This is a genomic window from Paenibacillus sp. USDA918EY (assembly GCF_009870825.1).
In the GTDB taxonomy this organism is placed as follows: domain Bacteria; phylum Bacillota; class Bacilli; order Paenibacillales; family Paenibacillaceae; genus Paenibacillus_AQ; species Paenibacillus_AQ albilobatus.
The window spans coordinates 172,853-227,951 of record NZ_WTWY01000004.1; the positions used below are offsets into that span (position 1 = coordinate 172,853).

Here is a 55,099-nt window from a genome sequence, read left to right on the forward strand (position 1 = left end):
AGTGAGTGCGGCAACCCAATAGCAAAAATCAGAGGAACAGATAAGGTAATCGCTTCGCATATATCCATAGAAAATGGCAACTTAGTATTTATACCTAATTTTATAAATGACGATGACGACGAAGATCTTGAGGCTGGATTTATCGACTCACTGAAGGAAATAGCGACAAAATTAAAAGAAAACAGTGGGGATTATACTCTTCCTAGTTGGAGTCAAAATTACATTCTCCCAGGCGAAGAAGAGTGTAAGAGTGAAATTTTAAGTCTAGAGGCTGACTTAGAAGCAGTGAAACATAAGATTTCAAAACAAAAAGAAAAACTACTAACCCTTGAAGAGTATAAACTTCTATTCACTGGCACCGGGCGTTCTTTAGAAGTCCAGGTAGCCAAAGTATTCAAGGAACTTGGCTTCGAAGTTAGCGAGGGAATCCCCGGTAGGGACGACCTGATACTAAGTTACAACGGAAAGGTAGCTGTAGTTGAGATTAAAGGTGTAACTAAAAGCGCCGCAGAAAAACATGCTGCACAACTCGAAAAATGGGTCAGTGAGTACCTTGCGTCTAAAGAAGTCGCACCAAAAGGAATACTTATAGTTAATGCATTCAAAGATGTTCCTCTCACTGACCGATCGGAGGCAGCATTTCCAGCACAAATGCTTAAATACTGTGAGTCAAGAGAACACTGTCTATTAACAGGTACGCAGCTTCTTAATCTATACATTCATATTAAATTCCATCCAGAAGCAAAAACTACTATAATAGAATCTATATTTAACACTAAGGGACTATTCACAAATGAAGCTGGTGATTATGTTACTTTTGCAGCACCCAGTGAACAAGAATTTGTCAAACAGTAATGGAACGTGTTAAACAATAAACTCCGTAAAAACAGGAGTCCGCAGCATTCCCGCACGAGTCCACCCACGCATCTTCACGCGCGCTCGTATCCTCGGCTCAACATAAACAAAATTGCGGTCCTCGCCGGTAATCAACGGCTGCACAACGCCATAAAACGCCTTCTTGTGCGTTGGCGTCGCGCCAAGCTCGATAATACCGGCGGGCCGCATTTTTGCGTTATCCTCGACCGCCGCAAGCCACCCGAATTCCGCCTTTTTGTACCCCGTCAGATAAACGTCAGCATAGCGCCAGTTAATAATCTTTTGCCACGCTGCAGATCGGCGCCCCGTTTCATATACGCTATCCTTCCGCTTTGCGACCACGCCTTCCAATCCGCGCAGCTCGATCTGTTTAAATAACGCCTCGCCCTCATTCTCGACGTAAGGGACTACGCCGAAGTGAGCGTTCGGCATCGCCAGGCCGGCGAGTATCTCTTTTCGTTGCGTTAACGGCAGCCCGCGAAGATCCTCGCCCTTATAGCGCAAGACATCAAAAACGATATAGGTTGCCGGGATAGTTCCGGCAAGCTGACGAATGCGATCGGCCCTTTTCGCCTGAAATCGCGTCATTATCGATTCGAAATCAACCGTGCCGGTTTCCGGATCGAAGTATGCAATCTCGCCGTCCAATTCAATGTCATGAGGGAACAAGGCGCCGGCGATCTCGGGATACTGGCGCGTACATTCGTTGTTATGGCGCGTATATTAGGCGGACGTTGCCGTCCTCTTGCGAGAAGATAAGGCGGTGGCCGTCGATCTTTGGTTCGTAGATGTGGCGCGGATCTGAGAACGGACCAGCCGCCGTTTCGAGTAACATCGGGCTAATAAACATCGTAAACACCTCTACGCCGATTATAGCGCTACTTGAACGTATGATGAGGCTGTAAGTGTTGGAATTTAATACGTGCAATTATACGTATATTTAGATTGACACGTACTAATATACGTATTATTATAAAAATATAAGGAAGGTGATGCGATGAATGAAGGGCTACTCTTCGAGGGAACTGATTAAACTAATAGAAGCTGACGGATGGTACTACATAAGAGCAACAGGCGACCACTACCAATTCAAACATCCGACCAAGCCCGGCAAAATAACAATCCCTCATCCAAACAAAGATCTACCTAAGAAAACCATAGCAAGTATTCTCAGGCAGGCGGGGCTAAGCTGAAGCCCCTCCCGCAAAGGAGGTTTATTTATAGATGAATTTCAAGACACAGAAGAATCGCTACGTATTCCCTGCAGTATTCGACTACGCAGACGACGGCATCTCGGTAGAGTTTCCGGATCTCCCCGGCGCTCTTACCTGTGGCGACACCGACGAAGAAGCGCTCTACATGGCGAAAGATTGTCTCGCACTACACCTTTACGGAATGGAAGAGGATGGTGACGAGATCCCAGAACCAACGCCAGTCGCTGATATCCCGCAAATGCCAAAGAAAGTAGTCGTATTAATCGACGTATGGATGCCGCCATTCCGCGATAAAATGGCCGATCGCGCCGTTAAAAAGACGCTGACCATTCCGAAATGGCTCGACGATTTGGCTGCGGAACACAAGGTCAACTATTCGCATGTGCTGCAGGATGCGCTAAAGAATTATCTCGGAGTGAACGAACGAAAAAAGTGACATTAAACGCGCCGAACAGTTCGGATATGATCCGCTGATTTAGCCGTCTTTGTTGCTGGACCGTCCTAATTTGGGGCGGTTTTTTTCTTGCGGACAACTTTGTCGTAATATGGTAAAATTTCGGTATTGATACGTAAGGAGGTCGATAATGGATAGTTATATGAAGCCGTTAACCTCCGCTATTCATTTACATACCGCGATGATAGACCGGCTGCCGATCATCGTCTTTATCGGGAACGAACTCGTTGGCGCCGGACGGATCGCGGAGGTGACGGAAAACAGCGTCAAAATAGGGGATCAGCGGTACATACCCGAAGTGTGTACGTTTAAATATGCTAGTTAAAAAGGGGATGTTAATTTTGGCTTTTCTAGAAGACTTAATAAAAACCATTAAAGTACCAACTGATATAACTAAAGATGCTTTAGAGCCAGCTTCAAAACAAATTGGAGAGGGTATAGGAAACCTGTTTTATCTAGCCTTTGCCCCTGTTCTTAAAGCAAAAATAAGAAAAGAGCATGAAATAAAATTATTCAAGGAGGATATAGAACGAGAAATCGCAAAAATTCCTGCAGATCAGTTGACAGAACCCAGAATAAACATTGTCGGTCCTGCATTAGAGGCAGCTAAATATTATATAGAATATGCAGAACTTAGGGAGATGTTTGCTAAACTAATCGCTTCTTCAATGAATGAAAATGAGTTAGATAAAAGCCACCCATCATTCGTCGAAGTCATCAAGCAGTTTTCCCCCTTGGATGCTCAAGTAATAAAGTATTTAAATGATAATAAAGGGAATGTGGGTAGCGGTATGGTAATTGGTGAAGATAGAGACGGCTCTGTTACTGTATTAAGACACTTCTTCCCCTTCCCAAACTTGAACAAGAACAACTACGACCAATATACTGCATCTATTGATAATCTAATTCGGTTAGGCCTATTAACTATTGATGAGATTCATCAATTTGTAGAGGAAGGACGGTATGATCCTTTAATGAAACATACATTGATTGACTACTTCCAAAATGAGGCAATCGAAGAAATCAAGGAACACGCGGGCAATGATATAGTTGTCCGACTCAAAAAAACTTCTTGGGTTTTTACTCAATTCGGTACTAATTTTTGTGAGTGTTGTTTAGAATCTAAACAATAAACTCGGTAAACATCAGAGTCCGCAGCATCCCCGCACGTGTCCAGTTCCGCATCTTCACGCGCGCCCGTATCCGCGGTGCCACGTAAACAAAATCGCGGTCCTCACCGGTAATTAACGGTTTGACAACGCCATAGAACGCCTTTTTATGCGTCGGCGATGCGCCAAGCTCGATAATACCGGCGGGCCGCATTTTTGCGTTATTCTCGACCGCCGAAAGCCATCCGAACTCTGCCTTTTTGTAACGCGTTATATAAACGTCAGCATAGCGCCAGTTTATAATCTTTTGTCACTCGGCTGATCGGCGCCCCGTTTCATACACGCTGTCCTTTCGCTTGGCAACAACGCCTTCTATCTAATCCGCGCAGCTCTATTTGTATAAACAACGACTCGCCTTCGTTTTCAACGTATGGGACTACGCCAAAGTGAGCGTTCGGCATCGCCAGGCCGGCGAGTATCTCTTTCCGTTTCATTATCGGCAGCCCGCGCAGATCCTCGCCCTGATAACGCAAGATATCGAACACGATATAGGTGGCCGGGATAGTTCCGGCGAGCTGACGGATGCGATCGGCCCTTTTCGCCTGGAACCGCGTCATTATCGATTCGAAATCGACCGTGCCAGTCGCCGGATCAAAATACGCTATTTCGCCGTCCAGTTCGACATCATGCGGGAACAAAACGCCGGCTATTTCGGGGTACTGGCGCGTACAGTCGTTGTTATGGCGTGTATATAGCCGGACGGTGCCGGATTCTTACGAAAAGATAAGGCGGTGGCCGTCAATTTTCGGCTCGTAGATATGGCGCGGGTTTGAGAACGGGGCCGCCGCCGTTTCGAGTAACATCTGGCTAATAAACATCGTAAACACCTCTACGCCGATTATAGCGCTAGTTGAACGTATGATGAGGCGGTAAGTGTTGGAAACGGTTAACCCCGGCGATTACGAAGCACCGATATTAGAACGAACACCGAGGATACGAGAGCCACGAGAACAACGATCCAAGTGATTACGTTTAACATTCGAATCCCTCCCGTTTATTTTATTGTACGTTTATGATAAGATTGGGAGTAAAGAGGTTGGTGTGTGAGACCAACCTCTCAGGAACCTTTCTAACGTCTGCGTCGGATGCGTCGTTTAGGGGGTTCCTTTTTCTTTGTTACGGCTTGTCTTGTACACTAGGTACGCTGTATAACATTGAATGATTGCCGTAATCAGTGTGACCCAATCTTTCATTTGTTTGACCTCCTTTCTATATTCGTTATGCGATATCGAATGACAGATTGCAATAGGTTTGACAAACAATATTCTATATCGCATAATCGATAGAAGATATGGAGGTGTCCTGGATGGAGTCTAAAATAACGCCCCGTCTCGGCGAGATCCTAAAAGAACGCCAACTAACTCAAACACAGCTTTCGGAAATGTCCGGCGTCCCACAAGGTTCTATCTCGCGTTTCGATAAGAATACACGTCATGATGACGCACACCTATTCGCGATATCGCGCGCTCTCGGTATTCAAATCGAAGAATTATTCCGCGTCGAAACCGTTGAATAAGAACGTTTGTTCGTTGTGTAAAATCCGGAGAGGTGATCTACGGATGAAAACGAACGAGGCGATGCCTACATTAGCAGAAGATATTTTGCACTTACTCATCGAGGCCCACAAAACGCGTGAACCGATCAACCTGCGTATGTACGACGAATATGACGGCGCACATGTTATCGGCGTGATCGAGCGCATTGATACGGGAGGCCGCCGCTTTATGGTTGACGGAGAGTGGTTCCGTGCGTCCGACGTTCTTGTTTTTTAAAAATATGTAAAACTAAAGCGCCGCGGTTTCGCGACGCTCTTTTTTTTTGAATTTACGCGTACTTTTCATTAATACTGACACGAATTTAGGTTTGCAACGTATTAAAAGTTGAGAAAATAAGACATTCCGTTACAGTTGATCTGTTTGTGTACCGCATTATATGTTAAAATTTAGGCTGTAATCTCGAAGAAAGTCGCTTTACGAAATAGCGTTTTCGTCGCTCTAACGACTTAAAATTAAATAAAGAAATGTGTTTTGAATTTTACATTTGAAAATCCTTAGAAAATACTTAAAGGGGTATTGTTATCTATGGGGGACATATATTTTGGAATAGGTAGTTTTCATTTTAACTGTATTAAAGAGATTCCAGATATCTCAGAGCTTTACAAAAATTATGTTAAAGAGATAACTAGAATTTTAGGTACATGTAGCAGTATAAATAACATTTTTGTTTCGGATAATAATATATTTAAAATATCAAATAAACAAAATATGTTGTACTATAATGAGTTAGAGGTAAATAGCAATGATTCTGTATACAGTAGTTCGAACGGAATAAGCCCGCAACCAAGTTTTCTTAGAATAGAATTTGATCTCTTTATCCCCTACCGTGTTCAAAAAGAGTTAAATAGGAAACCGATATCAATCCAAACAAATACTGAGAATTTTAAAGTGTATATTATCTACGACAACTATTTTCCAGTGGCAATAGTAGGCCGCCCTAAAGGGATTCATTCCGGCAGTCGCTGCGGAGTTGGATCGATTAAAAAACGGAGGGGATTGCGAAATGACGATGGAAATAAAGGCGGCATTCAAGGCGCTGCAGGAAACGGTTGAAGCGCAGGCTAAACGGATCGCTATACTGGAAGGAACCGCAAAGATGGCGGATATCCCGACTTGGGCAGTCGATGCGTGCGTGGCGGCCAAACGCGCGGGGGCGGTGGATACGACGGCCGGCGGTTCGTACGATTTCTACCGGTTGATTACCGTCATGTATCGGCGCGGATTTTTCGATACGAAGCAGGTTGCGTAATATAATGAAGAAAAAATTATCTTCGCGAAAGTTTTGGGCGCTGCTGGCCGCGTTGGCAACGTCGATTTTGACGGCGGCGGGCGCCGGTGAAAATACCGTCTTGCAAATTATGGGAATTATTTCGGCGGTAGGCGCATGTGTTGCGTATATGCTGGCGGAAGGAATTGCGGACGCAGCTAACGCTAAGGATAGCGATATAAACGAATAATGGATCGAAAAGGGCGCAGTCATGTGGAGTTGATCCGTTGTGGCAGCGCCCTTTTTTGCGTTTTATTTCTTTTTTGGTGGGGGTGTAGGAATGGTTCGCTTTTGTGTGTAATTCTCTGCTCCCCTAATTACTGGTCTAGTGCCTCGACTTCTAGGTGTGTCGGAGGTGTCGTTTTTACTGTTAGCTCCACCATTGTTAAAGTAAGTGCTACGGATTTGTTTGTCAGACATTCTTTATAATCTCCTCTATTATGATATAAATTACAAACAAAATGAAACCCCAAAGCATTAAACCGAGTCCTGCGCTATAGTTCTTATTCTTCCTATCAACTCTCTCAGAATTTGAATTAATTGACTCTTGGTAAGTAGCAGCTAGATCGATTTTGACCCTCGCTGGAGTTTCCTTGGCGAAATCTGAATCTACAATGTTATTGATGTCTACTTGCTCGAAAGTACCGACTTTAATTGCATTGATGAATCTGACAGCACTCAGCGTAAGTAGAATCGCTATAACAATTTGAAAAATGTAGGAATAAATAGCGTGAGCTATTTGGCCGGTCGGAATCTTAATGCTTGTTGCATACGTAAGGAAAACACCAAATAACACACCCACAAAACCGAGGGTAATCCCTGTTTTTGTTTCAACTTGCTTAAACCTATCGTATTCTTCATTGTATATCGTCTTTGCAGTGTCTAAAATCGCATCACAGCTTTCTGGATCTAGTTCCCTTTTTGGTATTAATGGTTTGTTCATAGAAATCTCCTAAACTATTGAATGAAATGATGCTATTATTAGTATATAACAGATTCTACCATTAATAAACAGAAGTCGACTTAGATCGCCTCGTAAATATAAATAATATTGGGCGTGAGAAACGGAAAAACACGTAAATCAGCGCCCAACATTAATTAAGAGCTACTATCTAAATAAATGGCGTCCCCGTTTTCTTTCGTTCCCTCCGTCAATCAAACTCGTCACAGGCGAAGCCTTGTCGTGTTGCTCCCGCAAATCTGTTCCGGTATATCGCACGTACACTTGCGTCATATTTAAAGAAGTATGTCCGAGAATGCGCGCTAACGCCATCGGGTCCCCGCCTCCACGAAGGAACTTAACTGCAAAGTAGTGACGGAATGTATGCGGAGATACACGTGGCCCAACTACGCCAACGCGCTTTGCGTACAGCTTGAGCATCTTCGCGAATGTATCCCCGTAATATCGCTCGCCGAATTGCGTCAACCAAAGGTAATCGTCATCGTCCACGTCCATGTATGCGATTAGTTTTTCGATCTCTTTGATAGTGCGCTGTGATAACGGCACGACCCTCGTAGTCTTCGTTTTTGCGATCTCCGCACGTATTGTTACTTGTCGCAATTTAAAATCAACGTCAGATACGCGGAGATTTGTTAACTCTTTGATACGGAGCCCTCCGTCGATAAGAACGAGCATCATGCAATAATCCCTTCGGCCTGTATAAACACGCAGATTTGGTGCGCTTAGTAATTTTTTTACCTCATCGTCCGTGAATACCTCAAATGTATCCTTTTCCTCGGTTTGGTAATTAACTGCATTCATCGGTGAATGCGTTATGATGCGCTCTCTTACGAGATAATTGAAGAAAATACGCATGTTTCGAATAACGTTATTTACTGTTCTCGCGGACAATCCTACACCGCTAGTGGGGGATGTGGGGTGATCATCCCAGCGCACTTTTTCGGAAGTCAGATACCCGATGTATTCACGGAGAACTTCCGTTGTAATTTCTTTCGAGCCCCTTTCGACGTACCACTTTTTAAACTGTTCGAGTACCTGCGCGTAAGCACTAATCGTTTTGGGCGACCGTTTCTCAATTCGTTTGGAATCGAGAAATTTCGTGATGTGTTTCTCTAAGTCGATTTTTACGGGGCGATGTGCTTTTGAAACGAATGCGAATTTCGGTTGTTTTTGCGGCAATTTATCCGCGCCTCCTTTAGCGATAAAGATTCGCTAATCGTTCCGATAAAGGTCGCGAAAATTTATGGGAATGACGGATAGCTCGCGCCCAACTTACCGCACCGTTGAGCGAAAAACTATCGCTGGAAACGGTTTCCAACAGCGAATTCATCGCGATGGTGGCCGATAAGCTGCGGATCGAGCATAAGGTGAGCTGAAAGGATACCTAAAGAAGCGGATACCATTTTTTTACGGAGATCTTATATTTTAGATTTAAAAGAGACGCCTGACTTCTTGGAAGGGCGTCTTTTTGTGTTTTTTGTAGCATGAAGCGGTCGGTGGATCTAGTAAAAATATCAGAGCGTACGGGTACTGATCCAGCAACGATGACTCTGTGCCGGTCACTACTGAGATTAAAGTGTTATCAATACCGGATAAAGCAAACATTGAGTACTGTTTTCAAGCCCCGGGCAACATCGAGTAATCCTGTTCGAGTGGATACGATCCTTTTATATTTTTCAGGATCCTGTATACATAACCCCGCTTCATATCGTTATTAGAATGGAAAGGAGCGGATCATAATCGATGACGAGTTGATAAGACAGCTGCTTCACAGAGGCAAAGTCATTAAACACTATTTGGTTCGGATCGGTGCAAACCCTTCGGATGCGGAGGAAATCGTGCAGGACACATTGCTCAAAGGCATAACGCATATCGATTCCATCAAACCGGCAAAGTTCATGTCCTGGCTTTTTAAAGTCGCTACGCATAAATATTATGACCGGTACAGGAAGGAAACCCGGCGAGGAAAAACGGCATCGTTCGAGCTTTTATCATTCATGAATGGGCCATCCCCGGAAGATCATTATTTGCAAAAGGAAAAAAGCCTGGGGGTAAAGGAATTGCTGAACCGGATTCCGCAAAAGTACAAACAGATGCTTATCCTGAAGTACGATTTGGGTTTGAGCTACGACGAAATCAGCAGATTGTTGAACGTAAAAACCGAGCGGGTTAAAACCGACTTATACCGGGCCCGAAACATGTTCAAAAAAATGTATGAAGGAGAACGACAAGATGAGCAATGATTATTCTGAGGCTGTGGAACAGGATAGTGAGCAGCATTTTCGAAATCTTTTGAAAAAAACGAAAAGGAAGTCGATGCTGCGAAATATTATCATTTCCGTCTTGAGTGCGATGGTTGTAATTGTCGGGCTGCTCATTGCGGACAAAATGCTTTTATCACGCAGCGCGAATAAAGCACTTTCGGATCTTTACCATTATCAATTGATTTCGTCTCCCAATGTTCTTCTTGGCGAAAGCCAATCACTTGACAGCGTGTTGGGTGGAACGGCGATCTATCGGACATATAAAGTCATCGAAGGCGTGCCGCTGCCATGGGCCGAGGTGAAAGTCCATTACAATGTTTTTGGCCAATATGGGCAATTTGTCGGCGGATATTCTCCATTAAACGTTAAAGATCCGGACATGGAGAAACTGAATATGGCAAGACCTTATAACGTGATGAACGGACAGAGAGAACTGTTGTTTTTTCACCCGGAAGTGCATTATCCCGATTTGCTGAACGAGCTGAACAAGCTGGATCAGATCGATTCCGGGAAAAAAGTGGAGATGGCTCTTTCGCTCGATCATGCCTACACGGCAAACGAAATCCGCGATATGCTCCCTTCCGGTGTACATGCCCGTTGGTTCTGGGTAGATACGTACACGCCCGAATACATCAAATTTATGAACGGCCCGCCCGCCCTGCCTCTTATCAGTCCTAACGTATATGGCTATGCGGCCTATGCCGATCCGGAGGACACTCGAGAAAATGACGAAGGCAAATTTATCGAATACGTTAAAGAAGGATTAAAGCTGAACGGAAACTATGATTGGGAATATACTCAAATTTTCAATCAGTTAAGAGGCGGCAAAAAAGAGCCAGCAAAAGACGATGTGCATTCTATCGGCGTTGTTGTAACGGGCAGTCCGGAATCCTTGCGGGCTTTAAAAGACAAAAATTGCGTCCGTGCCGCGGTTTTAGGGGCGATTGCAGATAAATACTGAATAATCGGCGACAAAACAAAAAAAACGCTCGGTCTGAGAACTACCTTATTAGGCAGAGCGTTCTTAACTTGAGATGGCGTTTATGATGTCGAACCACTGCTGCCGCACGATCCGTAAACGATGCCGCCAAAGCATGGCGGCTTCATTAGTTTAATTGGCAGTTTGTGCATATTTCTGGTACAACTATGTTATCAGGAGAAAAGAATCCGAAGGGAGCCACCGTTAATATGAGCCGCGTTTTTGTCATTTCGGACCATCATTTTGGCCATCAAAACATTATCGATTTCGAATCGAGGCCTTTTGCTACCGCGGAAGAAATGGATGAATATATGATCAACCAATGGAATGAAATCGTCGAAAAAGAAGACAAGGTATTTCATCTTGGCGATTTTTCTTTTTACAACAAAGAGAAAACGAAAGCGATCGTCCAGCGCCTTCACGGCAAAAAGTTTCTCATTTTGGGCAACCATGACCGCGGACGCAGCAAGGCATGGTGGCTTGACGCCGGGTTTGAAGAGGTCAGCGAATATCCGATTATTTACGGAGGGTTTTATCTTCTGTCGCATGAACCGATGTACATGAACAAACATATGCCTTATGTCAACGTTCACGGCCATATTCACGGCCAAAAATACGAGGGCAAGCATTACTTCAACGCCTGCGTGGAGCATTGGGATTACAAGCCGGTTGATTTCGAAGCCATCCGGAGCAGTTTGGCGCCAAACGAAGAACAACAATAAGACTATTTTCACAGGTGCGCATGCCTTAGGTGATTCAAAGGTTACAAATTTTTGGCTGGTCAAGCTCCTCAAAAAGACATAATATGAAAGTAAGATGCTGGCATTGCAATGAAGCTGTGCAACCAAAGAGAGGAGCTTCACGTTGACGAGCAAAAAATGGATCATTGCGGCAGCCGCAGTTTTCGCCATATGTTCTGCGACTTCAATATTGGCCTTTGCGAAAGACAATGCAATAAAAAAGGATTCAAGCGCCGCGGCGGCGTTCACGGCCAATGATCAGGCAGTACTCGCGGAGGGCGGGGGAGTGAATCATATGCCGGATCCGGCCGATATTTCGGGCGGTGAAAGCGCGGACATCAGGCATAAACGGACCGTTTCGGCTCATCCCTCCACCGAAGACATGATTGCCGAATCCGACGATAAGTCCGTACATATTACAGGAACCGAGACGAACGAAGGTATTTTTGACCATTTAATGATAGAAACATCGGCGTTTAAACGCAGCATGCCCGGTTACAATGTGACGAATCCGACCTATGCGCCCGAAATCATCCTGGCAGATCTAAACGGGGATGGAACGAAGGAAATCGTCGTCATTCTGACCACGGGTTACGGTACCGGAGTTTACCGGTCTGACGTTGTTGTGTATAATTCAGAAGGTAACATCATACCGGTTGAAGATGCCAATGCGGCGTTTTCGAAGCAGTTCGGCGGGAGTTTTTCGGCTCAAGGGCTTGACGTGAACGTCCAAGGGCAGCGCTACCATGTGCCGTACACATCTTTGCTGTCGGATCGGGATCATTTGAATGAGCGTCCGCAAATCGGGAGTTTCATGCAGTATGCGGTGGACAACGGCTCGTTAACCGCCACGGCTGCGGTGCAAATCTCGCCTGCGGAGTTCGTGGGCGATCTGACGATGACCTATAGGTTCACAAACGGCACGCTCCAGGTCGGCAAAGCAAGCTTCGAACTGTACCCGGAATACGGCTCCTAAAGGCATGAAAGGAATTATATGAAAACATCCAGAATTACATACGCAATCATTTCCATGTTGGCCGGCATTTTTTTGCTCGTATCCGCGGGATGCTCCGTCGGCTTGCCGGACACCGGCGCTTCGGTTTCGACGGACGGGCAAAAGCTGAAGGTTTATTTTTTGGATGTCGGACAAGGAGCTTCCCAGCTGTTGGTGACGCCTTCAGGCAAAACGATGCTGATTGACGCGGGCAACAACGACAAGGAACAGGTCATGCTGGATTATATGAAGAAGTATCGTATTTCCAAGCTGGACGTCGTGATCGGAACGCATCCGGATGCCGACCACATCGGCGGACTCGACAAAGTGGTCGACCAGATCCCGGTGGAAACCATTTACATGCCGAAAGTCCAGTCCAATACGAAAACGTTCGAATCGCTGCTGACATCCATCAAAAAGAAAGGGCTGAAGGTCAAAACGGCAAAAGCGGGCATATCCTGGGATCTCGACGAACAGGTGCACGTGGACATGCTGGCGCCGACCCGCAGCTACGACGATTCGAACAATATGAGCGCGGTGGTGAAGGTCACCTACGGACACAACTCCTTTCTTCTGACCGGCGATGCCGAAAAAGAAAGCGAGAAGGACATGATCGCTTCGGGAGCGGATTTGCGGGCGGACGTGCTGCTTGTCGGCCATCACGGCTCCAACTCTTCGACGACGTTGAACTTTTTGAAAAAGGTAAACCCGAAATATGCCGTCATTCAAGTGGGAGAAGGCAATACCTATGGCCATCCTAAAAGCGCGATTTTAAGCCGTTTGCAGAAGCAGGGTGTCGAAATCTATCGAAACGACAAGCAGGGGACGATCGAAGTCGCGTCCGACGGCACCACGATTCATATTTCCACGGAAAGGTAGCGGGACATATGAAAGGAACGATCGGAATCATCGAAGGATTTGAAGGCGAATTTTGCAAAATAGAAATCGACGGAAACGTGGAAGCCGTGTCCAAATTGAAAGTGGATGCATCCGCCAAACGCGGCGACGTGGTGGAGTGGAACGGCGGCAAATGGATTCCCAATCCGTCTTTAACGAAAAAACGCACGAAGGAAATCAAAACATTGATGGACGACGTCTGGGAAAATTAAAAAAGAAAAAACCACCGCTAAAGGTGGTTTTTTTCGTATAGACCATTATTCAACGATCAGTTTGCCTTTCATATCGCCATGACCGGCACCGCACATAACGGAGCAGTCGAAGTCGAATGTGCCCGCTTTGTCTGCGGTAAATTCGGCAGAACCGTCTTTTTGCAGATTCACTTTAAATTCCGGAATTTCCAGTCCGTGTGCGCCATCGGTGTTTTTCAACGTAATTTTTACTTTGTCGCCTTTTTTCACTTTGATTTCGTTCGGAGAAAATTCGAAGCTTTTGGCGTTTACGGTAATTTCCTTCACGTCGCCGCTTGCCGAAGACGAAGAATCGCTTGCGCTGCCGGAGCTGGAATCGTTGTTGTTGCCGCATGCGGCCAGCACCGTTGCGGAAAGAGCCGCGACGGCGATCAAAGAAAAGATTTTTTTCATGTCTGTATCCTCCCCTTTTTTTGGAAAAATGTTGGTTAACCATTCACAAATGTCGAGTTTACGCCTAACCTCAACTACTGTCAATCCCCACTTTCTTGTAACGGTTCCAATGTCCCGGGCGAAAAAACGGGCGGAACAAGAAAAAAGCTCCTCAAAAGCGAAGAGCTTTCCTGCTTCATTGCACTTTATGAGGAGGCACGAAGCAGTTTCGACAACGCGGCTCGTAATCGTCGGAATCGCCGATCAGAATGATCGAACCGAGCGGCGCCGGCTTGCCGTTGACGATCCGCTGGGTGAACACAGCCTCGGGGCTGCCGCAAACGGCGCAGAACGCGGTCAGCTGCTGTATGTCGTCGGCCATGGCCAGCAATCCTCCGATATAACCGAATTCCTTGCCTCTGTAATCCATATTCAATCCGTCCACAATGACATGTTTTCCGCGGTATGCCAGCTCTTCGACAAGTCCCAATATCGGTTTGTTGAAAAACTGCACTTCATCGAACGCGACCACATCGGCGTCTTCCGTTTCTTTATAAATCCGGGCGACAAGCTCGTCCGTCAAATGCCTTGGAATCGAGATGGCCGGCAGTCTATAGCCGATCCGGCTGACGATTTCGTCCTTTGCGTAACGCTGATCCTCCGCCGGTTTATAGGCAACCAGCTTTTTCCGTCCGTACTGAACCAGTTTTTGGCATCTGCGGATGAGTTCGCCGGACTTCTCGCTAAACATGGGGCCCGTGATTACGGTAATCCGTCCTCTACTCACCTTTATGCTCCTTTCCCGCTTGAAACCAGGTATTTCATCGATTAGGATGAAAAATCACGAAAAATAGCGACTTTTATAGAGTACCATAATTGGTTATGGGTGGCTATAGACATTTGCAAAGGCTGGCGTTTTCACCGCGGGAAGTGGTAAGGTAAGGGTTGAAATCAATCGATTGCGGAGGAATGCCAGATGAAAGAAAAGTTGGAGGACTATCGGGAGCGGGTATCGGCGTTGTCGAAGGAGCTGGAGCAGCTTCCGGAAGCTGCCGGGCTGATAGAAGAAATGCTGCAGGATTTAAACGAACTCGTTCGCCAAAACCATGCGCTGCGAAAAACGATTTTGAAAAGCTCCACGAAGGAATCGCGAATGTCGAGCAAGCTTCGGGACGCATTATACGAATAATTACGGTTTTGCCTGAAACCGCCTAACAATTCAAATCCGTGCCCGGTAACTCGGAACGATACACCAAATCCTTCCCGCCGTTATATGCTGTAAAAGGGAGACCAGACACTGGCGGGGGTGATGAAGTGGGGCGTTCGAAAAAAAATACGCCGCGAAAATCCAAAGCACCGACGAAAAAAAAGCCTCTGCGAACTTCCGCGCAAACGGCATTAAGCCCCCAGCAGATCGCCGTCATCGGGGGGCTGCTTTCCGGTTTTTTCGTGGTCGAGTCCGTCCTTTACAACCGCAGCAACGAGCTGAAGGTGATTTTAACCAGCAATCCGATCACGGAATTTCCGGTGCTAGGCAACAAGCAAAGGGAAGAGGAAGAAGAGATTGCACTGGAATACATCGCAAGCGAGCCGGAATTCAATCCGCAGATGATGGCGATGTTGTTGAATACAGCTAAACACAAAAGATAAATGTTGATCGATGCACTTTCGAAGAGACAGACCGCCTTTTGCCGAATTTTCTTGCGATGCAAGGTTGGCGTTCATTAAACCCTATACATTAAACCCTATACATTTTCGCACCATATAAAAAACCCCGCTGCGGCTCAGGCATCGCGGGGTTTCGTCGTTTTTGATCATGAAGTGGGTTGGGCGGGCGGCTTGGGTTTGCGTTTTTCCTTAAATCGCGGTCCGACATAATTTCGTTTGCGGTCCCGATATAAGATCCATCCGCCGAGAAAGGTCATGCCGACGGCAAACAACAGCAGGCCGAGCAGGAAATGCCCCCATTCGAACGTCGGATGGGCAACGCTTGCATCCCCATGGACCGAATAAAACGCGAACACGGCGTCTTTCATAAATAAAAATCCTGTCACTGCCATCAGTCCCGGAATCACGAGGATCAGAATGGCAATGAAACGGGAAATGACCATTTTCATGCGGAATATCCTTTCTGTCATTCGATTTTGCATACCCTTATCATACCGTTTTCATTAACTTCTGTCCATTTCGCGGGACGTTTATTTGTAATGGAGAAAAAAGAGAGTACAATATAAAAAGATAAATGGTAGTCCCGTATTGGGACCGATATGTTAATACGTCAGACGAAAAAATTTATGGATAAATGTGGGGGATGGACATGACAATTTCATGCGATGTAGCGGTGCTCGGCGGAGGAACCGGCGGGTACGTGGCGGCCATCCGGGCGGCTCAGCTCGGGAAGCAGGTCGTAATTATTGAGGCGGACAAGCTGGGAGGCACCTGCTTGCACCGCGGCTGCATCCCAAGCAAATCGCTGCTGCGGAGCGCGGAGGTATACGCCGAAATTCGCGACAGCGCAAGCTACGGCATTGAAACGGCCGGCGCGACGCTTGTCTTTTCCAAAGTGCAGGAACGGAAAACGGGCATCGTGGAGCAGCTTCACCAAGGCGTGCAGTACCTGATGCGCAAAAATAAAATCCAAGTGATCCATGGGAAAGGGCGCGTCATCGGACCGTCGATTTTTTCGCCGAAAAGCGGCGCGGTAGCCGTGGAGCTTGCGGATGGCGAAATGGAAACGGTCGTGCCGACGAACTTGATCATCGCGACGGGTTCCCGTCCTCGGACGATCCCTGGACTTGAGCCGGACGGCCGTTTCATTCTGACGAGCGACGACGCGCTGATCCTGGAAGAACTTCCGGAATCCATCATCATTGTCGGCGGCGGTGTCATTGGCGTGGAATGGGCGTCCATGCTCAGCGATTTCGGCGTCCGCGTCACGATCGTCGAAGCGGCCGATCAGCTATTGCCTGCCGAGGACGGGGACATCGCCCGCGAACTGCAGAAGCTTTTGGCGAAACGCGGTGTTGCGATCCATACGGGTAGCACGGTTCTGCCGGATACATATCAAGCGAAAGAAGGGCAAGTCAGCATCGACATGCGCACGGGAGAGCAAATCGAGACGTTGACGGCTTCGTGTATGCTCGTTTCCGTCGGACGTCAGGCCAATGTGGAACAGATCGGACTGGAAAATACGGACGTGCGCGTGGAGCGCGGTTTTATTGAGGTCAACAAATTTTATCAAACCGGGGAATCGCATATTTATGCGATCGGAGACGTCATCGGAGGCATGCAGCTCGCCCATGCGGCCAGCCATGAGGGCATCGCGGCGGTAAATCATCTCGCGGGCGAAGCCGTTCATCCGCTTCAGCCGCATATGATTCCGCGGTGCGTTTATACGCGTCCGGAAGTCGCAAGCGTCGGTTTGACGGAGAAAGAGGCGCGCGGGAAAGGGCTGGAAGTCAAGGTTGGCAAATTTCCGTTCCAGGCCATCGGCAAAGCTTTGGTGCACGGCAGCAAAGAAGGTTTTATCAAGGTTGTGGCTGATGCTAATAGCAACGACATCCTTGGCGTGCAAATGATCGGCGCCCATGTCACGGATCTGATCAGCGAAGCGGCTTTGGCCCAACTGCTGGACGCAACGCCGTGGGAAGTGGGGCAGCTGGTTTACCCGCACCCGACGCTTTCCGAAATTATCGGCGAAGGGATGCTGGCCGTGGACGGATTGTCCATCGGGATGTAACGGGGGTTGCCGTCCCCCCCCCTCCCGCTGTAAAGAAAAAGTTAGAAAACAATATTTCCTTTTTGGGGCCGTTCGGATTATAATAGGGTTAACCCAAGTCTTAGTACCAGGTTTTAATATCAGGTTAAGAACTTGGCTGAGCCTTTATTAATAAGGAGGTACCTACCATGAGTGAACAAGGTACTGTTGGAACAGGGCATGAACATGAGCAGCTTGGACTCAGCAACGGACAAGTGATCGATATGTACAGATATATGCTGCTCGCACGCAAATTCGACGAGCGTATTTTGCTGCTGCAGCGCGCAGGCAAAATCAATTTCCACGTGTCGGGCATCGGCCAGGAGGCCGCGCAGGTGGCGGCGGCGTTTGCACTGGACAGGGAAAGAGACTATTTCCTGCCGTATTACCGCGACTACGGTTTCGTTTTGGCCGCCGGCATGACGATGCGCGAACTGCTGCTGTCTTCTTTTGCGAAAGCGGAAGATCCGAACAGCGGCGGACGCCAAATGCCCGGCCACTTCGGCAGCAAGAGGCTGCGCATCGTGACGGGCTCCAGCCCGGTCACGACCCAGGTTCCCCATGCCGTCGGCGTGGCGCTTGCGGCCAAAATGAGAAAGCAGGATATCGTTTCTTACGTTACGTTTGGCGAAGGATCCAGCAACCAGGGGGATTTTCATGAAGGCCTCAATTTTGCGGGAGTGCACAAGCTCCCTGTCGTCATCATGTGCGAAAACAACCAATACGCGATTTCCATTCCCGAACACAAACAGCTCGCCGGCAAAGTGAGCGACCGGGCGCTTGGTTACGGATTTCCGGGCTTCCGCGTTGACGGGAACGACGCGCTTGCGGTATACAAAGCGGTCAAGGAAGCGCGCGAGCGCGCGGTGCGCGGCGAAGGGCCGACCCTGATCGAAGCGATGATGTACCGCCTGTCCCCGCACTCCACCTCCGACAACGACTTGGCTTACCGCACGAAAGAGGAAGTCGAAGAGAACTGGAAAAAAGACGGGATCGCCCGGTTTAAAGCCTATTTGATCGGCTGCGGCATTTGGGACGAAGCGAAGGAAGCCGATCTGCTGCAGCAGATTGCGCTCGAAATCAAGGATGCGACCGAATATGCGGACAACGCGCCGTTTCCGAAGCCTGAAGATACGCTGCTACATGTCTATGCGGACGATGCGAAAGAGGGGGAGAAGGCATGGCAGTAATGGAATATATCGATGCGATTCGCCTCGCCATGAAAGAGGAAATGGAGAAGGACGAATCGGTATTCGTTCTTGGGGAGGACGTCGGCGTAAAAGGCGGCGTGTTTACGACCACCAAAGGATTGATGGAGCAGTTCGGCGAGGACCGGGTGCTTGATACGCCGCTCGCGGAATCCGCCATTGCCGGCGTGGCGATCGGAGCTGCGATGGTCGGCATGAAGCCGATCGCGGAGATGCAGTATTCCGACTTTATGCTGCCGGCCACGAACCAAATCATTAGCGAAGCGGCCAAAATCCGCTACCGCTCCAACAACGACTGGAGCTGTCCTATCGTGGTTCGGGCGCCGATCGGCGGAGGCATATTCGGCGGGCTGTACCATTCCCAATGTCCGGAATCGATCTTTTTCGGAACGCCGGGCCTGAAAATCGTCGCTCCGTTCACCGCCTACGACGCGAAAGGGCTGCTGAAGGCAGCCATCCAGGATCCCGATCCGGTCCTGTTCTTCGAAAATAAAAAATGCTACAAAATGATTAAAGGCGATGTGCCTTTGGAAGATTACACCGTACCGCTCGGCAAAGCGAACCTGCTCCGCGAAGGAGACGACATTACGGTCATCGGGTACAGCATGCCGCTTCATTTCTGCATGCAGGCCGCGGAAGAATTGGAGAAAGAAGGCATCACCGCCCATATCCTCGACCTGCGCACGCTGCAGCCGCTTGACCGCGACAGCATCATCGAAGCGGTGCGGAAGACGGGCAAAGTGCTGATCGTGCATGAGGACAATAAAACCGGAGGCGTCGGCGCCGAGGTGGCGGCGATCATTGCCGAGGAATGCCTTTTTGATCTGGACGCGCCGATCATGCGCTGCTGCGGCCCGGACGTGCCGGCGATGCCGATCAGTCCGCCGATGGAGAAGTTTTTTATGCTGAGCAAAGATAAAGTGAAAGAAGCCATGCGCGAATTGGCAATCTACTAGGGAAGCTTAGGGGTGAAAACATGTCAGAAAATCAAAAGTTAACCGATGTGGTGATGCCGCAGCTGGCCGAATCGCTGGTATCGGCTACGATTGCCAAATGGCTGAAGCGGCCGGGAGACAAAGTCGAGCAGTATGAGCCGATTTGCGAGGTCATTACCGACAAAGTCAATGCCGAAATTCCTGCCACCGAGGAAGGCGTGATGGCGGAATGGATCGCGGAGGAAGGCCAGACCGTAAACGTCGGCGAAATCATTTGCCGGATGGCGGTGGCGGGCGCGGCGCCGACAACCGGCGAGGCGCAGCAGGTTCAGCCTGCAGCTCCTGCCGTTTCCGCGGGAGACGGCGCCGACCAGTCCATGAGAAGCCGTTATTCCCCGGCGGTGCAGACGCTTGCCGCGCAGCATGGCGTCGACCTGAGCCGGATTCAAGGCACGGGTATGGGCGGACGGATTACGCGCAAGGACGTCCTCGCCTACGTCGAAAAAGGCGGTGCTGCAGCACAGCCGCAGGCACCTTCTGCGCAGGCGCGGACGGAAGCGCCGTCGCCGTTTAAAGATTTGCCGCATACTAATCCTGCCGTAACGCCGGAACAATATATTCCGGTACAGCCGGCGCCCGAAAGAAATTCCGGGCTGCATATGTCGGAATCGCCGAAGATTCCGCCGATCGAGGTGGAAAGGGGCGAACGCGAAATGCTGATCGACGTGACGCCGATCCGCAACGCGATTGCGACCAACATGCGCCAAAGCGTGTCTGAAATTCCGCATGCGTGGACGATGGTTGAAGTGGACGTGACCAACCTCGTGCTGCTGCGCAACAAACTGAAGGATGAATTTAAACGTCGTGAGGGGTATAATTTAACATATCTGGCGTTTTTCCTGAAGGCCGTCGTCAATGCGATCAAAGATTACCCGATCATGAACTCCGTGTGGGCCGTCAATAAAATCATCGTTAAACGCGATATCAACATTTCGCTGGCCGTCGGCACGGAAGATTCGGTGATGACGCCGGTCATCCAGCGGGCGGATCAGAAAAACATCGCGGGATTGGCGCGGGAAATCGAGGAGCTTGCGACCAAAACGCGTCAAGGCAAGCTGAAGCTGGAGGATATGCAGGGAGGAACCTTTACCGTCAACAACACGGGATCGTTTGGCTCCATCCTGTCTTACCCGATCATCAACTATCCGCAGGCTGCCATTTTGACGTTCGAATCGATCGTGAAACGTCCGGTCGTCATTAACGACATGATCGCGGTCCGCTCGATGGCCAACATCTGCTTGTCGCTGGACCACCGGATTCTCGACGGCGTCATTTGCGGACGGTTCCTGCAGCGGGTAAAGGAAAATATCGAAGCTTATACGCTGGATACGAAAGTTTATTAAAACGGCAGTACTTTCATCATCTGGAGAGGACGTGATTACGTTATGACCAAAGCGCTTCATGTTTCCTATACGCCGATGATGGGTTATGATGCAGCATGGGATTTGCAAAAATCGATCGTAAAAAGCATTGACCTTGGAGAGCAGCAGGATACCCTGCTGCTTTTGCAGCATCCGCCAACCTATACCATCGGTTCCCAAAGACATCCGGAGCATCTTCTGCTCAGCAAGGAAGAGTTGGAGGAGAAAGGCATCGGATTGTTCGAAATCGACCGGGGCGGGGACATTACATATCACGGGCCCGGACAGCTCGTCGGATACCCTTTGCTGGTGCTTGAAGGGGAGGGGCTGGATTTGCATGCCTATTTGCGGAACCTCGAACAAGTGATCATCAATTATTTGAAGCATTACGGCATCGAGGCCGGCCGCAAACCCGAATATACGGGCGTTTGGGTCGGGGATGTGAAGGTGTGCGCCATCGGGGTCAAATTCAATAAATGCCGCAGCCGCCGGGCGTTTGTGACCAGCCACGGATTCGCTTTCAACATCAAGGCGGGGATCGGGCAGCAGGGATTTGCCGGCATCATTCCATGCGGCATTCAGGAGTATGGGGTGACGTCGCTCGAAGACTGCACGGGCCGAACGTTCAGCGTGGAGCAGGTCGCGGAGGAAATCGTGCCGTTTTTCGCGGAAGTCTTCAAGTTTGAAGCCGTGCCCGGCCCCATCCCGGGTCCGGCCCGCTGAATCAGCGGGCGATCAGGGATTCGGCGACACCGAAGATGACGGAGCCGAACATGGCGATCAGCATTAAATAAACGAATACGCGAAACCATTTTTTGTTTTGCATAGCTACTCCTTTTCCGTAAGTATATTGTTTAGGAATCATTAGATCATGATATGGGGACAGCCATGTTTATTGTAACTTAAACGCAAGGAGAGATGAAAGTCCAATGATCAAACAAGACCGTTTGGTGGAAGAATTTATGGAGCTCGTTCAGGTGGACAGCGAAACGGGGCATGAGGAAGAGATTGCGGAAGTTCTTAAAAAGAAATTTGCGGATCTCGGATTAAGCGTGGTCGAGGACGATTCCAAGCCTAGAACCGGCCACGGGGCGGGCAATTTGATCGTAACCATGCAAGGAACGCCCGGAGCCCAAGCGCCGAAGCTGTTTTTCACGTGCCATATGGACACGGTCGCACCGGGCAAAGGCATCAAGCCGACGCTGGGTGCGGACGGCTGGATTACGAGCGACGGAACAACGATTCTCGGCTCCGACGATAAAGCGGGGCTGGCGGTGCTCTTTGAAGCGATCAAAGTCGTGCAGGAGCAGGGAATCGAACATGGGCAAATCCAGTTCGTCATTACGGTCGGCGAGGAGTCGGGCTTGCTCGGGGCACGCTGCATGGATCCGAAATATTTGGATGCCGATTTGGGTTACGCCATCGACTCGAACGGGGAAATCGGCGCGATTGCGGTAGCCGCGCCGACGCAGGCGAAAATGAAGATGAAAATCTTCGGCAAATCCGCCCATGCCGGCGTCAATCCGGAAGACGGCATCAGCGCGATCCAGGTGGCTTCCAAAGCGATTTCCCGCATGAAGCTCGGCCGGCTGGATCACGAAACGACGGCCAATATCGGCAAATTTGCCGGAGGCGGCGCCACGAACGTCGTTTGCGATTATGTCGAAATCGATGCCGAAGCCCGCAGCATCGTTCAGGATAAGGTCGATCGCCAGATCGAGCATATGCGTGAAGCGCTGGAAAGCGCCGTCCAGGAATGCGGCGCAACATGCGAATTCATCAGCGAAATCGTCTACCCGGCCTTCAACTTTGACGAAAACGACGACGTCGTGAAGCTGGCCCAGCGGGCGATTGCCAATATCGGCCTGCCAAGCCGCACGTTCCATTCCGGCGGCGGCAGCGACGCGAACATTTTTAACGGCATGGGGGTTCCGACCGTCAACCTGGCGCTGGGTTACGAACATATCCATACGACCAAGGAGCGGATCCGGGCTGCCGACATGGTCAAAGCGGCCGAAATGGTCATCAGCATCATCCGCGAGACCACGAAATAAATAAAGAACGAAAAAAGCTGTTTCCCGCCGGTGATTCCATGCCGGGGAAACAGCTTTTTTCAACATTATAGCGTTTATGAATTTCGGGCCTCCCGCAGAGGATCTGAATCCGCTTCGTCAAAGCCGAGGACCCACTTTGCGGGGTTATTTTGGGATAAACGGTCTATCTCGTCTAATGAAGCACGACGGCCGAAGCCGCCCCGTGGTTTCGCATTTGGGCCGGCGTCCAACGGGTGTGCCAATCGGTAATATTCAAAATATGCAGTGCGCGGGAAATATTGTCCAAATACCGTTCGATTTGATGGAACAGGTCGGTGCCGACGATTGTGTTTTCGAGCCTTGCCATCAGCGATGCCTTCGTCTGCTGCAGGCAGCAGGAGGCGGCGCCGAATCTGGCGGTCGAATGGTTGGGGTCCGTCGTGTAGATCGCTTCGAAAATGGAGGCGGCTTGCTCGAAATTTCCTTTGTCGTATTCGATTTCAGCTGCGATAAAACAAAGGTCTAGCGAAATCTGGCTTCGGTCGTACAGGGGCAGGCATTCCATCTCGGAAATCCGTGAGGCGGCAAGCTCGCGGTATCCCTGCTTGTACAAGGTATAGATCAGTTCGTTGTATTCATGTTCGGTCGGACTGGACAAAATAGCTAGAGCTTCATCGACTTTGCCCAGCGCAATGGCGGTTTTGGCTGTTTCCAAAGCTTCGTAGCGGGATAGAGCAGGCATTCCGATACCTCCTCCGTTTATGCCATGCAGGCACCATTTGCACAGATTCGCGGCCTCCGCGGCCCTGATCATATGCCTGGCCGTCGTCAGCAGCACGCGGTCATGGTGCATGGCTTTTCGCGATAATAGGGAAAGTGCTTCCTTAAATCGATTTATGTAAATAAGGCATAAAATATAGTGGGCTTGGTTTCTTTCCATGGATCTTGCCGTTGCGCCAAGGGATGCATATAGCTCCGCCGCAGCCGAAAAGGCGCCAAGTGCCCAGAGAGCTTCCGCTACGGGCAGCGCCGCGTCTTCCGCGAATTCGGAGGCAATCGCGGTCAACTGGATGCGCATGTCGGCGTCGCCCATTCCCGACAGGCCGAGGAACATGCCGATTTCGACAAGCGCTTCCGTGATGTAACGCTTCGTTTTCAGGCATTCCCGGAAAGCCATGCCGGCCTCGTAATCGCGGCCGAGCTGCCGCAGCAGTCTGCCGTACTCCAGCCAGCACATCGATTCATCGAATGACGAATTCTTGGAGGGTGGGTTTGATTTGGCCAACGAAAGAGCCTTCTCGAAGCATAAAAGAGCTTCGCCCGTCATTCCGCGCGAACGATGCCATACGGCTAACTTGTATTGCTGCGAAGAAGATGCTTGTTCGGATTGAAGCGGGAACTTCACATGATCTTTCTTCATACGGAACCCTCCGCTATATAAAACAACTTAAATGCTGAATAGTTATAGAGACATGTAAAAAAAGTTGCGAAAAATCAAAAAAACCATGACGATTTTCACATTTATTTATATTTTTTCCATTTTGGATGTCGGCACGGGGCGCAATCCTTGGTTTGACGGGGAGCCTTTTTTTTCGAGAATCGCCGTCAAAGAGGCATGGGGGTCGGTTTCTTTCATCCATTGCTTCAGCATGATTCGAATTTGCCAGGCCCGTCCCACCATGTGGAACGAAGTGCCCGTACAGTAGCTTTTCATAGGGCTCTCCTTCTTTCTCTCGCGAACTTTGTTATAATAAAACCATATGAGTCAGTCTGTACAAACATGCTAGTTTTTAAAATAGAGGGGCTTGCAAATTTCATAGAACGCTACAAACGAACATTTGCAAATCCGGATCAAGGAGAGAAACGAATTGAAACCATATGAAGATCCCAATGCCCGATTGGACGAGGTGACGGTCGCGACAAAACCCGTATTCGAAGGGAAAATCATTTCGCTGCAGATCGACACGGTCAAGCTGCCGGACGGCAGCACCGCTTCCAGGGAAATCGTGAGACATCCCGGAGCCGTGGCGGTGATGGCGATCCATGAAGGAAAAATGGTTTTGGTGGATCAATTCAGGCAGGCCATGGGCCGCCGCGAGCTGGAAATACCTGCCGGAAAGCTCGAAAAAGGGGAGGATCCGCTCGAAGCCGCCAAGCGGGAGCTGCAGGAGGAAACCGGCTATACATGCGGCAATATCCGCCTGCTGCATTCGTTTTACACATCGCCGGGGTTTGCGGATGAAATCATCCATTTATATGTAGCGGAAGACCTGGAAAGCGGCGAGGCGTCTTTGGACGAGGATGAGTTCCTTGAACTTTGCGAGTTGACCCTGGATGAAGCGCAGGAAGCGATCGCGGCCGGAAAAATCAGCGACGCCAAAACGATCATGGCCGTTTACGCATGGAAGCTCAAGCGGTTGACGGGAGCGTTTCAGCTATGACGACCCCATCGCTCAAGACATCTAGAGATGCCGGCTTGTTAAAAGGATATTATGCCGATCTGCATATCCATATCGGCCGATCGACTTCCGGTCAGGCCGTCAAAATCAGCGGCAGCAAAGACCTGACTTTCGCGAATATCGCCAAAGAAGCGGCGGGGCGAAAAGGCATGGAACTGATCGGGATCATCGATTGCCATTCGCCCGAAGTGCAAAAGGACATCATGGATTGCCTCGAATCCGGCGAAATGACGGAGCTGGCGGGAGGGGGCATCGCTTACCGCGGTACGACGATTCTGCTGGGCAGCGAAATCGAAATCTATGAAGAAGGAAAAGGCGCCGCGCATCTTCTGGCCTATTTTCCGAACCTTGCCGTAATGAGCCATTTCACTGCATGGATGGCAAAACATATGAAAAACGTGAACCTCAGCTCCCAGCGGATTTACGTGCCCGCCCGAAAACTGCAGGAGGAAATTTACGCGAGGGGCGGCATCATGATCCCTGCCCATGTGTTTACTCCGCATAAAGGCATTTACGGGAACGTGGCGCCGCTGATGTCGGACGTGCTGGACCTGGACATGGTCAGCGGCGTGGAGCTTGGACTGAGCGCCGATTCGGAAATGGCCGGCCTGATATCCGAGCTTGACCGGTTTACGTTCGTAACGAACTCGGACGCCCACTCCTTGGGGAAAATCGGCAGGGAGTACAACCGAATCAAACTGGCGGAACCGAGCTTTAACGAATTCGTGCTGGCGCTGGAGCAAGCGGAAGGGCGGGCCGTCACGGCCAATTTCGGCTTGAATCCCCGGCTCGGGAAATACCATCGCACCTATTGCCTCGGCTGCAGCCGCATTCTGGACGCGAAGGAAGCGATGACGGGAGCTTGTCCGCATTGCGGGAGCGAGAAAAAAGTGCAAGGCGTGCTCGACCGCATCCTGGACATCGCCGACCGGCCTAAACCGATGGTGCCCGAGAACCGCCCGCAGTATCATTATCAGGTGCCGTTGGAGTTTATTCCGGGCCTGGGGAAAGCGACGATGGCGAAGCTGTTGGAGCGTTTCGGCACCGAAATGTCGATTTTGCACCGGGCGGAGGAACGGGATCTTGCCGAAACGGTCGGCGACAAATTGGCGCGGCAAATCGTTATGGCGAGAAACGGCACGCTGTCGCTGTCGGCCGGCGGGGGAGGAACGTACGGGAAGGTGGATTTGTCTATCGGCAAGTCATAGATTGATGCTTGTCTTCATAGAGTAGAGGTATGTGACAGGAAGGGGGAAATCCGGAATGCGAACTTTCCGCCATACCTTGAAAGAGCAGACGATCCTTTACGTTTTCGTAGCCGTGCTTTTTCTTGTCGGCGTCATTTTCGGGGCGCTTATGGTCAATGCGCTGTCGCTCGAGCAGCAGCAGGATCTGGGGCGGTATCTGCAAAACTTTTTTATGACGGTAGACCAAAGCGGGGATGCGGCGGGGGCGCAGTCCTTCTGGAGCATCGCCGGGCTGCATTTGAAATGGGTCGGTCTGATCTGGTTTTTGGGGTTGTCCGTCATCGGGCTGCCGGGAATTCTCATTCTCGATTTTTTGAAAGGGGTGCTTATCGGTTTTTCGGTCGGTTACCTGGTCGGGGAATTTTCCTGGAAAGGCCTGTTGTTTTCGCTTGTATCGGTCGCCCCGTCCAATTTGCTGATCATTCCGGTGATTATCGTTACGAGTGTTTCCGCGATCGCCTTTTCGCTGCACGTGATCAAAAACCGGGTGATGCTGCATAATCGTGTCAACGTGACGGGACCTTTCGCGCGTTATGTCGGTTTGACGCTGGTCATGTGCCTGCTGATGCTCGGCGTTTCTTCGTTCGAAACCTGGGTGACGCCGACGATGATGAAATGGGTGACTCCGGTGCTGGTGGAGACGGCCGCGGTGCCCGGAACATGAGCAAAATGGTTTGACTTTGCTGCGCCACTCCCTCTATAATAAAAGATATGATATAGCAAAGGTACAGTGATTTTCCTGTGGGGAGGGAGAAAATGGAAGCGCGGATCGATAAAATCAAACAACAACTGCAATCCCAGGGCTATAAGCTGACACCCCAGCGGGAAGCTACCGTCAGAGTTTTGCTCGAGAATGAAGAAGACCACCTGAGTGCGGAGGACGTATTCATGCTCGTCAAAGAAAAAGCTCCTGAAATCGGTCTGGCTACCGTGTACCGTACCCTTGAATTGTTAAGTGAACTGCATGTCGTGGAAAAAATCAATTTCGGCGACGGTGTTGCAAGGTATGATTTGCGGACGGATACCGCAAAACACCACCACCATCATCTGATTTGCGTGAAATGCGGCAGCATGGACGAAATCCGCGAGGACTGGCTGGGGCCGCTGGAAGAGCGGCTGGAACGCGAGTTTAATTTTACGGTTTCCGATCATCGGCTTGATTTTCACGGGATCTGTTACCGCTGCAAAGCGAAGGAAGAAGAAGAACGCAGCGAAGCAGCAAACAAGTCGAAAGTGTAATCGATCGGATCACGATCCTCCAAGAACGACAAGCTCTCGCCGGCACGATGTTTGCCGGAGGGGGCTTTTTTGGTTGGTCAAGCGGAAGGCTTGTCATAACGTTCGGCGGGCTTTCATAAGCTGTGTAACGGGAAGCGCTTTGCGCAAACCATAGGCTTGACCGGTAGGGGGTGCATCCGAATGATTATTTCGGTGCGAAAATGTCTGTCGACATTCAAATTTTTGCTCGTTTTTGCCGCGCTAACCTATGCGCTGTACCAGCTATTCAGCCTGATCGGCGCCTGGATTACGCCGGTGGATCATTACCGGATTCCGGAGGGACATGCCGTCAAGGCGTTCCAAACGTCGGACCGGGCACATACGGGCGAAATGATGGGTGACAGGCTGCGGTTCTTTTATTGGTACGGGGAATAAGGGGAACAACAAGACGAACCGGGGGTCTGCCTGATCCCATGAACGGATCGGCAAATCTATCTGAAGGAGCTTTTTTGACTTATGATACAGTATGTAGAATCCTTCATCCGTTATTTGGACGAAGAGAAGGGGTTGTCTCAAAGCACGCTAGAGTCCTATGAACGCGACCTGCAGCAATTTTTCGAGTTTGCCTTGCGGCGGGAGCTTCAATCGGTGAACGAGATCAGGAAAACCCATATCGCCATGTACATGAACGAATTGAAGAAAAGCCGCTTTGCTGCGTCGACGGTGATGAGAAAACTCGTCTCGATCCGTTCCTTTTTTCATTACATGGTCAAGGAGTCGCTGCTGGAACATGATCCCACGCTGTACCTGGAGTCGCCGAAACCGGAAAAAAAAGTTCCGCAAATATTAAGCGTCGAGCAGGTGGAGCATCTGCTGGCAGCGCCGGACGTGTCGACGCCGCCGGGCGTTCGGGACAAGGCGATGCTGGAGCTGCTGTACGCGACGGGCATGAAAGTCTCGGAGCTGATGGCGCTTAATGTGGATGATGTGTATCCGGACATGAAATTTCTCCACTGCACGAGCAGCTCGGGGAAGGAGCGGGTGCTGCCGATCAGCAGCATTTCAGCCGAAGCCGTAAGTACATACATCAATCAAATACGGCCCCATATGGTCAGGGGTGACCGGGAAAACGGGCTTTTCCTGAACAATCTCGGGACAAGGCTGACCCGCCAAGGTTTTTGGAAAATACTAAAAAAATACGCCGCGGAGGCAGGCATAGACGGGGACATTACCCCGCATACGCTGCGCCATTCCTTTGCGGCGCATCTGCTCGAGGACGGGGCTGACATCCGTTCCGTCCAGGAGATGCTGGGGCACAGCGACATGTCTGCGGCCCCGATTTATAGCCTGTTAACCAAAAAAGCGATGAAGGACGTTTATCAAAGCCATCATCCGCGGGAACGGGCGCATTCAACCAAACCAAAGGAGCACAACGGATATGACAACGATTAACCAGACAATGATTCGCGAAGCGGCTGCCTACATCCAAGGCAAAACCGGATCGAAACCCGAGGTCGGTTTGATTCTCGGGTCGGGGCTTGGCATTCTGGCCGACTTGATTCAGGACGGAATTTCGATTCCTTACCAGGACATTCCGCATTTTCCGGTATCGACCGTGGAAGGGCATGACGGCGAACTTCTGATCGGCACGATCGAAGGGCGCGCGGTCGTCATGATGAAAGGGCGCTTTCATATGTATGAGGGCTACGGTCCCGAAGTGACGGCATTTCCGGTTCGCGTCATGAAAGAATTGGGCGTTCAAAGCCTGCTTGTGACCAATGCCGCGGGCGGCGTCAACAAGTCCTATAAACCGGGCGACCTGATGGTGATTGCCGATCACCTCAATTTCACGGGCAGAAACCCGCTGATCGGACCAAACGACCCTGAATTGGGCGTTCGTTTCCTGGATATGTCCGAAGCGTACAGCCGCCGTTTGCGCGGCGTGCTCAAAACGGTCGCCGAATCGAAAGGAATCGAACTCCAGGAAGGCGTTTATGCCGGTTTGCTCGGACCTACGTATGAAACCCCGGCCGAAATTCGGATGCTCCGCACGCTTGGCGCCGACGCCGTAGGCATGTCGACCGTATCGGAAACGATCGTGGCGCGCCATGCGGGACTCGAAGTGCTTGGCATTTCCTGCATCAGCAACATGGCGGCGGGCATTCTTGACCAGCCTCTGTCCCATGACGAGGTCATGGAAACAACCGAGCTTGTCCGCGACAAGTTTTTAAACCTGGTGCTCGCGGTCATTCCGAAAATGTAATTTTTGCATCCATTGTTTTCAAAGATTTCAAAACCTACGTCCGCAGGCCTTCGCCCTGCGGATTTTTTATGTTTTCATGCGTAATTTTCCTATAAATCTTGGCGGCCATTGGAATATTTTCCTCCCAACCTGACGACAATGAAAAACAGCAGTATTCGAATTTTGCAAAAAAAAAGCTTCAGCATGGCATGTAGGATAGCAATTTTCAAGATTTGCAAAATTCTCATTCCAAAGTTGACCAAAGGTCAGGAGGGGACTAGTTTTGAGAAAGACGCTATTGGCAGTGACGCTGACGGTGTGCTTTTTTGCCGCGGCTTTCCCGCAGCCGGGATTTGCCGAGGAAAAGGCCAAACAGACGGGGCAAGCGGATCTGGCCGCAAACGCCAAGTCCGCCATCCTCATGGATGCGGATACGGGAACTATTATTTACGAGAAAAACAGCCATGATAAACTGCCGCCCGCAAGCATTACCAAAATTATGACGATGCTGCTCACGATGGAAGCCATCGACTCCGGCAAGCTGAAGCTGACCGACAAGGTTCGCACGAGCGAATATGCCGCATCGATGGGGGGCTCGCAAATTTTCCTGGAGCCCGGCGAAGAAATGACCGTCGACGAAATGCTGAAAGGCATCGCGATGGCATCGGGCAACGACGCTTCGGTGGCGATCGCGGAAAAAATCGCGGGCACCGAGGAATCTTTCGTGCAGATGATGAACGACAAAGCGAAGCAGCTTGGGCTGAAGGACACCCATTTTGCCAACTGCAACGGACTGCCTGCGGAAAACCACTATTCCTCGGCACATGATATCGCCGTCATCAGCCGGGAGCTTTTGAAGCATAAGGATATTACGAAATATACCGGCACCTACCAGGATTATCTGCGCAAGGATTCGAAAAAGCCGTTTTGGCTCGTAAACACGAACAAGCTGGTCCGCTTTTATACCGGGGCCGACGGACTGAAAACGGGTTATACGTCCGAAGCGAGATTTTGCCTGTCGGCAACGGCGGTCAAAGACGGATTGAGAGCCGTGGCGGTTGTGCTTGGCGAACCGAACACGAAGACGCGGAACGAAGAAGTATCCAAAATGTTCGACTATATGTTTTCGCAATACAGCATGCACACCATCTTCAAGCCGGGCGACACGATCGGAACGATCAAGGTTAATAAAGGCGACGTGAAAGAATTGACGCTGACCGCGGGCCAAACCTACAGCGTGCTGCTCAGAAAGACGGTCAATGCCGAAGGCATCCGTCATGAGCTGCAGGTTCCGAAGGAAGTCAGAGCGCCCGTACAGGCGGGACAGGTACTCGGTAAGCTCGTCGTGTACCAAGGCGACAAAGTTCTCAAGGAATTCGAGCTGAAATCTCCGGAGCAAATCGGCAAGGCCGGATGGTGGAAGCTGTTCAAGCGGACGGCCTCGAAGTTGTTCCTTGTAGATTGATAGCGGTTTTCTTCTAGTTTTGTCGGGGTGCAGGAATCTCTTTTCGCGGCGTAGAAATCCTTGGTCAAGCGACAGGAAGGAGAGTGAGCAGGCGTGAATCTGCAAGTGGAAATGGAGCATCACCGCAAAACATTGATCGTCCGCCTATCCGGCGAGCTGGACCATCATACCGCCGACCATGTCCGTCTACAGCTCGACGAAGCAATCCAGAGAGGACAAACGGAGCATTTGGTGCTCAGCTTTAAAAATTTGCAGTTTATGGACAGTTCCGGATTGGGAGTCATTTTGGGAAGGTACAAGCTGATCAAAAGCAAGGGCGGAAAAATGGCCGTATGCGACGTCAATTCGGCGGTCTACCGCTTATTGGACATGTCCGGGCTGTTTAAGATCATGCCTATTTACGATAGCGAGGGCCAGGCGCTCTCGGGATTGGAGGTCGTGTCATGACGGAAAAAAATGGGGTTCAACGCAATTTCATGACGCTCCAATTTTCGGCCAAATCGGAAAACGAATCCTTTGCGCGGGTCACCGTCGCGGCGTTCATTTCCCAGCTGGATCCGACCATGGAAGAGCTCAGCGATTTGAAAACGGTCATTTCCGAAGCGGTCACTAACAGCATCATTCACGGGTATGACGGCAATCCCGAAGGGATCGTCACCATCACGGCGGAAATCGTGGGCGATACCGTGACGATTACCGTCGAGGATCGGGGAGAGGGCATCGAGGATTTGGACCTGGCCCGTCAGCCGCTGTACACGTCAAAACCTGAACTGGAGCGATCGGGAATGGGATTTACGATCATGGAGAACTTCATGGACGAGTTCGAAGTTTCCAGCGAGCCCGGCTCCGGCACGTCGATCAGGATGAAGAAAAGGATAGAATCCAAGAAAGCTTTGTATAATTAGGGGTTGGGCGCATGGATGCTGATGTGAAAAAACCTTCGCAAACCTATCTGGAAGACGCGGAAGTCAAACGCCTGATCGCTTTGAGCCAGGCCGGAGACAGCATGGCCCGCGATACGCTGGTAAACTGCAACATCCGTCTCGTCTGGTCCGTTGTACAAAGGTTTATGAACCGCGGCTATGAGCCGGAGGATTTGTTTCAGATCGGCTGTATCGGTCTGCTGAAGTCCGTGGATAAATTCGATTTAAGCTACGACGTTAAATTTTCGACCTATGCCGTGCCGATGATCATCGGCGAAATTCAGCGGTTCCTCCGGGATGACGGCACCCTTAAGGTAAGCCGTTCGCTGAAGGAAATGGCGAATAAAGTACGGAAAAAGAAGGACGAGCTGTCGAAGCATCTGGATCGATTGCCGACCGTCAAAGAGGTTGCCGAGGAGCTTGGGGTGACGCCGGAGGAAGTGGTGTTCGCCCAGGAAGCGAATAAACCGCCGACCTCGATCCATGAAACGGTGTTCGAAAACGACGGAGACCCGATTACGCTCATGGACCAGATTGCGGACGACACGCAGGAACGCTGGTTCGACAAGCTGGCCCTGAACGAGGCGATCGACGGCCTTTCCGAACGCGAGAAGCTGATCGTCTACCTAAGGTATTACCGCGATCAGACGCAATCGGAGGTAGCGGCGAGGCTTGGCATATCGCAGGTTCAGGTGTCGCGCCTGGAAAAGAAAATATTGCAGCTTATTCGCGATCAGATCGCGCAGTAACGTGAGGGCGGACCGGTTCGAGGCATTTTGCTTCGGCCGGTCCGTTTTTTGTTTTCCCCGCCTCCCCGTCTTTTGGAATCCATGAAGATGCGCCGTTGCAAATGCTCGTCTGCGCCGGAATGCAAACGGTAGAATACGCTCCCATAGCAACATTTGACTAGAAAACCGAGCATTTTCCTATACTAACGACATTGAGGCAGCAAAGGAGTGGTCACAATGTCTTCGAATTCGGTCCCTACGGTATATCTGCAGCTGCGAAGCCGCGTGCCGATCACGCAGGGAAGGGTCGTGACGCTTGGGCATGTCGCCAGGATATTAAGCGACCCGGAGTGGGAGGCGCCGCTTCGCAATCTTGAACTGGTCGAACCGCAAAAATGGGACGGCAATTTGTTGCTTATCGACCTGATGCAAATTATTCCGAAGGTTCAGCAGCTCATCCCCGGGGTGAAAATCGAACCGATCGGTCAAAACCACGTTTTGGTGGAAGTCGTTCAGAAACCGCGGAAGCCTTCCTTTCTTTTGTTTTTGCTCGTTTGGCTGCTGCTTTTTTTCGGCTCGGCGCTGACGATCATGAACTTCCACGCGGACGTCAACATGCAGGAGGTTCAAATCCGGACGGTGGAAATGCTGACAGGCAAAAGGGACGAACATCCTTACCTGTTCCAGGCGGCTTATTCGTTTGGCATCGGCTTCGGCATGGTCGTTTTTTTCAACCATCTGTTCAAGAAAAAATGGAATGAGGAGCCTACTCCGTTGGAAGTGGAGATGTTTCTCTACCAGGAAAATATCGATCAGTTCGTCGTCGCCCAGGAATACAAACGGATGAAATCGTCGCAAAACAAGGGGGAGAAGCATTGAGTACGGTGCTTGGGCTGCTGGTGCAGATTTTGCTCGGCATTGCCGGAGGCATCGCCGTTGGCGGGGGCGTGATCGCGCTTTTTATCGTGCTGGACATGATTCCGAGGCTGGCGCAGCTGACGCGGTCTTACCACCAGGTGCACTGGTACGAAGGGGCGATGGTGGCGGGATCGCTGGTAGGCACCGTGTTTGATTTCTGGAACTGGAAGCTGTCGCTCGGGGCATGGTCCGGCCTCGTTGTCGGCCTATTTAACGGCATTTTTGTCGGGCTTTTGGCGGCGGCCTTGACCGAGGTGCTGAACGTGCTGCCGATTTTGGCCAAGCGGCTAAAAATGATCGGGTACTTGTTCGGCCTATTGATGGCGATGGTGACGGGGAAAGTGGCGGGTTCGTTGTTTGACTGGTTCGTATATAGAAAGTAAGAGGCGAAAGGGTGATGGATCATGAACGAACATGAGAATGAGCGAACAGGTGTGGGGGATCCGTCAAAACCGGAAGTGTGGATGAATTACGGAAACGGGACAGAATCCGGAGGAAAAGAGGGCGATCGACCGGCTTCAGCCTCTGGCGGCCCGCAAGATGACGGCAGCAACGGAGCCGGTACCCTGGTTTTTAAAGGGTCGGGGGCCGGCAGCGGCAAAGGCGAAGAGAAAAAGCGGGAAGAAGAGCATTCCGACTCGGTGGAAGAATCGGTTATTTATTGGCAAAAAAGCGACGACATTTCGGACAGCTTGGACCAGACGAAAGCAACGCTGAAGGAAGTGGTCGGACTCGGGTCCTCGTTCGATATCGTATTCCGCGAGATGACGCTTGCGGGGCGGCGGACGGGGCTGCTTTTCGTCAACGGGTTCGCCAAAGACAACATCATGGTCGAAATTTTGAAGCGCCTGACGTATTTGAACGCGGACCAGCTGTCTACAGACGCACTGCAGTCTTTTTTTGAATATTATATTCCGCATATTCAAGTCGAAGTGGAACGAAAGCTGAGTTCTACGATCAACAAAATGCTGATGGGCATGTCCGCACTGTACATCGACGGCGAACGTGCGGCCATCGTGCTGGATACGCGCACGTTCCCGGTACGCAGCCCGGAAGAGCCCAGCATCGAAAGAGTGGTCCGGGGCGCCAGGGACGGCTTTGTCGAGACGCTGCTCAGCAATATCGCCCTTGTCCGCCGCCGCGTCCGCGATCCCGGGTTCAAAGCGGAATTGGTTCAGGTAGGTAGACGTACACGTACGGACGTGTGTATTGCATATATTGATGATATCGTGGATAAGGTGCAGGTCGACTCGATCCGGGAAAAAATCAAAGGCCTGGATATCGAAGGGCTGCCGCTGGCGGATAAGCAGCTGGAAGAGGCCATCATCAACAAAGGCTGGCATCCGTATCCGCTGGTCCGGTATTCGGAGCGGCCCGACGTGGTGGCTTCGCATATTTTGGAAGGGCGGGTGGCCGTTTTCGTCGACACGTCGCCGAGCGTCATGGTCATGCCGACCACTTTTTTCGACCTGTGCCAACATGCGGAGGAAAAACGGCAAACGGCATTTATGGGCACATACCTCAGGTGGGTCCGGTTTCTCGGGATTTTCGCATCGATGTTTTTGCTGCCGCTATGGATGCTGTTGGTCGCGAATCCGGAGCTGAAACCGGCGTTTCTGCAGTTTATCGGACCTCACGATCATGGCAAGGTGCCGTTAATCGCCCAGTTTCTGATGGTCGAATTCGGGGTGGACCTGCTGAGGCTTGCGGCCGTCCATACGCCGACGCCGCTTGCTTCCGCCATGGGCCTGATCGCGGCCATCCTGGTCGGCGACATCGCCGTCAAAACCGGATTGTTTATCAACGAGGTCGTGTTGTACATGGCCGTCGCCGCCATCGGGATGTTCGCGACGCCAAGCTATGAGCTCGGGCTTGCCAACCGGCTGGTGAGGCTGGTACTGCTGGTGGCCGTCGCGCTCTTTAAGGTGCAGGGCTTCGTCATCGGCACGACGCTGCTCATTTTGCTGCTGACGCTGCACCGCTCGTACAATTCTTCTTATTTATGGCCGTTTATACCTTTTAATGCAAAGGCGATGGCCAGCGTCTTATTCCGTTTTCCGCTGCTTGAATCCAAGAAAAGGCCATCCTTCAATAAAACGCGGGATAACACGAAAATGGCGCCAAACCCGGACAATACGGATCAATCGTAGAAAAAATACAAATGTTTTGCATAAAAATCCATTCATTCTCTTCCGTTGTCTGTTATACTGATGTAAAAGTTCAGATGGAATTTGATTTTCCACAGAAAGCGAAGGGATGCTGAATATGTTCTTACATGGTACCAGTCAAATAAATGCAGCAGGGCATCTGGAAATCGGCGGATGCGACGTGGTGGACCTTAAGGAAACGTACGGAACGCCGCTGTACATCGTGGACGAAGAGCTTGTTCGTCAGCGCTGTCAGCAGTATATCGCGGCTTTCCGTGCTTCCGGCCTGAAGTTCCAAGTCGCATATGCGAGCAAGGCGTTTTGCACGATGGCCATGTGCCGCGTTGCCGACGAAGAAGGCATGTCGCTTGATGTGGTGTCCGACGGGGAACTCTATACCGCGCTGCAAGCGGGTTTTCCGGCCAAACGCATTCATTTTCACGGCAACAACAAAACGCTGGAGGAAATCGAAATGGCGATCGACGCCGAAATCGGCTGCTTCGTTGTGGACAACTTGGTGGAATTGCAGCTTCTGAACGCGGTGGCCGCCGAGAAAAACGTGCGCGTGCAAATTTTGCTCCGCGTCACGCCGGGCGTCGAAGCGCATACCCATGAGTACATCTCGACGGGTCAAACCGATTCCAAGTTTGGATTCGACATCGGCAACGGTTCGGCATTCGAAGCGGTAAAGCTGGCGTCCGAACAGTCGAATCTGGAACTGCTCGGCGTCCATTCCCATATCGGCTCCCAAATCTTCGAGACCGAAGGCTTTGAAATGGCGGTGCAGCGGGTGGCGGAATTCGCGAAAAACGTCTTCCAGCAGCTCGGCGTGCTGTTCAAAGTGGTCAATCTGGGCGGAGGTTTCGGCATCCGTTACGTGGAAGGGGACACGCCGCTCGAAGTTTCGCAATACGTCAAAGCGATCACCGATGCGGTCAAAGCGCATTTTTCCGGCTGGTCTTCCGAGCTGCCCGAAATTTGGGTGGAACCGGGCCGCAGCATCGTCGGCGATGCCGGCACGACGCTTTATACCGTCGGAACGAGCAAGGACATTCCGGGCGTACGCAAATACGTCGCCGTGGACGGCGGCATGACGGACAATCCGCGTCCCGCTTTGTATGAATCCAAATACGAAGCGCTGCTTGCCAACCGGGCAAATGATGCGATCGAAGAAACGGTGTCCATTGCCGGCAAATGCTGCGAAAGCGGAGATATGCTGATTTGGGATTTGGACCTGCCGAAAGTAAACAGCGGCGATTTGCTGGCTGTTGCCTGCACGGGAGCCTATAACTATTCCATGGCCAGCAACTATAACCGCATTCGCCGTCCGGCGGTCGTGTTTGTCCGTCAAGGCGAAAGCGACCTGGTCGTACGCCGCGAAACGCTGCAGGACATCGTCGGCAACGACGTCATTCCTGAGCGGATCAACAAGCAGGCTGTCCTGAAATAAGCGGAATTACAGCGGTTCCGACGGAAATCGGGAACGGCCGTACTTACAAGCAAGAATTGGTGCAGAACAAAACGCGAAAGAAGATCATTTCTGTATTGGGGAATGCGGAAATGATCTTTTTCGCGTGGACGGCGCCTTCAAGCCTTTCCCATCCTTCGTTCCGTTTGAAGCTGGCATCGAAATGATTGCAAAAGTGGCGGAAAGTAAGATACAATCAAATGGTGACGAAAACGATGGACGGGCCTTTGCGGCTTGGGTCATCGGAAAAGCAACAGCATTCGAAAAATATCCGATAGGAAGTGAATACCGATGAAAAAAGGTACGATTGAACTTGAAAAAGGCGGAGTCGTTGAAATAGAATTTCTGCCGGAAGAAGCGCCAAACACGGTTGCAAACTTTGAAAAGCTTGCGAATTCCGGCTTTTATAACGGCCTGACGTTCCACCGCGTCATTCCAGGTTTCGTAGCGCAAGGCGGATGCCCGGTCGGCAACGGCACCGGCGGACCTGGATACACCATCGATTGCGAAACGGCAACGAACACGACGAAACATACGAGAGGCGTGTTGTCCATGGCGCATGCCGGACGCAACACGGGCGGAAGCCAATTTTTTATCGTGTACGAACCGCAGCATCACCTTGACGGCGTGCACACCGTCTTCGGCAAAGTGACCAGCGGCATGGAACATGTCGATGCGATCAGACCCGGCGACAAAATGAAAGAAGTAAAAGTTTGGGACGAACAATAAGAAGGGCTTAACCTCTTCGGAGCGATTTTGGCTTGGCCAATTTCCTCACAGCAAGCTGACGCCGGTGTTTTACCGGCGTCAGCTTATTTCCGTTTGAAGATAGTATGAGTTTCAAAGCAATGTATGGCTTCCTTATATCTCAAGAAAAGTTTCCGCTATACGGGGTCTGTTCTGTGATAGTGCGTCGATAGATGTATTTTTTTATGAAGCGGGAAAGCCGGACGGAATGAAAAACGGCGTTCGGAACCTTTCCAAACGCCGCAAGGAATCTATTTTTTTAGAACGTCTAACGCAGCTCTCAGCTTTCGGGCAAATTGAATGGGATTTTCAACCGATTCAATATGAAGATACATCAATCTGGGTTTTTCAAACAACCAGTGGTTGTGGACCGCCGTTATTTTGAGGTTGCGTCTGCGAACCGCGTTGATAAAGCGCTGCACTTCGGACTGCAGCAGCGTAATTTCGCCGGTGTTCAAAGTCGTGCCGTTTTTAAGCGATTGAATCGTAATTTCATGTTCGGTTTCATAATTTCTTCCAAGAATTTTAGCATTCAGCTTTCTTTCAACCATAATCGTGCAGCTTTTGCCGTCGGACGTACCTTTGCCGCCCAAAATGGCAGCAAGACGGTTGCAAAGCGATTGGGAAATTTTCATGCATTCCACTCCTTTCGTGATGTTACAAAATATGAAAGGTTGAAAGGCAAGGAACATTTGAATGACTATTTTTTTAAAAATATGCTATTGGGAAATCGATAGAGGCTGCTAGGAACGACAGCGCTTACGTTGGCAATGTCGGTACCAGCGCGCCAATCCGGAGCATCTTTTGCCTTCGTGGGCGACGGCCTGAACGCAGGCTTGCCTCTTGCATTTATAAACAATCGGTAGTAACATACAGTTTAGTTCATGATGCTTGATCTGGTTTAAACACCATGAACCATTAAAAATTTGGGTTTTCCTTCGGGGCAGGGTGAAATTCCCTACCGGCGGTGATGATGCATTTCGTGCATGGCGGTTTGCCATAAAACGTATGAATCTTAGTCCGTGACCCGGCCGCGTGCTTGACAGCCCGCGTACGGTGGACCCGGTGCAATTCCGGGACCGACAGTATAGTCTGGATGGGAGAAGGAGCGAAAGCGCAGGGTACATATACTCGTGCGATACACCCAATAAAGCTGCGGCAAGACGTGTCTTTTTTCACGTGCGCTCGGGACGGCCGTTTTTTGACGATCGGAAAAGGGTTCGTTATGAACCCCTGGTCTGGCAGAAACGTTGCTATGATGCCTTCGTCCGGTCGGAAAGCGTGTGAACCGTGCACTTTATTTGCCGTTCCCAAATGACGGGGTACCGCCTTTACAACTGCCATGGCGGAAGCTTTATTTGAGTGTCTTCAGCTTATTCTCACGATGCCCCCGGATGAAATCCGGAGGGCTTTTTTGTTGTTTGCTTCAAAAAATGGGAACGGAAAGGAGGAACCGTTGGCGATGGAACTGCCGGTGAATGACGAATTTTACATGTCTCTGGCGCTGGATATGGCAGAACGTGCGCAGGGGCAAACGGGAATCAATCCGGTCGTGGGCTGTGTGATCGTGAAAGACGGCGCGCTTGTCGGTCTCGGAACGCATCTGAAAAGGGGAATCGCCCATGCGGAAGTGCATGCCGTCCGTATGGCCGGCGAACAGGCGGAAGGAGGCACGGTGTACGTCACGCTGGAGCCGTGCAGCCACCACGGCAAAACCCCGCCTTGCAGCGACCTGCTCATCGAAGCGAAGGTAAAACGGGTCGTGGTCGCCTGCTTAGACCCGAATCCCGTCGTCGCAGGCTCAGGGATCAAACGTCTCCGTCAGCACGGAATCGAGGTCCAGGTCGGCACGCTGCGGGAACGGGCGGTACGATTGAACGACAAGTTCGCGAAGTACATTACGACCCGGATGCCTTACGTAACGATCAAGGCGGCAAGCACGCTGGACGGGAAAATCGCGACCGAAACGGGCGACAGCAAATGGATTTCGAACGAGGAAGCCCGGCTGCAGGCGCATGCGCTTCGCCACCGTCACCAGGCGATCATGGTCGGCATCGGAACGGCGCTGGCGGACGATCCGAGCCTGACAACGCGGCACGACGGCGTGGACGGCTTGCAGCCTGTGCGCATCGTCGTCGATTCAAGGCTTCGTTTGACGCCGGAAGCCAACCTGTTGAAGGTTGGAACCTCGCCCATCGTTATTCTGACGACGGAACAGGCGCCGGTTGAACGGCGCAGGCTGCTGGAGGAACTAGGGGCCGAGATTTTGGTCTGCGGCGCAGGTCCTCGCGTAGATCTGAAGGCGGCTTTGGAAGAGCTTGGCCGCAGGGAAATCGGCTCCGTCCTGGTCGAAGGCGGCGGGGCGCTGAACGGTGAACTGCTGCGGGCGCGACTTGTGGATCGAATCGTTTTGTATTTCGCTCCGAAAATCGTCGGCGGCAAACATGCTCCGCATTCTTTCGATTTGGAAGGCATCGGGCGCATGGCGGATGCGATCACGTTGGATGACCTTGAGGTGGACCGGGTCGGGGACAACATTTTCGTCTCGGGAAAACCGATTTGGCCTGACCATGTAGACGTTAAAGAACAGGAAGGGGAGGGGTGAACATGTTTACCGGATTGGTTGAAGAAGTCGGAATTTTGGACGGCATCGCAAGGCAAGGGGAAGCCATGGTATTAACGATCAAGGCATCCGCCATTATGGACGACGTCAAGGTCGGCGACAGCATCGCGGTGAACGGTGTCTGCCTGACCGCCACGAAGATCGGCGACGGCGCTTTTTCCGTCGACGTCACTCCCCAGACGTACCGCCATTCCAATTTGGGGCTGATGAAGCCGGGAAACCGCATCAATCTCGAGCGGGCGATGAAAGCAAACGGGCGCTTCGGCGGCCATCTGGTTCAGGGGCATGCCGATATGACCGGTACGGTCCGCCGGTTGTCAAAAGAGCAAAACGCGGTCCTGATCGATATCGCTCCGAACAAACCCGACTTGAACAAATTTATCATTCCGCAAGGCTCCGTTACGGTGGATGGCGTCAGTCTGACGATCGCCCGTACCGACGGCGAAAGCTTCACCGTATCGGTCATTCCCCACACGCTGGCGGAAACGGGCTTGTCCGGCTTAAAAGCAGGAAGCATCGTTAACATCGAATGCGACATCATCGGCAAATACGTGCATGCCCTGTTAGGGCAGTCGGCATCCGGCGCGGGCAGGGACCGTTCGGGCATTACGCTGGATATGCTGGCGTCAAACGGATTTGCGTAAACGAAGGATCTACGGCAAGACAGCATCTTAAAGGAGGCAAAACAACATGGAGCCAATTCGATTCGACTCGATTGAGGACGCGATTCGGGATTTGCGGGAAGGTAAGGTCGTCATCGTCGTGGATGACGAGGATCGGGAAAACGAAGGGGATTTTGTCGCCCTGGCGGAAAAAGCGACCCCCGAAGTGATCAATTTCATGATTACCGAAGGGCGCGGGCTTGTATGCGTCCCGCTGGCCAGGGAACGGGCGGAGGCGCTCGAGCTGCTGCCCATGACGATTCAAAACACCGATCACCACGGCACGGCTTTTACGGTATCGGTCGACCATAAAGACACGACCACGGGGATTTCGGCCCAGGAACGTTCGTTGACGGCCAAGGCGCTGATCGACCCGGCCGCCGTTCCCGGGGATTTCCGCCGACCCGGCCATATGTTTCCGTTGATCGCCAAAGATGGAGGTGTCCTGCGGCGAGCGGGTCATACCGAAGCGGCGGTGGACCTGGCTATGCTCAGCGGAGCCGCTCCTGCGGGTGTCATCTGTGAAATCATAAAAGAGGACGGCACGATGGCAAGACTGCCGGACCTGGCTGTTATCGCCGAAAAACACGGGCTGAAGCTGATTTCGATCCAGGACTTGATCAAATACCGCAATCAGCGGGAGAAGCTGGTACACCGGGCCGCGGAGGTGCGGATGCCGACCGAATTCGGCGAATTCAAGGCCGTCGCTTACACCAATGACGTGGACGACAAGGAGCATCTCGCGCTTGTCAAAGGGACGATTTCCGGCGATGAGCCGGTGCTCGTCCGGGTGCACTCCGAATGTTTAACGGGAGACGTCTTCCATTCGCTGCGCTGCGACTGCGGGCCGCAATTCGCCGCGGCGCTCCGGCAGATCGAAATGGAAGGCACCGGCGTGCTGCTGTATATGAGACAGGAAGGCCGGGGCATCGGATTGATCAACAAGCTGAAAGCTTACGAGCTGCAGGAACAGGGGCTGGATACGGTCGACGCCAACCTGAAGCTGGGTTTTCCGGCCGACCTGCGGGATTACGGCATCGGCGCGCAAATTTTAAAGGATTTGGGCATTTCGAAAATCCGCCTGTTGACCAACAATCCGCGCAAAATCAAAGGCCTGGAGGGCCACGGCCTGGAGGTCGTTGAACGGGTGCCGATCCAGATGGAAGCCGGAAAGGACAACAGCCGTTATTTGCAAACGAAGCGGGCGAAGCTCGGGCATATGCTGAATCTATAAAAAAACGCTTGGGACTATGCAACATAAGCGCAGCAATCATAAATGATAACGAAAGGTTGATGAATCATGACACATATTTTTGAGGGAAATCTCGTTTCCAGCGGGCTGAAATACGGGATCGTCGTAGGCAGATTCAACGAATTCATTACAAGCAAGCTGCTGAGCGGCGCTCTGGACGGGTTGAAACGTCACGGCGCCTTGGACGAAGAAGTGGACGTCGCCTGGGTGCCCGGCGCGTTTGAAATTCCGCTCATCGCAAGCAAAATGGCGGAAAGCGGCAAATACGACGCCGTCATTACGCTCGGCACCGTCATCCGCGGGGCGACTTCCCATTATGACGTCGTATGCAACGAGGTCGCCAAAGGCGTGGCGGCAACAAGCCTGAAGACAGGCGTGCCGGTCATTTTCGGCGTTCTGACCACGGACAGCATCGAACAGGCCGTGGAACGCGCAGGCACCAAAGCCGGCAACAAAGGTTATGAAGCGGCGGTGTCGGCGATCGAAATGGCCAATTTGACGAAGCAGTTTAAATAAAACGGAACAGGCAGGCATCCTTCGGCATGAAGGATGCCTTTGTTCTGGGCGGGGGCGTGAGTTTGCGGCCAGTCCCTCGATCTCAATGTTCTGCCTGACCGGGATGTGCGGCGTACGTCGTATATCAACGGCAAATCACATCCAAAATGGCGGCGGAAGCTTTGAGAAGGCGGGAACGAAGCGCTGGGAGGCTTGACGAATGCCGTGAAATCATGCTTATTTAAATGTAGTGCCTTTACACGGGGCACTCTATTTTTTTAATATATGAGTAGGGAAGAAACTTGGCTTTATAACAAAATTGGCGGAAAGGGCGGAATCGATCCGCAACCGCAAGCGGCCACTTTTGCATCTTGCTGAGAACTAATTTTCAGTTTTGAGCCCGATTGAAGCTCATTTTATGGACGGAGGATAAGCCGTGAACACAGTATTATACAAACTGGAGACATTTGAGGGTCCGCTCGATTTGCTCCTTCACCTGATAGACAAAGCGGAAATCAATATCCAGGATATCCCCGTCAGCGAGATTACCGATCAATACATGGAATATTTGCACACCATGCAGGAGTTGGAACTGGACGTGACAAGCGAGTTCCTGGTCATGGCCGCCACGCTGCTGTCCATCAAAAGCAAGCTGCTGCTGCCGAAACCGCCGGTGTTTGAAATGGACGAATTCGATTTTTACGAGGAAGAGGACGTCGACCCGCGCGCCGAGCTGGTGCAGAAGCTGATCGAATACCGAAAATATAAAGGCATCGCCAAACATTTGCAGGAGCGGGAATGGGAGCGGAGCCTCCTGTATGCCAAGGAACCCGAAGATTTGACGCCGTGGGTGCCGCAGGTGACGGAAAATCCGGTTCGCGGACTCCATGCCGCCGATCTGGTCGCCGCGTTTCAGAAAGCACTGCGCAAAGCGGTCCGGCGGACAAGCTACACTCGGATTCAGCGCGACGAAATATCGGTCAAGGACCGGATCCGTCAAGTCGTGGGCGTGTTATCCCAGTCGGGCCCCGGCGGAAAGGTGCTGTTTTCCCGGCTTTTGCACGAGGACATGGTAAGGCATGAGATTGTCGTTACGTTTTTGGCTATTTTGGAGCTGATGAAAATGAAACAGATCCTGTGCTACCAGGAAAAGCTGTTCGATGATATCGTAATGGAGTGGAGAGGAGGAGAGCAGCTTCATGGACTTTCCGAAATTGAAATCGATTATTGAGGGGCTGCTGTTTCTCGCAGGAGACGAAGGGCTTTCGGTCAAACAAATCGCCGAGGTCGTGGATCACCGGCCGGAGCTGGTCGAAGATGCGCTGAGGGAATTAAAGGAGGATTTGATGCGGCAGCAGCGGGGCATTCAAGTCATGCAGATCGCGGGCAGCTTCCAGCTGACAACGCTCGCGGAGCATGCCTCTTTTTACGAGAAGCTCGCTTATTCGCCTTCCCGTTCATCCCTGTCCCAAGCTGCGCTGGAGACGTTGGCCATCGTTGCGTACCGTCAGCCGATCACGCGCGTCGAAATCGAGGAGATTCGGGGGGTCAAATCGGAACGCGCCATCCAGACGCTGGTGAACAAGGATCTGATCGAGGAAACGGGGCGGGCCGAGGCGATCGGCAGGCCGATCCTTTACGGCACGACGAAATCGTTTCTCGATTATTTCGGTCTGCCAAGCCTTCAGGATTTGCCTGAACCGCAGTTGTTCGAAAGCACGGAAGACCTCGAGGAAGAGACGCAGCTGCTGTTTGAGAAGCTGGACGGCAGGCAGCTGACGATCGACGATGTGGACAATTGAATCGATGAATATGGCTTGCGAAGCCGCCGGAACATCGTTCCGGCGGTTTTTTTGCATATCTTTTGTACGGCTTCCGTTGCGCATCTCCCAAGCTTGACCGAATAAGTAAACAAAACGAAAAACAAGTCATAATTTTAACATTTCATCCGGTTCTCTTGGGGATTACAATGAAAACGCATACCTGCGCGAAAGTATATAAGCCGATGCACCCGTTGATTGGCATGATCGCGTACCGGCTGTACCTTTTATATTCCCGAACCTATGGATGAGGAGGAGATTCAAATGAAAAACATTTCCAACGCGCCGGGTTTTCCGGCAAACCCGCCCGAGAAGGAAGGATGGCGGCTCGTATTTCAGGAAGAATTCGAGGGTCCGTCGCTGGATGAAGGCAAGTTGTTGCCGTACGGGCTTGCGCATTGGTATGAACCCGGTGAAAACCTTGCGGCTTATGAAATCAAGGATAGTTGTTTGGTGCTGAAGCTGCCCGACGCCGAAAAAAGAATATCGGCCGTCGCCACCGGCATGCGGGACGGGCTGCACCGATTCTGGGATAAGCTTGAGCTGCGCCGGCACGTGAGGCCGGTTATGAATCTCGTAACGCAATACGGCTATTTCGAGCTGCGGGCCAAGGTCGCCAAAGGGAGTGGAATCAATTCGGCCTGGTGGATGATCGGTTTTGAAAACCAGTTGAACCAGAACGCGGAAATCGATATTTTCGAAGTGCTGGGAAAAGACACGCATGTCATGAACTCCACTCTGCATGCGCTGCGCGATCCGGACTTGAAGTACGAACATCTGCCTTATCCGTCGGAAGACGATCTGTCCGCGGAATTTCACGTTTACGGCTTCGAATGGGACGAACACGGCATGGCCTTTTATTTGGATAACAACAAAATTTGGCAAACCCGCCAGTCTCCGTCCTATCCGATGGTGACGCTGCTGCAGATCAACGAATCCGACGGAGGTTGGGTCGGGGAACTGGATCCCGCCGTTCCCTATCCGAAGGAATTTGCAGTGGATTATTTCCGGGTCTATAAAAAGGAAGGGATGCCGCTTGAATTGACGCCGGCGGAAACGGTTAAAGAAGGAGGAAATCTGGCTCAAGCGGCTGTAGCCGGCAGCGGCAACGATATCGTTTGGGGAGATTTGTATGAAGCAAAATCGCATATTTGCGCGCTGAACGACGGAAACCCGGATACGGTCGTCATAAGCAAGCCTAGCGTCCCGACGCCGCACGCCTATTATTTGGATTGGGCGGAGCCGAAATCGTTGAATGCGGTACGCTTAACCGTCGGCCCGGGCAGCGAAAAGATCATCGCGGATTGGGCGGTGGAAGTCTCCGCAAACGGCTTGGACGGGTGGATTGAAGTGGCGGATTGCCGCAAAGCCCGGCTGCACTCCGATGACGGAAGCGGCTGTGCCGTTTACGAAGCCTCGTTTCCGGTCGTCCGCGGCGCCAAAGCGCTTCGTCTCACCATCCGCGGCTTAACCGACGATTCGCAAAGCTATAAGATCGGCGATCTGGCCGTCTTTTTGATAAAGGATACGGCCCTTTAAGATCATCGAACCGAATCTTTTCCAGCCGTGCAGACCATACTATGTCAGAAGAAAAGATGCTCAGATTTGGGGGGCTCTACTGTGTGGATTGCGCTGGTTGTCATCGCCGTCATCGTCATCATGATCATTGCCGCAGCAATGTCGAACATCACGTGTACCGTCCGGTACAAAAAAGAAGGCAGCGACGACCGGGCCGAAGTCGATATACGGATGCTCTTCGGTTTCGTGCGTTTTCATTACGAAATGCCGAAGCTAAAGTTCGAGAACATGAAAAAAGGCTTTCTTCTGAAACTGGAAAAACAAAACAGCATAAGCCGGAAATCGGGTGGCGCCATGCACGCGCGGATCAATAAACGCAAAATTGAACTGTGGTCCCAGGACGTGAGGATTTTGTTAAAATCGACGGTTTCCCTTAAAAAGTGGCTGCAGCATACGTTTGCCCACGTCCGGGTTCATGACCTCAACTGGTCAACCCGTATTTCCGCGGGCGAAGCGGAATGGACGGCCGTGGCGACCGGCGTGCTTTGGAGCATCAAAACGACGCTTGTCGGCTGGTTGTCCTATCAGGTGCGAATGAAAAAGAATCCCCATCTGAACGTCATCCCCGAATTTACCGACGAGATGTCTTTTTCAACCGAATTCTTCTGCGTTTCCCGGCTTTCCTTCGGTTACGCGATGTACGCTTCGTTTGTTTTGATGTCTAGGATTTTGCAGGTTGAGGGCGGCGTGAAAAAATGGTTCCGCTTGTACCGGCAAATGAAGGCAAAAAGTCAGAAGGTTCCAAGCGTGTAGCCTGCCCGAGCCTGTTAAAGCCCCTACATACTCGAAATGAATATGGGCAAACTAATGTTTGAAATGACCTTATTTAGTTTCATGAAGGAGGAAACAGCAAATGTCCGATCATCCGATTCAAGGCCTTATGCAAACCGCTATGGAGAACATTAAAGGCATGGTCGATGTCAACACCATTGTAGGCGATCCCGTACAAACGCCGGACGGCAGCGTCATTCTTCCGATCAGCCGCGTCGGATTTGGTTTTGCCGCAGGGGGCAGCGATTTTAACGGCGAATACGCAGACAAAGTAGGCGAACACGGCGCTGCGGATCTCAAGTCCTCGATGCCGTTCGGCGGGGGCAGCGGCGGCGGCGTATCCATCCGTCCGATTGCGTTCCTCGTTGTCGGGAAGGAAGGGGTCAATATCGTACCGCTCGATAACCAGACCCATATTTTCGAGAAGCTGATCGACTCCGCGCCGATGATGGTGGAGAAGCTTCAGTCGATGTTCCAGACCGGCAACACGACCGCAGGCATGAATGCGCGGCAGCAAATGGTCAACGAACCTCCGACGTTTTATTGACAAAGCTTGCGTCCCCTTCGCTAACGAAGGGGATTTTTTTGGGAGCGGCCGGTTTTTACCCATCCATCCCGATTGGCATACGATAAGCAAGACAAGCATATACTTGTACAAGATTTTCAAGAATCCGGAGGAAGAAACGATGAAGATACGATCAATCACCCGCTGGATCGCGGCGGCCGCGATATTTCTGGCTTCCTGCGTTCCGGTCTCGGCCGAAAGCGGGCAGCAGATTCCCGAATTGCACACCCACGCCCAAGCGGCGGCGCTGATGGACGTCACCTCCGGGCGGCTGCTGTATTCCAGTCACGGTGACGACCAACTGCGGATCGCGAGCCTCACGAAAATTATGACCGCAATCGTGGCGATTGAGCACGGCGATTTCAACAGGCCGGTAAAGGTCAGCAAAAACGCCTTTGGAAAAGAGGGCTCATCGATTTACTTAAAACTGGGCGAGGAGATGACGCTCGAAAACATGCTTTACGGCTTGATGCTTCGTTCGGGCAACGATGCGGCGACAGCCATTGCGGAGCATGTGGGCGGCTCGGAAGAAGGTTTCGTGCACTTGATGAACGAAAAAGCCCAGGAGCTTGGCTTGCAGCATTCCCATTTTGCAAATCCCAGCGGGCTCGACGCTAACGGCCACTATTCCTCTGCCAACGACATGGCCAAGCTGACCGCTTACGCGCTCCATAACCCGCTGTTTCACGACATCGTCAAAACGCAGGTCAAAAAAGCCCCGAACCCGAACGAATCCTGGGACTACCGCTGGGATAACAAAAACAAAATGCTTCGCTTGTACGAAGGGGCCGACGGCGTTAAAACCGGCTATACGAAAAAAGCTTTCCGATGCTTGGTCAGTTCGGCAACGCGCAACGGCCAGCAGCTCGTGGCGGTAACGCTGAACGACGGGGACGATTGGAACGACCATGCCAAAATGCTGGATTACGGCTTTAAATATTTTCCCCTGTCCCAACTGATGGAGAAGGGCGAATCCGTGCAAGGTTACGACCTCGTGGTGGCCAACACGTTCAAATATCCGTTTGCCGACGGAGAAAAGGAACGTTTGGAGAAAAAGCTGGTGCTTTTCTCGCCTGCCAGGGAAAAAGCGCAGGATGTTAACTTCGGATTGCGGGGGGAGATCCGGATGGTTCTTGACGGAAAGCAAATCGGAACGGTCCCGGTCTATCAAAAAGGCAGCTATTTGCCCGAGCCGAATCCCCGGAACCCGGTGAAGGACGCGCTCGCGCCGATCCATCCTTCGACGTTGGCCGGGGCTTTGTCGAAGGTGTTCAAGCAGCTGTTCCTACAGCAAAATTAACGCTGCGGGGGAGGAGAGATAAACTTATGATCAATATCATTTGGCTTGCGTTGATTCTGATCGGATTCGTGTTTGCGGCAGTGCAGGGGAATATCGAAACGGTGACGTCGGCCGCCTTTGACGGAGCCAAAACAGGGGTAACGGTATGTTTCGGCTTGATCAGCGTGCTCGTGTTTTGGCTCGGGATGATGAAGCTCGCCGAGGACTCGGGATTGCTTCAAAAAATCGCGAAGCTGCTTAGTCCCATCGTGCGTTTCCTGTTTCCCGACGTGCCCAAAAACCATCCGGCGATGGGTTACATATTGTCCAATATGAGCGCCAACCTGCTCGGTCTCGGCAATGCCGCCACACCGATGGGCATCAAGGCGATGCAGGAGCTGCAGACGCTGAATCCGGACAAATCCGCCGCAAGCCCGGCCATGTGCACGCTGCTGGCGCTTAATACGGCAAGCATTACCATTATACCAACGACCCTTATCGCCATACGCATGAATTATCAGTCGGCCAACCCGACCGAAATTGTCGGCACGACGCTTGCCGCCACAATGGTGGCCACGCTCGCCGCGGTAGCGGCGGACAGGTATTACCGGCGCAAGTTTTTGAAAAGAGGGCCGAAACCTCCCGTCCCAACGGGCCCGCCGCTTTCGGCGGCCAAATCGGATGCGAAAGGATGATGCCGCGTGACCTCGATCATCAACCTCATATCGGCATGGGCGATCCCTGCGTTGATCGCCTTTATCCCGCTGTTTGCTTTTACGAAAAAAGTGCCCGTATATGAATCCTTTGTTCTCGGCGCGAAAGACGGCTTTCAGACCGCCATCCAGATCATTCCGAATCTCGTCGGCATGATGGTGGCCATCAGCGTATTCCGCGCGTCCGGCGCATTGGATTTTTTCGTCGGCTGGACAGGCCCGTTTTTAAGCCGGCTTGGCGTTCCAAGCGAAATTTTGCCGCTCGGGCTGCTCCGCCCGCTGACCGGAACGGGCTCGCTTGCGTTTGCGACCGACCTTATCTCGGTTCACGGGCCCGATTCGATGATCGGAAGGATGGCGTCGACGATCCAAGGGAGCACCGATACGACGCTTTATGTTTTGACGGTGTACATGGGCGCCGTCGGCATCCGCAACGGCCGGTATTCTTTGAAGGTCGGCCTGTTTTCGGACGTCATCGGCTTTGTCGCTTCCATTGCCGTCTGCCTGCTGTTTTTCGGATAAAAAACCATGGCATGACTCGCCTTTTTTATTGGCTTTTGAGCCGTAACGTAACGATAGACACCTCATATACTGTAAACACGCATGATATCGTACAGGGATTGAGGTGGAATCATGACGTTTGAAGGTTTTATCATTCATCATTCCTCTTGCTCTTCCATCAACGGGACCGGGTATGATTTCTGGATCGGAGCGGACGGCTCCGTCACTTCGGCTCCTTTATTGACAGACCCCTCATACATTCATATTTGCCTGGAAGGCGACTTTAACCGGAGTTACGCCTTGCTCGGCACCGCCGAAAAGCAGCAGCTTTTTATCGCCAGCAAGCTGATCCTGAAGCTTTCCAGGCAATACGCCATTTCCCCCCTTTTCCTATATCCGCATACGGAGGAATGCCCCGGGAAAGAATTTCCTTGGAATGAACTTGTGATTTACCCTACGCACGGGTATCATTAGTTTGAGGTGACCTAATATACAATGGAAAGATTACAGAAGATTTTGGCCCAGGCAGGCATCGCTTCCCGCCGCAAATGCGAGGAGCTGATTCTGGCCGGCAAGGTGGAAGTTAACGGGGAGACCGTGTCCGTGCTGGGAACCAAGGCGGACCCCGAACAGGATATCATCACCGTGGAAGGCAAGCCGATTAGAAACGAAACGAAAATTTACGTGATGCTGAACAAACCGAAAGGCGTCATCACAAGCGCAAAGGATCCGGCCGGACGCAAAATCGTTACGGACTACGTCAAAGGCATCAAGGAGCGGATCTATCCGGTGGGACGGCTCGATTACGATACGGAAGGGCTGCTTCTGCTGACAAACGACGGCGAATTCGCAAACATGCTGACCCATCCGAAACATCATGTGCCCAAAACGTATCTCGCGACCGTCGAGGGGATTCCCCACGGCAGCGACCTGGACAAGCTTCGCGCGGGCATTCAGCTCGAGGACGGGATGACTTCCCCTGCGGAAGTCGAGTATAAAGACATCGATGTCGACAAAAACGAAGCGGTCATTACGATCACGATCCATGAGGGAAGAAACCGCCAAGTACGCCGCATGTTCGATGCGATTTCCCATAAAGTGATTCGGCTGAAGCGTGTATCGTTCGGCGATTTGCAGCTCCAAAACCTGAAACGCGGACTGTACCGCCACTTGACGAAAAACGAAGTAGAGGCGTTGAAAAATATGGCTAAATCCGGAAAGAAAAGCAAAAAATAGCTCGGAAGGACACACAATATTCATAACCGTCCGCCACAAATATGACATGTTTTCGCTATAATTGTTCATAGGATGTTCAAACCTGTGAAGGAAAACATGACTTTTGTCATCGTAAAGGAGCATTTGGCATGGGTAAATCAAAAAAGAAGCTACTGCAGATCATTATCCTGCTTTTGATCGTGATCGTGGGCGGTTATGCCATTGTTACGCAGGTGTCGGGATCGGGAGGCAAGCCGACCGAAGGCAGCAAAGCGCCCGATTTCGATTTGTTGGGTCTGGACGGCAAAGCCCATAAGCTGGAAGAATATAAGGGGAAGGCCATTGTATTGAATTTCTGGGGCACTTGGTGCGGGCCTTGCGTAAAGGAAATGCCGGCTTTGCAGGCGCAATGGGAGAAGTGGAAGGACAAAGGCGTCGTTATCGTCGGGATCAATGCGGGAGAAGACAAGATGGCCGTCGAAAACTTCGTGAACAACGTAAACGTCGATTTTCCGGTGCTGCTTGACCCGGATAAGGTTTCGATCGCCAAATACGGCATTTCGCCTTTGCCTACTACTTTTTTTGTGTCCAAGAACGGGAAAATAAACAAAATCCATCTCGGACAGCTGGATTTGGATACCCTCGACAAACAAATTGAAGAGCTGGTGAAATCGTAAAATGTTACAGAAAGTCGTCGGTTTTCAAAACACCAAATGCGAATGCGGTCACCAGAATCCGGTCGGCACCGTGCTGTGCGAATCTTGCGGCCGGCCCCTTGACGAGGATGATCTGAAGTCGAAGGAAGTGCTGGAGATGCGCTATGACGGGATGGCCCGCCGATCGCAGCGCGCCAACCCGAATTTCATCGACCGGATCTGGAACTTTTTCGCTTCCGTCAAGATCGCGGTGTACATGATCATTCTCACCCTGCTCGGGTCGATGCTCGGAACGATTTTTCCCCAGGAAAACACGTTCCTGAACATCGATCCATCGACATATTACAAAGAAACCTACGGTACGTGGGGGCTGGTCTATTACAAGCTTGGACTTACGCATACGTATGAATCCTGGTGGTTTATCCTCCTGCTTGTCATGATCGGCGCTTCGCTCGTGATCTGCAGCCTGGACCGTGTCCTTCCGCTGTACAGAGCGCTGAGCAAGCAGCAAATACTTAAGCATATGCAATTTTTGACCCGGCAGCGCGTCGTCTATCAAGGCAAAATAGAAGGCGATGCCGAGGCATGGGTGAAGCAGGTCGCCGCGCCGATGAAGAAAAAGGGCTATCGCGTGCATACGGACGGAAACGCTCTCTTGGCCGAAAAGCACCGGTTCAGCCGCTGGGGTCCGTACGTGATCCATATCGGATTGATCATCTTCCTTCTTGCCGTTTTGGCCCGCGGTTTGCCGGGACTTAAAATGGACCAACATTTGTCCTTCCCCGAGGGGGAGATCAAACCGATCCCGGACACGTCTTATTATCTTAAAAACGAGAAGTTTACCGTGGAGTTCTATACGGAAGAAGACATGCCGAAGGAGTTCCGCAATCAGGGGAAGGTCCTTCCGAAGCTGTTCAATACGGAAGCGACGTTGTACCGCTGCACGGCGAATTGCGACGATCCGACCAAAGAGCCGAAGCTTGAGGTCGTCGCCAAACATAACATTCAGGTCAACGATCCGATGGATTACAAAGGCCTGAAAATTTACCAATTCGATTACGATTTGACGCCGATCCTGCGTTCGGTCAACCCGACGCTGGTTGATGCCAAAACGGGCAAGGAATTAGGCAAATTCAAGCTGGACATCAAAAATCCGCAGCGGACATACACCGTGGGGGACTACTCCCTCGAGCTGAAAGAAAAATACAATGATTTCGGACTGGACGAAAACGGAAGGCCCGTAACGAAAACTCCGAATCCGAATGCGCCTGCGTTCCTTTTTCTGATCAAAGGTCCGAATTTGCCGGCTTCGGGCATGCAGTATATCTATTTCCCGAAACAAATCGATAAAGAGCGATTCCAGCAGGATGCCATCAACGACAAGATGAACGGCGGCCATACGCCGCTGATGCTGGATGTGAAAGGGATGGAGAACGTCGATTTTTCCATGTCGACGACGTATTTGAACGTCCGGGTGGATAAAGTGATGCCGTTTATTTGGATCGGGGCCGCCATCGTGATGATCGGACTCGTGCTCGGTTTTTATTGGCAGCACCGCCGCATCTGGCTGCGCATCGACAACGGCATGCTGACGCTGGGAGCGCATACGAACAAAAACTGGTTCGGCATTCGCCGCGAAATTTCGGCCATTTTGAAAAAAATGAATTTGGACGTGGACGAAAAGTCCCTGGATAACGGAGGAAAAGAAGCATGAATGGTTTACTTTCTTTCAGCAGCAATATGTTTGTCGTCGCATTTTTTCTCTATTGCGCGTCATTCATATTGTTCGCTGTCGCTCTCATGGGCCGCAGGTGGAGCAACCGCGATCCGGTAGCGCATTCGAAAAAATGGGGCAAAATCGCTTTTGCCGCATCTTCGCTTGGTCTCATTTTCCATCTGATCTTTTTCGTGACGCGCTGGATCGGCGGCAAACATATTCCGGTCAGCAACATGTACGAATTTATGTCGTTTTTGTCCATGATGGTTATGGTGGCGTTTACCGTCGTTTACCTGATCTACCGGAAAACGCTGCTCGGGCTGTTTGCGGTGCCGATTACAA

At 51.3% G+C, this 55,099-nt stretch carries 68 protein-coding genes, 2 pseudogenes and 1 riboswitch (2 of these 71 cut by a window edge); of the genes and pseudogenes, 59 read left to right on the forward strand and 11 right to left on the reverse strand.

The window, feature by feature from the left end:
• Positions 1-855: the 3' portion of a hypothetical protein gene (locus GQY55_RS10760; RefSeq protein WP_160041090.1), read on the forward strand. The gene continues 501 nt to the left of window position 1, outside the view; 855 of the gene's 1,356 nt are visible here — the last part of the coding sequence; the start codon falls outside the window, past its left edge; its stop codon occupies positions 853-855.
• Between the two features lie 9 nt (positions 856-864).
• Here the strand turns inward: GQY55_RS10760 and GQY55_RS10765 are convergent.
• Positions 865-1,726: pseudogene (locus GQY55_RS10765) on the reverse strand (ATP-dependent DNA ligase).
• Positions 1,727-1,877: 151 nt separating this feature from the next.
• Here GQY55_RS10765 and GQY55_RS10770 point away from each other — a divergent pair.
• The 4 genes from GQY55_RS10770 (at position 1,878) to GQY55_RS10785 (ending at position 3,677) form a co-directional block, all read left to right on the forward strand.
• Positions 1,878-2,069 (forward strand): type II toxin-antitoxin system HicA family toxin, encoded by a 192-nt coding sequence (locus tag GQY55_RS10770; protein WP_160041092.1) that lies wholly within the window; start codon positions 1,878-1,880, stop codon positions 2,067-2,069.
• Between the two features lie 31 nt (positions 2,070-2,100).
• On the forward strand, positions 2,101-2,526 hold the full coding sequence (locus GQY55_RS10775) for a type II toxin-antitoxin system HicB family antitoxin (RefSeq protein ID WP_160041094.1): 426 nt from the start codon (positions 2,101-2,103) through the stop codon (positions 2,524-2,526).
• 148 nt (positions 2,527-2,674) lie between these two features.
• Positions 2,675-2,869, forward strand: a complete 195-nt coding sequence (locus GQY55_RS10780) for a hypothetical protein (RefSeq protein ID WP_236575538.1) — start codon at positions 2,675-2,677, stop codon at positions 2,867-2,869.
• 16 nt (positions 2,870-2,885) lie between these two features.
• Positions 2,886-3,677 carry a DUF4393 domain-containing protein gene (locus GQY55_RS10785; protein WP_160041096.1) on the forward strand — a complete coding sequence of 264 codons (792 nt, stop codon included), beginning with the start codon at positions 2,886-2,888 and terminating at the stop codon, positions 3,675-3,677.
• On the opposite strand, the pseudogene GQY55_RS32050 reads toward GQY55_RS10785, so the two are convergent.
• A pseudogene (locus GQY55_RS32050) lies at positions 3,667-4,531 on the reverse strand (ATP-dependent DNA ligase). The gene GQY55_RS10785 and the pseudogene GQY55_RS32050 sit on opposite strands and share 11 nt — an antisense overlap.
• Before the next feature lie 488 nt (positions 4,532-5,019).
• Between GQY55_RS32050 and GQY55_RS10795 the strand changes: the two are divergent.
• The 5 genes from GQY55_RS10795 (at position 5,020) to GQY55_RS10810 (ending at position 6,726) form a co-directional block, all read left to right on the forward strand.
• Positions 5,020-5,229 carry a helix-turn-helix domain-containing protein gene (locus GQY55_RS10795; protein ID WP_160041098.1) on the forward strand — a complete coding sequence of 70 codons (210 nt, stop codon included), beginning with the start codon at positions 5,020-5,022 and terminating at the stop codon, positions 5,227-5,229.
• Between the two features lie 43 nt (positions 5,230-5,272).
• Positions 5,273-5,485 (forward strand): hypothetical protein, encoded by a 213-nt coding sequence (locus tag GQY55_RS10800; protein ID WP_160041100.1) that lies wholly within the window; start codon positions 5,273-5,275, stop codon positions 5,483-5,485.
• A 309-nt stretch (positions 5,486-5,794) separates the two neighbouring features.
• On the forward strand, positions 5,795-6,322 hold the full coding sequence (locus GQY55_RS30995) for a hypothetical protein (RefSeq protein WP_201452134.1): 528 nt from the start codon (positions 5,795-5,797) through the stop codon (positions 6,320-6,322).
• The gene (locus tag GQY55_RS10805; RefSeq protein WP_201452135.1) at positions 6,273-6,518 is read left to right on the forward strand and encodes a hypothetical protein; all 246 of its coding nucleotides are present in this window, start codon (positions 6,273-6,275) and stop codon (positions 6,516-6,518) included. The genes GQY55_RS30995 and GQY55_RS10805 overlap by 50 nt, the downstream gene beginning before the upstream one ends.
• A gap of 4 nt (positions 6,519-6,522) precedes the next feature.
• The gene (locus tag GQY55_RS10810; protein ID WP_160041102.1) at positions 6,523-6,726 is read left to right on the forward strand and encodes a hypothetical protein; all 204 of its coding nucleotides are present in this window, start codon (positions 6,523-6,525) and stop codon (positions 6,724-6,726) included.
• Between the two features lie 222 nt (positions 6,727-6,948).
• Here GQY55_RS10810 and GQY55_RS10815 read toward each other — a convergent pair whose 3' ends face one another.
• Positions 6,949-7,479, reverse strand: coding sequence for a hypothetical protein (locus GQY55_RS10815; RefSeq protein ID WP_160041104.1), 531 nt, complete (start codon positions 7,477-7,479; stop codon positions 6,949-6,951).
• Between the two features lie 165 nt (positions 7,480-7,644).
• Positions 7,645-8,676 (reverse strand): tyrosine-type recombinase/integrase, encoded by a 1,032-nt coding sequence (locus GQY55_RS10820; RefSeq protein ID WP_160041106.1) that lies wholly within the window; start codon positions 8,674-8,676, stop codon positions 7,645-7,647.
• A gap of 104 nt (positions 8,677-8,780) precedes the next feature.
• Between GQY55_RS10820 and GQY55_RS31305 the strand changes: the two genes are divergently transcribed.
• From GQY55_RS31305 to GQY55_RS10850, 7 genes are all read left to right on the forward strand, one after another.
• Positions 8,781-8,873 (forward strand): sporulation initiation factor Spo0A C-terminal domain-containing protein, encoded by a 93-nt coding sequence (locus GQY55_RS31305; RefSeq protein WP_236575539.1) that lies wholly within the window; start codon positions 8,781-8,783, stop codon positions 8,871-8,873.
• A gap of 375 nt (positions 8,874-9,248) precedes the next feature.
• Positions 9,249-9,740, forward strand: a complete 492-nt coding sequence (locus GQY55_RS10825; protein WP_160041108.1) for an RNA polymerase sigma factor — start codon at positions 9,249-9,251, stop codon at positions 9,738-9,740.
• The gene (locus GQY55_RS10830) at positions 9,712-10,722 is read left to right on the forward strand and encodes an anti sigma factor C-terminal domain-containing protein (protein ID WP_160041110.1); all 1,011 of its coding nucleotides are present in this window, start codon (positions 9,712-9,714) and stop codon (positions 10,720-10,722) included. Before GQY55_RS10825 ends, GQY55_RS10830 begins: the two co-directional genes overlap by 29 nt.
• A 227-nt stretch (positions 10,723-10,949) precedes the next feature.
• Entirely contained in the window at positions 10,950-11,462 is a 513-nt protein-coding gene (locus GQY55_RS10835; protein WP_160041112.1) for a metallophosphoesterase family protein, read from the forward strand.
• 304 nt (positions 11,463-11,766) lie between these two features.
• Positions 11,767-12,456, forward strand: a complete 690-nt coding sequence (locus tag GQY55_RS10840; protein ID WP_236575540.1) for a hypothetical protein — start codon at positions 11,767-11,769, stop codon at positions 12,454-12,456.
• 18 nt (positions 12,457-12,474) lie between these two features.
• Positions 12,475-13,353 (forward strand): ComEC/Rec2 family competence protein, encoded by an 879-nt coding sequence (locus GQY55_RS10845; protein WP_160041116.1) that lies wholly within the window; start codon positions 12,475-12,477, stop codon positions 13,351-13,353.
• Positions 13,354-13,361: 8 nt separating this feature from the next.
• Entirely contained in the window at positions 13,362-13,583 is a 222-nt protein-coding gene (locus GQY55_RS10850; RefSeq protein ID WP_160041118.1) for a DUF3006 domain-containing protein, read from the forward strand.
• A gap of 45 nt (positions 13,584-13,628) precedes the next feature.
• Here GQY55_RS10850 and GQY55_RS10855 read toward each other — a convergent pair whose 3' ends face one another.
• Positions 13,629-14,015, reverse strand: a complete 387-nt coding sequence (locus tag GQY55_RS10855) for a cupredoxin domain-containing protein (protein ID WP_160041120.1) — start codon at positions 14,013-14,015, stop codon at positions 13,629-13,631.
• A 175-nt stretch (positions 14,016-14,190) separates the two neighbouring features.
• Positions 14,191-14,781 carry a thymidine kinase gene (locus GQY55_RS10860; protein WP_160041122.1) on the reverse strand — a complete coding sequence of 197 codons (591 nt, stop codon included), beginning with the start codon at positions 14,779-14,781 and terminating at the stop codon, positions 14,191-14,193.
• Positions 14,782-14,970: 189 nt separating this feature from the next.
• Between GQY55_RS10860 and GQY55_RS10865 the strand changes: the two genes are divergently transcribed.
• Both GQY55_RS10865 and GQY55_RS10870 read left to right on the forward strand, forming a co-directional pair.
• Positions 14,971-15,183 (forward strand): hypothetical protein, encoded by a 213-nt coding sequence (locus tag GQY55_RS10865; protein WP_160041124.1) that lies wholly within the window; start codon positions 14,971-14,973, stop codon positions 15,181-15,183.
• A 125-nt stretch (positions 15,184-15,308) separates the two neighbouring features.
• A complete protein-coding gene (locus tag GQY55_RS10870; protein ID WP_160041126.1) occupies positions 15,309-15,644 on the forward strand; it encodes a hypothetical protein in 336 nt (111 codons plus the stop codon).
• A gap of 164 nt (positions 15,645-15,808) precedes the next feature.
• On the opposite strand, the gene GQY55_RS10875 is transcribed toward GQY55_RS10870, so the two are convergent.
• The gene (locus GQY55_RS10875; protein WP_160041128.1) at positions 15,809-16,111 is read right to left on the reverse strand and encodes a DUF2627 domain-containing protein; all 303 of its coding nucleotides are present in this window, start codon (positions 16,109-16,111) and stop codon (positions 15,809-15,811) included.
• Positions 16,112-16,311: 200 nt separating this feature from the next.
• On the opposite strand from GQY55_RS10875, the gene lpdA reads away from it, so the two are divergent.
• The 5 genes from lpdA (at position 16,312) to lipB (ending at position 22,038) form a co-directional block, all read left to right on the forward strand.
• Positions 16,312-17,733 (forward strand): dihydrolipoyl dehydrogenase, encoded by a 1,422-nt coding sequence (gene lpdA, locus GQY55_RS10880; RefSeq protein WP_160041130.1) that lies wholly within the window; start codon positions 16,312-16,314, stop codon positions 17,731-17,733.
• A 167-nt stretch (positions 17,734-17,900) separates the two neighbouring features.
• A complete protein-coding gene (locus GQY55_RS10885; RefSeq protein WP_160041132.1) occupies positions 17,901-18,941 on the forward strand; it encodes a thiamine pyrophosphate-dependent dehydrogenase E1 component subunit alpha in 1,041 nt (346 codons plus the stop codon).
• On the forward strand, positions 18,932-19,915 hold the full coding sequence (locus tag GQY55_RS10890) for an alpha-ketoacid dehydrogenase subunit beta (protein ID WP_160041134.1): 984 nt from the start codon (positions 18,932-18,934) through the stop codon (positions 19,913-19,915). The genes GQY55_RS10885 and GQY55_RS10890 overlap by 10 nt, the downstream gene beginning before the upstream one ends.
• Positions 19,916-19,935: 20 nt before the next feature.
• On the forward strand, positions 19,936-21,297 hold the full coding sequence (locus GQY55_RS10895) for a dihydrolipoamide acetyltransferase family protein (protein ID WP_160041136.1): 1,362 nt from the start codon (positions 19,936-19,938) through the stop codon (positions 21,295-21,297).
• A gap of 42 nt (positions 21,298-21,339) precedes the next feature.
• Complete coding sequence (gene lipB, locus GQY55_RS10900) at positions 21,340-22,038, forward strand: lipoyl(octanoyl) transferase LipB (RefSeq protein ID WP_160041138.1); 699 nt, start codon at positions 21,340-21,342, stop codon at positions 22,036-22,038.
• A gap of 1 nt (position 22,039) precedes the next feature.
• On the opposite strand, the gene prli42 is transcribed toward lipB, so the two are convergent.
• Positions 22,040-22,141, reverse strand: coding sequence for a stressosome-associated protein Prli42 (gene prli42 / locus GQY55_RS10905; RefSeq protein ID WP_160041140.1), 102 nt, complete (start codon positions 22,139-22,141; stop codon positions 22,040-22,042).
• 103 nt (positions 22,142-22,244) lie between these two features.
• Between prli42 and GQY55_RS10910 the strand changes: the two genes are divergently transcribed.
• Positions 22,245-23,369, forward strand: coding sequence for a M20/M25/M40 family metallo-hydrolase (locus tag GQY55_RS10910; RefSeq protein ID WP_160041142.1), 1,125 nt, complete (start codon positions 22,245-22,247; stop codon positions 23,367-23,369).
• Between the two features lie 172 nt (positions 23,370-23,541).
• On the opposite strand, the gene GQY55_RS10915 is transcribed toward GQY55_RS10910, so the two are convergent.
• Complete coding sequence (locus GQY55_RS10915) at positions 23,542-24,768, reverse strand: hypothetical protein (RefSeq protein ID WP_160041144.1); 1,227 nt, start codon at positions 24,766-24,768, stop codon at positions 23,542-23,544.
• 105 nt (positions 24,769-24,873) lie between these two features.
• Positions 24,874-25,062, reverse strand: coding sequence for a Z-ring formation inhibitor MciZ (locus tag GQY55_RS10920; protein ID WP_160041146.1), 189 nt, complete (start codon positions 25,060-25,062; stop codon positions 24,874-24,876).
• A gap of 154 nt (positions 25,063-25,216) precedes the next feature.
• Here GQY55_RS10920 and GQY55_RS10925 point away from each other — a divergent pair, with 154 nt between their 5' ends.
• From GQY55_RS10925 to GQY55_RS11000, 17 genes are all read left to right on the forward strand, one after another.
• On the forward strand, positions 25,217-25,789 hold the full coding sequence (locus GQY55_RS10925) for an NUDIX hydrolase (protein ID WP_236575541.1): 573 nt from the start codon (positions 25,217-25,219) through the stop codon (positions 25,787-25,789).
• Entirely contained in the window at positions 25,786-27,015 is a 1,230-nt protein-coding gene (locus GQY55_RS10930) for an endonuclease Q family protein (protein WP_160041148.1), read from the forward strand. The genes GQY55_RS10925 and GQY55_RS10930 overlap by 4 nt, the downstream gene beginning before the upstream one ends.
• Before the next feature lie 55 nt (positions 27,016-27,070).
• Positions 27,071-27,718, forward strand: coding sequence for a stage II sporulation protein M (gene spoIIM, locus GQY55_RS10935; RefSeq protein WP_160041150.1), 648 nt, complete (start codon positions 27,071-27,073; stop codon positions 27,716-27,718).
• Positions 27,719-27,810: 92 nt separating this feature from the next.
• The gene (gene fur, locus GQY55_RS10940) at positions 27,811-28,293 is read left to right on the forward strand and encodes a ferric iron uptake transcriptional regulator (protein ID WP_160041152.1); all 483 of its coding nucleotides are present in this window, start codon (positions 27,811-27,813) and stop codon (positions 28,291-28,293) included.
• A gap of 180 nt (positions 28,294-28,473) precedes the next feature.
• The gene (locus GQY55_RS10945) at positions 28,474-28,707 is read left to right on the forward strand and encodes a DUF4227 family protein (protein WP_160041154.1); all 234 of its coding nucleotides are present in this window, start codon (positions 28,474-28,476) and stop codon (positions 28,705-28,707) included.
• An 81-nt stretch (positions 28,708-28,788) separates the two neighbouring features.
• Complete coding sequence (gene xerD / locus GQY55_RS10950; protein ID WP_160041156.1) at positions 28,789-29,724, forward strand: site-specific tyrosine recombinase XerD; 936 nt, start codon at positions 28,789-28,791, stop codon at positions 29,722-29,724.
• Positions 29,711-30,535: a purine-nucleoside phosphorylase gene (locus GQY55_RS10955; protein ID WP_160041158.1), complete on the forward strand. Its 825-nt coding sequence runs from the start codon at positions 29,711-29,713 to the stop codon at positions 30,533-30,535. Before xerD ends, GQY55_RS10955 begins: the two co-directional genes overlap by 14 nt.
• Before the next feature lie 262 nt (positions 30,536-30,797).
• Positions 30,798-31,979, forward strand: coding sequence for a D-alanyl-D-alanine carboxypeptidase family protein (locus GQY55_RS10960; protein WP_160041160.1), 1,182 nt, complete (start codon positions 30,798-30,800; stop codon positions 31,977-31,979).
• 93 nt (positions 31,980-32,072) lie between these two features.
• On the forward strand, positions 32,073-32,426 hold the full coding sequence (gene spoIIAA, locus GQY55_RS10965) for an anti-sigma F factor antagonist (RefSeq protein ID WP_160041162.1): 354 nt from the start codon (positions 32,073-32,075) through the stop codon (positions 32,424-32,426).
• Positions 32,423-32,884, forward strand: coding sequence for an anti-sigma F factor (gene spoIIAB / locus GQY55_RS10970; RefSeq protein WP_160041164.1), 462 nt, complete (start codon positions 32,423-32,425; stop codon positions 32,882-32,884). Before spoIIAA ends, spoIIAB begins: the two co-directional genes overlap by 4 nt.
• 11 nt (positions 32,885-32,895) lie before the next feature.
• Positions 32,896-33,651 (forward strand): RNA polymerase sporulation sigma factor SigF, encoded by a 756-nt coding sequence (sigF, locus tag GQY55_RS10975; protein WP_160041166.1) that lies wholly within the window; start codon positions 32,896-32,898, stop codon positions 33,649-33,651.
• Between the two features lie 216 nt (positions 33,652-33,867).
• Positions 33,868-34,509, forward strand: coding sequence for a stage V sporulation protein AA (locus GQY55_RS10980; protein WP_160041168.1), 642 nt, complete (start codon positions 33,868-33,870; stop codon positions 34,507-34,509).
• Positions 34,506-34,931 carry a stage V sporulation protein AB gene (locus GQY55_RS10985; RefSeq protein WP_236575542.1) on the forward strand — a complete coding sequence of 142 codons (426 nt, stop codon included), beginning with the start codon at positions 34,506-34,508 and terminating at the stop codon, positions 34,929-34,931. Before GQY55_RS10980 ends, GQY55_RS10985 begins: the two co-directional genes overlap by 4 nt.
• Positions 34,932-34,952: 21 nt before the next feature.
• Positions 34,953-36,698, forward strand: coding sequence for a spore germination protein (locus GQY55_RS10990; protein WP_236575543.1), 1,746 nt, complete (start codon positions 34,953-34,955; stop codon positions 36,696-36,698).
• A gap of 115 nt (positions 36,699-36,813) precedes the next feature.
• Positions 36,814-38,145: a diaminopimelate decarboxylase gene (gene lysA, locus GQY55_RS10995; protein WP_160041170.1), complete on the forward strand. Its 1,332-nt coding sequence runs from the start codon at positions 36,814-36,816 to the stop codon at positions 38,143-38,145.
• A 124-nt stretch (positions 38,146-38,269) separates the two neighbouring features.
• Positions 38,270-38,458: a hypothetical protein gene (locus GQY55_RS31310; protein WP_236575544.1), complete on the forward strand. Its 189-nt coding sequence runs from the start codon at positions 38,270-38,272 to the stop codon at positions 38,456-38,458.
• A complete protein-coding gene (locus GQY55_RS11000; protein ID WP_160041172.1) occupies positions 38,455-38,892 on the forward strand; it encodes a peptidylprolyl isomerase in 438 nt (145 codons plus the stop codon). Before GQY55_RS31310 ends, GQY55_RS11000 begins: the two co-directional genes overlap by 4 nt.
• 269 nt (positions 38,893-39,161) lie before the next feature.
• Here the strand turns inward: GQY55_RS11000 and GQY55_RS11005 are convergent, their stop codons facing one another.
• The gene (locus tag GQY55_RS11005) at positions 39,162-39,545 is read right to left on the reverse strand and encodes a DUF1259 domain-containing protein (protein ID WP_160041174.1); all 384 of its coding nucleotides are present in this window, start codon (positions 39,543-39,545) and stop codon (positions 39,162-39,164) included.
• 295 nt (positions 39,546-39,840) lie between these two features.
• Positions 39,841-40,022, forward strand: a riboswitch (FMN riboswitch).
• A gap of 350 nt (positions 40,023-40,372) precedes the next feature.
• On the opposite strand from GQY55_RS11005, the gene ribD reads away from it, so the two are divergent.
• The 17 genes from ribD to ccsA all read left to right on the forward strand — a co-directional run.
• Positions 40,373-41,515 carry a bifunctional diaminohydroxyphosphoribosylaminopyrimidine deaminase/5-amino-6-(5-phosphoribosylamino)uracil reductase RibD gene (gene ribD / locus GQY55_RS11010; protein ID WP_160041592.1) on the forward strand — a complete coding sequence of 381 codons (1,143 nt, stop codon included), beginning with the start codon at positions 40,373-40,375 and terminating at the stop codon, positions 41,513-41,515.
• Between the two features lie 2 nt (positions 41,516-41,517).
• Entirely contained in the window at positions 41,518-42,177 is a 660-nt protein-coding gene (locus GQY55_RS11015; protein ID WP_160041176.1) for a riboflavin synthase, read from the forward strand.
• Positions 42,178-42,223: 46 nt separating this feature from the next.
• Positions 42,224-43,429: a bifunctional 3,4-dihydroxy-2-butanone-4-phosphate synthase/GTP cyclohydrolase II gene (locus tag GQY55_RS11020; protein ID WP_160041178.1), complete on the forward strand. Its 1,206-nt coding sequence runs from the start codon at positions 42,224-42,226 to the stop codon at positions 43,427-43,429.
• Positions 43,430-43,495: 66 nt separating this feature from the next.
• Positions 43,496-43,963 (forward strand): 6,7-dimethyl-8-ribityllumazine synthase, encoded by a 468-nt coding sequence (ribH, locus tag GQY55_RS11025; RefSeq protein ID WP_036714547.1) that lies wholly within the window; start codon positions 43,496-43,498, stop codon positions 43,961-43,963.
• A gap of 415 nt (positions 43,964-44,378) precedes the next feature.
• Positions 44,379-45,173 carry a segregation and condensation protein A gene (locus GQY55_RS11030; RefSeq protein ID WP_160041180.1) on the forward strand — a complete coding sequence of 265 codons (795 nt, stop codon included), beginning with the start codon at positions 44,379-44,381 and terminating at the stop codon, positions 45,171-45,173.
• Positions 45,142-45,744, forward strand: coding sequence for an SMC-Scp complex subunit ScpB (scpB, locus tag GQY55_RS11035; RefSeq protein ID WP_160041182.1), 603 nt, complete (start codon positions 45,142-45,144; stop codon positions 45,742-45,744). Before GQY55_RS11030 ends, scpB begins: the two co-directional genes overlap by 32 nt.
• A gap of 282 nt (positions 45,745-46,026) precedes the next feature.
• Positions 46,027-47,301, forward strand: coding sequence for a glycoside hydrolase family 16 protein (locus tag GQY55_RS11040; RefSeq protein WP_160041184.1), 1,275 nt, complete (start codon positions 46,027-46,029; stop codon positions 47,299-47,301).
• An 81-nt stretch (positions 47,302-47,382) separates the two neighbouring features.
• Positions 47,383-48,093 carry a DUF2953 domain-containing protein gene (locus GQY55_RS11045; protein ID WP_160041186.1) on the forward strand — a complete coding sequence of 237 codons (711 nt, stop codon included), beginning with the start codon at positions 47,383-47,385 and terminating at the stop codon, positions 48,091-48,093.
• Between the two features lie 100 nt (positions 48,094-48,193).
• Positions 48,194-48,658, forward strand: coding sequence for a GerW family sporulation protein (gene ytfJ, locus GQY55_RS11050; RefSeq protein ID WP_160041188.1), 465 nt, complete (start codon positions 48,194-48,196; stop codon positions 48,656-48,658).
• 139 nt (positions 48,659-48,797) lie between these two features.
• Positions 48,798-49,976 (forward strand): D-alanyl-D-alanine carboxypeptidase family protein, encoded by a 1,179-nt coding sequence (locus tag GQY55_RS11055; protein WP_160041190.1) that lies wholly within the window; start codon positions 48,798-48,800, stop codon positions 49,974-49,976.
• A gap of 26 nt (positions 49,977-50,002) precedes the next feature.
• A complete protein-coding gene (locus GQY55_RS11060; protein ID WP_160041192.1) occupies positions 50,003-50,650 on the forward strand; it encodes a nucleoside recognition domain-containing protein in 648 nt (215 codons plus the stop codon).
• Between the two features lie 6 nt (positions 50,651-50,656).
• Positions 50,657-51,190: a spore maturation protein gene (locus GQY55_RS11065; protein ID WP_160041194.1), complete on the forward strand. Its 534-nt coding sequence runs from the start codon at positions 50,657-50,659 to the stop codon at positions 51,188-51,190.
• A 111-nt stretch (positions 51,191-51,301) separates the two neighbouring features.
• Positions 51,302-51,643 carry an N-acetylmuramoyl-L-alanine amidase gene (locus GQY55_RS11070; RefSeq protein ID WP_160041196.1) on the forward strand — a complete coding sequence of 114 codons (342 nt, stop codon included), beginning with the start codon at positions 51,302-51,304 and terminating at the stop codon, positions 51,641-51,643.
• A 21-nt stretch (positions 51,644-51,664) separates the two neighbouring features.
• Positions 51,665-52,405 carry a pseudouridine synthase gene (locus GQY55_RS11075; protein WP_160041198.1) on the forward strand — a complete coding sequence of 247 codons (741 nt, stop codon included), beginning with the start codon at positions 51,665-51,667 and terminating at the stop codon, positions 52,403-52,405.
• 128 nt (positions 52,406-52,533) lie between these two features.
• Complete coding sequence (gene resA / locus GQY55_RS11080; RefSeq protein WP_160041200.1) at positions 52,534-53,061, forward strand: thiol-disulfide oxidoreductase ResA; 528 nt, start codon at positions 52,534-52,536, stop codon at positions 53,059-53,061.
• 1 nt (position 53,062) lies between these two features.
• Positions 53,063-54,754: a cytochrome c biogenesis protein ResB gene (gene resB / locus GQY55_RS11085; RefSeq protein WP_160041202.1), complete on the forward strand. Its 1,692-nt coding sequence runs from the start codon at positions 53,063-53,065 to the stop codon at positions 54,752-54,754.
• On the forward strand, positions 54,751-55,099 hold the 5' portion of the coding sequence (ccsA, locus tag GQY55_RS11090) for a cytochrome c biogenesis protein CcsA (protein ID WP_160041204.1). The gene runs 914 nt beyond the window's last position; only the first 349 of its 1,263 coding nucleotides appear in the window; its start codon is at positions 54,751-54,753; its stop codon lies beyond the right edge, outside the window. Before resB ends, ccsA begins: the two co-directional genes overlap by 4 nt.

Coding starts and splice junctions, on each gene's coding strand:
- ribD (WP_160041592.1), top strand. CDS start 40,373: ATGGAACTGCCGGTGAATGACGAATTTTACATGTCTCTGGCGCTGGAT.
- GQY55_RS10775 (WP_160041094.1), top strand. CDS start 2,101: ATGAATTTCAAGACACAGAAGAATCGCTACGTATTCCCTGCAGTATTC.
- GQY55_RS10990 (WP_236575543.1), top strand. CDS start 34,953: ATGAACGAACATGAGAATGAGCGAACAGGTGTGGGGGATCCGTCAAAA.
- fur (WP_160041152.1), top strand. CDS start 27,811: ATGGAAGCGCGGATCGATAAAATCAAACAACAACTGCAATCCCAGGGC.
- GQY55_RS10850 (WP_160041118.1), top strand. CDS start 13,362: ATGAAAGGAACGATCGGAATCATCGAAGGATTTGAAGGCGAATTTTGC.
- sigF (WP_160041166.1), top strand. CDS start 32,896: ATGGATGCTGATGTGAAAAAACCTTCGCAAACCTATCTGGAAGACGCG.
- GQY55_RS10910 (WP_160041142.1), top strand. CDS start 22,245: ATGATCAAACAAGACCGTTTGGTGGAAGAATTTATGGAGCTCGTTCAG.
- GQY55_RS10955 (WP_160041158.1), top strand. CDS start 29,711: ATGACAACGATTAACCAGACAATGATTCGCGAAGCGGCTGCCTACATC.
- resA (WP_160041200.1), top strand. CDS start 52,534: ATGGGTAAATCAAAAAAGAAGCTACTGCAGATCATTATCCTGCTTTTG.
- GQY55_RS11075 (WP_160041198.1), top strand. CDS start 51,665: ATGGAAAGATTACAGAAGATTTTGGCCCAGGCAGGCATCGCTTCCCGC.
- GQY55_RS10945 (WP_160041154.1), top strand. CDS start 28,474: ATGATTATTTCGGTGCGAAAATGTCTGTCGACATTCAAATTTTTGCTC.
- GQY55_RS11015 (WP_160041176.1), top strand. CDS start 41,518: ATGTTTACCGGATTGGTTGAAGAAGTCGGAATTTTGGACGGCATCGCA.
- lysA (WP_160041170.1), top strand. CDS start 36,814: ATGTTCTTACATGGTACCAGTCAAATAAATGCAGCAGGGCATCTGGAA.
- GQY55_RS10795 (WP_160041098.1), top strand. CDS start 5,020: ATGGAGTCTAAAATAACGCCCCGTCTCGGCGAGATCCTAAAAGAACGC.
- GQY55_RS10855 (WP_160041120.1), bottom strand. CDS start 14,015: ATGAAAAAAATCTTTTCTTTGATCGCCGTCGCGGCTCTTTCCGCAACG.
- GQY55_RS10845 (WP_160041116.1), top strand. CDS start 12,475: ATGAAAACATCCAGAATTACATACGCAATCATTTCCATGTTGGCCGGC.
- GQY55_RS30995 (WP_201452134.1), top strand. CDS start 5,795: ATGGGGGACATATATTTTGGAATAGGTAGTTTTCATTTTAACTGTATT.
- GQY55_RS10980 (WP_160041168.1), top strand. CDS start 33,868: ATGTCTTCGAATTCGGTCCCTACGGTATATCTGCAGCTGCGAAGCCGC.
- GQY55_RS10770 (WP_160041092.1), top strand. CDS start 1,878: ATGAAGGGCTACTCTTCGAGGGAACTGATTAAACTAATAGAAGCTGAC.
- GQY55_RS10890 (WP_160041134.1), top strand. CDS start 18,932: ATGGCAGTAATGGAATATATCGATGCGATTCGCCTCGCCATGAAAGAG.
- GQY55_RS11000 (WP_160041172.1), top strand. CDS start 38,455: ATGAAAAAAGGTACGATTGAACTTGAAAAAGGCGGAGTCGTTGAAATA.
- GQY55_RS10875 (WP_160041128.1), bottom strand. CDS start 16,111: ATGAAAATGGTCATTTCCCGTTTCATTGCCATTCTGATCCTCGTGATT.
- GQY55_RS10800 (WP_160041100.1), top strand. CDS start 5,273: ATGAAAACGAACGAGGCGATGCCTACATTAGCAGAAGATATTTTGCAC.
- GQY55_RS10830 (WP_160041110.1), top strand. CDS start 9,712: ATGAAGGAGAACGACAAGATGAGCAATGATTATTCTGAGGCTGTGGAA.
- GQY55_RS10780 (WP_236575538.1), top strand. CDS start 2,675: ATGGATAGTTATATGAAGCCGTTAACCTCCGCTATTCATTTACATACC.
- GQY55_RS10810 (WP_160041102.1), top strand. CDS start 6,523: ATGAAGAAAAAATTATCTTCGCGAAAGTTTTGGGCGCTGCTGGCCGCG.
- lpdA (WP_160041130.1), top strand. CDS start 16,312: ATGACAATTTCATGCGATGTAGCGGTGCTCGGCGGAGGAACCGGCGGG.
- GQY55_RS10915 (WP_160041144.1), bottom strand. CDS start 24,768: ATGAAGAAAGATCATGTGAAGTTCCCGCTTCAATCCGAACAAGCATCT.
- GQY55_RS10895 (WP_160041136.1), top strand. CDS start 19,936: ATGTCAGAAAATCAAAAGTTAACCGATGTGGTGATGCCGCAGCTGGCC.
- GQY55_RS11020 (WP_160041178.1), top strand. CDS start 42,224: ATGGAGCCAATTCGATTCGACTCGATTGAGGACGCGATTCGGGATTTG.
- GQY55_RS11005 (WP_160041174.1), bottom strand. CDS start 39,545: ATGAAAATTTCCCAATCGCTTTGCAACCGTCTTGCTGCCATTTTGGGC.
- scpB (WP_160041182.1), top strand. CDS start 45,142: ATGGACTTTCCGAAATTGAAATCGATTATTGAGGGGCTGCTGTTTCTC.
- spoIIM (WP_160041150.1), top strand. CDS start 27,071: ATGCGAACTTTCCGCCATACCTTGAAAGAGCAGACGATCCTTTACGTT.
- GQY55_RS11060 (WP_160041192.1), top strand. CDS start 50,003: ATGATCAATATCATTTGGCTTGCGTTGATTCTGATCGGATTCGTGTTT.
- GQY55_RS10835 (WP_160041112.1), top strand. CDS start 10,950: ATGAGCCGCGTTTTTGTCATTTCGGACCATCATTTTGGCCATCAAAAC.
- GQY55_RS10805 (WP_201452135.1), top strand. CDS start 6,273: ATGACGATGGAAATAAAGGCGGCATTCAAGGCGCTGCAGGAAACGGTT.
- GQY55_RS11070 (WP_160041196.1), top strand. CDS start 51,302: ATGACGTTTGAAGGTTTTATCATTCATCATTCCTCTTGCTCTTCCATC.
- ribH (WP_036714547.1), top strand. CDS start 43,496: ATGACACATATTTTTGAGGGAAATCTCGTTTCCAGCGGGCTGAAATAC.
- GQY55_RS10920 (WP_160041146.1), bottom strand. CDS start 25,062: ATGAAAAGCTACTGTACGGGCACTTCGTTCCACATGGTGGGACGGGCC.
- GQY55_RS11040 (WP_160041184.1), top strand. CDS start 46,027: ATGAAAAACATTTCCAACGCGCCGGGTTTTCCGGCAAACCCGCCCGAG.
- ytfJ (WP_160041188.1), top strand. CDS start 48,194: ATGTCCGATCATCCGATTCAAGGCCTTATGCAAACCGCTATGGAGAAC.
- resB (WP_160041202.1), top strand. CDS start 53,063: ATGTTACAGAAAGTCGTCGGTTTTCAAAACACCAAATGCGAATGCGGT.
- xerD (WP_160041156.1), top strand. CDS start 28,789: ATGATACAGTATGTAGAATCCTTCATCCGTTATTTGGACGAAGAGAAG.
- lipB (WP_160041138.1), top strand. CDS start 21,340: ATGACCAAAGCGCTTCATGTTTCCTATACGCCGATGATGGGTTATGAT.
- GQY55_RS10815 (WP_160041104.1), bottom strand. CDS start 7,479: ATGAACAAACCATTAATACCAAAAAGGGAACTAGATCCAGAAAGCTGT.
- GQY55_RS10930 (WP_160041148.1), top strand. CDS start 25,786: ATGACGACCCCATCGCTCAAGACATCTAGAGATGCCGGCTTGTTAAAA.
- GQY55_RS11055 (WP_160041190.1), top strand. CDS start 48,798: ATGAAGATACGATCAATCACCCGCTGGATCGCGGCGGCCGCGATATTT.
- GQY55_RS10885 (WP_160041132.1), top strand. CDS start 17,901: ATGAGTGAACAAGGTACTGTTGGAACAGGGCATGAACATGAGCAGCTT.
- spoIIAB (WP_160041164.1), top strand. CDS start 32,423: ATGACGGAAAAAAATGGGGTTCAACGCAATTTCATGACGCTCCAATTT.
- prli42 (WP_160041140.1), bottom strand. CDS start 22,141: ATGCAAAACAAAAAATGGTTTCGCGTATTCGTTTATTTAATGCTGATC.
- GQY55_RS10865 (WP_160041124.1), top strand. CDS start 14,971: ATGAAAGAAAAGTTGGAGGACTATCGGGAGCGGGTATCGGCGTTGTCG.